The organism is Ruegeria sp. AG7, assembly GCF_056541545.1.
This window is the reverse complement of sequence record NZ_JBQFYP010000003.1, coordinates 114,110-171,397: the sequence shown is the minus strand read 5'-3', so window position 1 is coordinate 171,397 and position 57,288 is coordinate 114,110. Positions and strand designations below refer to the sequence as shown.

Annotated in this window: 52 protein-coding genes and 3 tRNA genes (2 of these 55 only partly in view); 29 read left to right on the top strand and 26 right to left on the bottom strand. The window is 57.4% G+C overall.

The genetic code is table 11. From position 1 onward, the window contains the following. Positions 1-830, top strand: the 3' portion of a protein-coding gene (locus ACR0BF_RS05695) for an MFS transporter (RefSeq protein ID WP_480624456.1). Its footprint begins 352 nt before the window's first position; 830 of the gene's 1,182 nt are visible here — the last part of the coding sequence; its start codon lies beyond the left edge, outside the window; the stop codon is at positions 828-830. Between the two features lie 26 nt (positions 831-856). Here the strand turns inward: ACR0BF_RS05695 and ACR0BF_RS05690 are convergent, their stop codons facing one another. After that, positions 857-1,336, bottom strand: coding sequence for a hypothetical protein (locus ACR0BF_RS05690; RefSeq protein ID WP_480473064.1), 480 nt, complete (start codon positions 1,334-1,336; stop codon positions 857-859). 96 nt (positions 1,337-1,432) lie between these two features. Here ACR0BF_RS05690 and trkA point away from each other — a divergent pair, with 96 nt between their 5' ends. From trkA to ACR0BF_RS05665, 5 genes are all read left to right on the top strand, one after another. After that, entirely contained in the window at positions 1,433-2,809 is a 1,377-nt protein-coding gene (gene trkA / locus ACR0BF_RS05685; RefSeq protein ID WP_480517233.1) for a Trk system potassium transporter TrkA, read from the top strand. After that, complete coding sequence (locus ACR0BF_RS05680) at positions 2,809-4,347, top strand: TrkH family potassium uptake protein (RefSeq protein WP_480473060.1); 1,539 nt, start codon at positions 2,809-2,811, stop codon at positions 4,345-4,347. Before trkA ends, ACR0BF_RS05680 begins: the two co-directional genes overlap by 1 nt. 132 nt (positions 4,348-4,479) lie before the next feature. Continuing rightward, on the top strand, positions 4,480-4,719 hold the full coding sequence (gene hfq / locus ACR0BF_RS05675; RefSeq protein WP_005982826.1) for an RNA chaperone Hfq: 240 nt from the start codon (positions 4,480-4,482) through the stop codon (positions 4,717-4,719). Then, positions 4,719-5,990, top strand: a complete 1,272-nt coding sequence (hflX, locus tag ACR0BF_RS05670; protein ID WP_480473058.1) for a GTPase HflX — start codon at positions 4,719-4,721, stop codon at positions 5,988-5,990. The genes hfq and hflX overlap by 1 nt, the downstream gene beginning before the upstream one ends. Positions 5,991-6,010: 20 nt before the next feature. After that, positions 6,011-6,319 carry a putative quinol monooxygenase gene (locus tag ACR0BF_RS05665; RefSeq protein ID WP_480603463.1) on the top strand — a complete coding sequence of 103 codons (309 nt, stop codon included), beginning with the start codon at positions 6,011-6,013 and terminating at the stop codon, positions 6,317-6,319. A 1-nt stretch (position 6,320) separates the two neighbouring features. Here ACR0BF_RS05665 and ACR0BF_RS05660 read toward each other — a convergent pair whose 3' ends face one another. From ACR0BF_RS05660 to hemB, 4 genes are all read right to left on the bottom strand, one after another. Beyond that, on the bottom strand, positions 6,321-6,716 hold the full coding sequence (locus ACR0BF_RS05660; RefSeq protein ID WP_480553673.1) for a nuclear transport factor 2 family protein: 396 nt from the start codon (positions 6,714-6,716) through the stop codon (positions 6,321-6,323). 107 nt (positions 6,717-6,823) lie between these two features. Continuing rightward, a complete protein-coding gene (locus ACR0BF_RS05655) occupies positions 6,824-9,286 on the bottom strand; it encodes a penicillin acylase family protein (RefSeq protein ID WP_480624455.1) in 2,463 nt (820 codons plus the stop codon). 165 nt (positions 9,287-9,451) lie between these two features. Further along, positions 9,452-10,024: a lipid-binding SYLF domain-containing protein gene (locus ACR0BF_RS05650; protein WP_480473050.1), complete on the bottom strand. Its 573-nt coding sequence runs from the start codon at positions 10,022-10,024 to the stop codon at positions 9,452-9,454. A gap of 143 nt (positions 10,025-10,167) precedes the next feature. Continuing rightward, entirely contained in the window at positions 10,168-11,166 is a 999-nt protein-coding gene (gene hemB, locus ACR0BF_RS05645) for a porphobilinogen synthase (RefSeq protein WP_480553669.1), read from the bottom strand. Positions 11,167-11,285: 119 nt separating this feature from the next. On the opposite strand from hemB, the gene ACR0BF_RS05640 reads away from it, so the two are divergent. After that, the gene (locus ACR0BF_RS05640) at positions 11,286-11,810 is read left to right on the top strand and encodes a component of SufBCD complex (RefSeq protein ID WP_480486469.1); all 525 of its coding nucleotides are present in this window, start codon (positions 11,286-11,288) and stop codon (positions 11,808-11,810) included. Positions 11,811-11,831: 21 nt separating this feature from the next. Then, entirely contained in the window at positions 11,832-15,290 is a 3,459-nt protein-coding gene (gene mfd / locus ACR0BF_RS05635) for a transcription-repair coupling factor (protein ID WP_480624454.1), read from the top strand. Between the two features lie 145 nt (positions 15,291-15,435). Here mfd and ACR0BF_RS05630 read toward each other — a convergent pair whose 3' ends face one another. The 4 genes from ACR0BF_RS05630 to ACR0BF_RS05615 all read right to left on the bottom strand — a co-directional run bounded on the left by ACR0BF_RS05630 (position 15,436) and on the right by ACR0BF_RS05615 (position 20,611). Beyond that, on the bottom strand, positions 15,436-17,094 hold the full coding sequence (locus tag ACR0BF_RS05630) for a hypothetical protein (protein WP_480603472.1): 1,659 nt from the start codon (positions 17,092-17,094) through the stop codon (positions 15,436-15,438). Between the two features lie 58 nt (positions 17,095-17,152). Continuing rightward, positions 17,153-18,361 (bottom strand): multidrug effflux MFS transporter, encoded by a 1,209-nt coding sequence (locus ACR0BF_RS05625; protein WP_480517219.1) that lies wholly within the window; start codon positions 18,359-18,361, stop codon positions 17,153-17,155. Positions 18,362-18,437: 76 nt separating this feature from the next. Continuing rightward, on the bottom strand, positions 18,438-19,097 hold the full coding sequence (locus ACR0BF_RS05620) for a DsbA family oxidoreductase (protein WP_480624453.1): 660 nt from the start codon (positions 19,095-19,097) through the stop codon (positions 18,438-18,440). After that, positions 19,094-20,611: a class I adenylate-forming enzyme family protein gene (locus ACR0BF_RS05615; RefSeq protein ID WP_480603869.1), complete on the bottom strand. Its 1,518-nt coding sequence runs from the start codon at positions 20,609-20,611 to the stop codon at positions 19,094-19,096. Before ACR0BF_RS05615 ends, ACR0BF_RS05620 begins: the two co-directional genes overlap by 4 nt. Positions 20,612-20,676: 65 nt before the next feature. On the opposite strand from ACR0BF_RS05615, the gene ACR0BF_RS05610 reads away from it, so the two are divergent. Next, entirely contained in the window at positions 20,677-21,300 is a 624-nt protein-coding gene (locus ACR0BF_RS05610; RefSeq protein ID WP_209503779.1) for a helix-turn-helix domain-containing protein, read from the top strand. On the opposite strand, the gene ACR0BF_RS05605 is transcribed toward ACR0BF_RS05610, so the two are convergent. Both ACR0BF_RS05605 and ACR0BF_RS05600 read right to left on the bottom strand, forming a co-directional pair. Further along, the gene (locus tag ACR0BF_RS05605) at positions 21,289-21,528 is read right to left on the bottom strand and encodes a hypothetical protein (RefSeq protein WP_480473034.1); all 240 of its coding nucleotides are present in this window, start codon (positions 21,526-21,528) and stop codon (positions 21,289-21,291) included. The genes ACR0BF_RS05610 and ACR0BF_RS05605 overlap by 12 nt on opposite strands. 554 nt (positions 21,529-22,082) lie before the next feature. After that, positions 22,083-23,900: an extracellular solute-binding protein gene (locus ACR0BF_RS05600; RefSeq protein ID WP_480624452.1), complete on the bottom strand. Its 1,818-nt coding sequence runs from the start codon at positions 23,898-23,900 to the stop codon at positions 22,083-22,085. Between ACR0BF_RS05600 and ACR0BF_RS05595 the strand changes: the two genes are divergently transcribed. The 3 genes from ACR0BF_RS05595 (at position 23,839) to ACR0BF_RS05585 (ending at position 26,065) form a co-directional block, all read left to right on the top strand. Further along, a complete protein-coding gene (locus ACR0BF_RS05595) occupies positions 23,839-24,063 on the top strand; it encodes a hypothetical protein (protein WP_480493162.1) in 225 nt (74 codons plus the stop codon). The two genes, ACR0BF_RS05600 and ACR0BF_RS05595, sit on opposite strands and share 62 nt — an antisense overlap. 138 nt (positions 24,064-24,201) lie before the next feature. Beyond that, on the top strand, positions 24,202-24,975 hold the full coding sequence (locus ACR0BF_RS05590) for a 3-hydroxybutyrate dehydrogenase (protein WP_480473030.1): 774 nt from the start codon (positions 24,202-24,204) through the stop codon (positions 24,973-24,975). A 64-nt stretch (positions 24,976-25,039) separates the two neighbouring features. Beyond that, the gene (locus ACR0BF_RS05585) at positions 25,040-26,065 is read left to right on the top strand and encodes a patatin-like phospholipase family protein (protein WP_480621860.1); all 1,026 of its coding nucleotides are present in this window, start codon (positions 25,040-25,042) and stop codon (positions 26,063-26,065) included. Here ACR0BF_RS05585 and ACR0BF_RS05580 read toward each other — a convergent pair whose 3' ends face one another. From ACR0BF_RS05580 to ACR0BF_RS05570, 3 genes are all read right to left on the bottom strand, one after another. Continuing rightward, positions 26,066-26,746, bottom strand: a complete 681-nt coding sequence (locus tag ACR0BF_RS05580; protein WP_480553649.1) for a DUF502 domain-containing protein — start codon at positions 26,744-26,746, stop codon at positions 26,066-26,068. 65 nt (positions 26,747-26,811) lie between these two features. Next, positions 26,812-27,723, bottom strand: a complete 912-nt coding sequence (locus tag ACR0BF_RS05575) for a pseudouridine-5'-phosphate glycosidase (protein WP_480624451.1) — start codon at positions 27,721-27,723, stop codon at positions 26,812-26,814. Then, positions 27,720-28,613, bottom strand: coding sequence for a PfkB family carbohydrate kinase (locus ACR0BF_RS05570; RefSeq protein ID WP_480624450.1), 894 nt, complete (start codon positions 28,611-28,613; stop codon positions 27,720-27,722). The genes ACR0BF_RS05575 and ACR0BF_RS05570 overlap by 4 nt, the downstream gene beginning before the upstream one ends. 170 nt (positions 28,614-28,783) lie before the next feature. Here ACR0BF_RS05570 and ACR0BF_RS05565 point away from each other — a divergent pair, with 170 nt between their 5' ends. After that, the gene (locus ACR0BF_RS05565) at positions 28,784-29,926 is read left to right on the top strand and encodes a HupE/UreJ family protein (RefSeq protein ID WP_480624449.1); all 1,143 of its coding nucleotides are present in this window, start codon (positions 28,784-28,786) and stop codon (positions 29,924-29,926) included. Here the strand turns inward: ACR0BF_RS05565 and ACR0BF_RS05560 are convergent. Continuing rightward, entirely contained in the window at positions 29,923-30,543 is a 621-nt protein-coding gene (locus ACR0BF_RS05560) for a thiamine phosphate synthase (RefSeq protein ID WP_480624448.1), read from the bottom strand. The two genes, ACR0BF_RS05565 and ACR0BF_RS05560, sit on opposite strands and share 4 nt — an antisense overlap. A 154-nt stretch (positions 30,544-30,697) precedes the next feature. Here ACR0BF_RS05560 and ACR0BF_RS05555 point away from each other — a divergent pair, with 154 nt between their 5' ends. The 4 genes from ACR0BF_RS05555 to yghX all read left to right on the top strand — a co-directional run bounded on the left by ACR0BF_RS05555 (position 30,698) and on the right by yghX (position 35,080). Then, a complete protein-coding gene (locus ACR0BF_RS05555) occupies positions 30,698-31,441 on the top strand; it encodes an RNA methyltransferase (protein ID WP_480473016.1) in 744 nt (247 codons plus the stop codon). Positions 31,442-31,500: 59 nt separating this feature from the next. Next, positions 31,501-32,646 (top strand): heme A synthase, encoded by a 1,146-nt coding sequence (gene ctaA, locus ACR0BF_RS05550; RefSeq protein WP_480624447.1) that lies wholly within the window; start codon positions 31,501-31,503, stop codon positions 32,644-32,646. Positions 32,647-32,650: 4 nt separating this feature from the next. After that, complete coding sequence (locus tag ACR0BF_RS05545; protein WP_480624446.1) at positions 32,651-34,120, top strand: carboxypeptidase M32; 1,470 nt, start codon at positions 32,651-32,653, stop codon at positions 34,118-34,120. A gap of 63 nt (positions 34,121-34,183) precedes the next feature. Beyond that, positions 34,184-35,080: a YghX family hydrolase gene (gene yghX, locus ACR0BF_RS05540; protein ID WP_480624445.1), complete on the top strand. Its 897-nt coding sequence runs from the start codon at positions 34,184-34,186 to the stop codon at positions 35,078-35,080. Between the two features lie 42 nt (positions 35,081-35,122). Here the strand turns inward: yghX and gyrA are convergent, their stop codons facing one another. Next, positions 35,123-37,843 (bottom strand): DNA gyrase subunit A, encoded by a 2,721-nt coding sequence (gene gyrA / locus ACR0BF_RS05535; protein WP_480624444.1) that lies wholly within the window; start codon positions 37,841-37,843, stop codon positions 35,123-35,125. 192 nt (positions 37,844-38,035) lie between these two features. Here gyrA and ACR0BF_RS05530 point away from each other — a divergent pair, with 192 nt between their 5' ends. Then, positions 38,036-38,305: an usg protein gene (locus ACR0BF_RS05530; protein WP_480473006.1), complete on the top strand. Its 270-nt coding sequence runs from the start codon at positions 38,036-38,038 to the stop codon at positions 38,303-38,305. 111 nt (positions 38,306-38,416) lie between these two features. Here the strand turns inward: ACR0BF_RS05530 and ACR0BF_RS05525 are convergent, their stop codons facing one another. Then, on the bottom strand, positions 38,417-39,370 hold the full coding sequence (locus tag ACR0BF_RS05525) for a radical SAM protein (RefSeq protein ID WP_480624443.1): 954 nt from the start codon (positions 39,368-39,370) through the stop codon (positions 38,417-38,419). A 163-nt stretch (positions 39,371-39,533) separates the two neighbouring features. Between ACR0BF_RS05525 and zwf the strand changes: the two genes are divergently transcribed. The 4 genes from zwf (at position 39,534) to ACR0BF_RS05505 (ending at position 45,076) form a co-directional block, all read left to right on the top strand. After that, on the top strand, positions 39,534-40,988 hold the full coding sequence (gene zwf, locus ACR0BF_RS05520) for a glucose-6-phosphate dehydrogenase (protein ID WP_480517189.1): 1,455 nt from the start codon (positions 39,534-39,536) through the stop codon (positions 40,986-40,988). After that, positions 40,985-41,656 (top strand): 6-phosphogluconolactonase, encoded by a 672-nt coding sequence (gene pgl / locus ACR0BF_RS05515; RefSeq protein ID WP_480553639.1) that lies wholly within the window; start codon positions 40,985-40,987, stop codon positions 41,654-41,656. The genes zwf and pgl overlap by 4 nt, the downstream gene beginning before the upstream one ends. Before the next feature lie 4 nt (positions 41,657-41,660). Then, entirely contained in the window at positions 41,661-43,271 is a 1,611-nt protein-coding gene (gene pgi / locus ACR0BF_RS05510; protein ID WP_480624442.1) for a glucose-6-phosphate isomerase, read from the top strand. Positions 43,272-43,456: 185 nt separating this feature from the next. Further along, on the top strand, positions 43,457-45,076 hold the full coding sequence (locus ACR0BF_RS05505) for a long-chain-fatty-acid--CoA ligase (RefSeq protein ID WP_480624441.1): 1,620 nt from the start codon (positions 43,457-43,459) through the stop codon (positions 45,074-45,076). A 22-nt stretch (positions 45,077-45,098) separates the two neighbouring features. Here ACR0BF_RS05505 and ACR0BF_RS05500 read toward each other — a convergent pair. Continuing rightward, positions 45,099-45,173 (bottom strand) — tRNA-Asn (locus tag ACR0BF_RS05500). A gap of 287 nt (positions 45,174-45,460) precedes the next feature. Here ACR0BF_RS05500 and ACR0BF_RS05495 point away from each other — a divergent pair. Beyond that, positions 45,461-46,108, top strand: a complete 648-nt coding sequence (locus ACR0BF_RS05495; protein WP_480624440.1) for a hypothetical protein — start codon at positions 45,461-45,463, stop codon at positions 46,106-46,108. Between the two features lie 195 nt (positions 46,109-46,303). Here ACR0BF_RS05495 and ACR0BF_RS05490 read toward each other — a convergent pair. Beyond that, positions 46,304-46,378: transfer RNA gene (locus ACR0BF_RS05490), tRNA-Asn, on the bottom strand. A 75-nt stretch (positions 46,379-46,453) separates the two neighbouring features. Next, positions 46,454-47,368: an MBL fold metallo-hydrolase gene (locus ACR0BF_RS05485; RefSeq protein ID WP_480624439.1), complete on the bottom strand. Its 915-nt coding sequence runs from the start codon at positions 47,366-47,368 to the stop codon at positions 46,454-46,456. A gap of 44 nt (positions 47,369-47,412) precedes the next feature. On the opposite strand from ACR0BF_RS05485, the gene ACR0BF_RS05480 reads away from it, so the two are divergent. Continuing rightward, positions 47,413-48,732, top strand: coding sequence for an ATP-binding protein (locus ACR0BF_RS05480; RefSeq protein ID WP_480603506.1), 1,320 nt, complete (start codon positions 47,413-47,415; stop codon positions 48,730-48,732). A 261-nt stretch (positions 48,733-48,993) separates the two neighbouring features. Here the strand turns inward: ACR0BF_RS05480 and ACR0BF_RS05475 are convergent. Continuing rightward, positions 48,994-49,070, bottom strand: a tRNA-Ile gene (locus ACR0BF_RS05475). 107 nt (positions 49,071-49,177) lie between these two features. On the opposite strand from ACR0BF_RS05475, the gene purM reads away from it, so the two are divergent. From purM to rnd, 3 genes are all read left to right on the top strand, one after another. Next, complete coding sequence (purM, locus tag ACR0BF_RS05470; RefSeq protein ID WP_480624438.1) at positions 49,178-50,224, top strand: phosphoribosylformylglycinamidine cyclo-ligase; 1,047 nt, start codon at positions 49,178-49,180, stop codon at positions 50,222-50,224. Then, entirely contained in the window at positions 50,221-50,817 is a 597-nt protein-coding gene (gene purN, locus ACR0BF_RS05465; protein ID WP_480553627.1) for a phosphoribosylglycinamide formyltransferase, read from the top strand. The genes purM and purN overlap by 4 nt, the downstream gene beginning before the upstream one ends. Before the next feature lie 114 nt (positions 50,818-50,931). After that, positions 50,932-52,089: a ribonuclease D gene (rnd, locus tag ACR0BF_RS05460; protein WP_480624437.1), complete on the top strand. Its 1,158-nt coding sequence runs from the start codon at positions 50,932-50,934 to the stop codon at positions 52,087-52,089. Positions 52,090-52,095: 6 nt separating this feature from the next. Here the strand turns inward: rnd and ACR0BF_RS05455 are convergent, their stop codons facing one another. After that, positions 52,096-52,626 (bottom strand): hypothetical protein, encoded by a 531-nt coding sequence (locus ACR0BF_RS05455; RefSeq protein WP_480517175.1) that lies wholly within the window; start codon positions 52,624-52,626, stop codon positions 52,096-52,098. A gap of 138 nt (positions 52,627-52,764) precedes the next feature. On the opposite strand from ACR0BF_RS05455, the gene ACR0BF_RS05450 reads away from it, so the two are divergent. After that, complete coding sequence (locus ACR0BF_RS05450) at positions 52,765-53,175, top strand: SufE family protein (protein WP_480624436.1); 411 nt, start codon at positions 52,765-52,767, stop codon at positions 53,173-53,175. Between the two features lie 2 nt (positions 53,176-53,177). Here the strand turns inward: ACR0BF_RS05450 and ACR0BF_RS05445 are convergent, their stop codons facing one another. From ACR0BF_RS05445 to ACR0BF_RS05435, 3 genes are all read right to left on the bottom strand, one after another. Beyond that, positions 53,178-53,837: a DUF1638 domain-containing protein gene (locus ACR0BF_RS05445; protein ID WP_480624435.1), complete on the bottom strand. Its 660-nt coding sequence runs from the start codon at positions 53,835-53,837 to the stop codon at positions 53,178-53,180. A 77-nt stretch (positions 53,838-53,914) separates the two neighbouring features. Next, positions 53,915-54,952, bottom strand: a complete 1,038-nt coding sequence (locus ACR0BF_RS05440) for a Hint domain-containing protein (RefSeq protein ID WP_480624434.1) — start codon at positions 54,950-54,952, stop codon at positions 53,915-53,917. 146 nt (positions 54,953-55,098) lie between these two features. After that, entirely contained in the window at positions 55,099-55,797 is a 699-nt protein-coding gene (locus tag ACR0BF_RS05435; protein ID WP_209503809.1) for a corrinoid protein, read from the bottom strand. Positions 55,798-56,067: 270 nt separating this feature from the next. Here ACR0BF_RS05435 and ACR0BF_RS05430 point away from each other — a divergent pair, with 270 nt between their 5' ends. After that, on the top strand, positions 56,068-57,135 hold the full coding sequence (locus ACR0BF_RS05430) for a PA0069 family radical SAM protein (RefSeq protein ID WP_480553619.1): 1,068 nt from the start codon (positions 56,068-56,070) through the stop codon (positions 57,133-57,135). A gap of 93 nt (positions 57,136-57,228) precedes the next feature. Here ACR0BF_RS05430 and gltA read toward each other — a convergent pair whose 3' ends face one another. Then, positions 57,229-57,288, bottom strand: partial view of a citrate synthase gene (gene gltA / locus ACR0BF_RS05425; protein WP_480472976.1) — the final stretch only. 1,236 nt of this gene lie beyond the right edge of the window; 60 of the gene's 1,296 nt are visible here — the last part of the coding sequence; its start codon lies off the right edge, out of view — the gene reads right to left on this strand; the stop codon is at positions 57,229-57,231.

Here is a 57,288-nt window from a genome sequence, read left to right as displayed (position 1 = left end):
CGCCGACTCTGATTGCGCAAATCACGATTGGAAAATGGCGCAACGCGGCGATGGTTTTGTGGAGCAGTTTCTTTGGTGTCGCCTTTGCTCTGAACGCTTGGCTTGGGCTTCCATTGATCGCTCAGGTCGGGCTGCCGGTTTTTTTTGCTACCCATGGCGTTCTGATGTTTCTGATCGCCATCCTGATCGTATCTTTCCGTCCCAACAGTGCATCGGCTTTGGTGAACAATCCTTTTTGGAGCGTTCGAACACTGATTGACATACACGTACAGACCTATCGCTCTGCATTTGTGTCGGCTCCGGCGCTCGGATGGTTCTTTTACACGCTGACCTTTGTCTCGCTGCTGGCCATTCTTCCGGGAAGATTGCCGGAAGATGTCAGTGCGATGATCGCAGGTTTGATGCCGTTGGCCGGGATCGTGATTTCCTGGCTTACCGTCCCAGTGTTGCTGAACGTTTGTTCTGGCGTATTCGTTGTTACCCTTGGTTTCGGGCTGTCTATCCTGACGATAGGCGCCCTGTGTCTTGGTGCCCCGTTGCCCGTTGTCTGCGTTGCGCTTTTTGCGGTGCTGGGGCTTGTTCAGGGCGGCAGCTTTGCAGCGGTACCGCAGTTGAACTCGACACCCGAAAACCAGGCGCTTAGCTATGGTGCGATGGCGCAGATGGGGAATGCGGGTAACCTTTTGGGCACACCTGTTTTGCTTGCAATTCTGTGGCGGACCAGTGAAGCAGGCATGTTGATTGCCGTGGTCGGGTTCTATGCTGTTGCCATGGCGCTGCATCTGTGGCTAGCCGCGCGGCGCAAACGCGCTTCGACCGAGCTGGATTGATCAAACATGCGGAACAGTGGTTTTTCTTATCCGGATTGCCCCGGTGTGATGATCTGAAACGACCCGTCATCGAATTTCACAAAGCATGAGGCACTGTTGAGGGGCGGCAATGTCGTTGTTCGCGCCAGTGGCACCCGTGATTTCACGTTTTGCTTGCAGGGCGGTAAGCTGACCGGACGAAATCCCTTCTCGGCCATGCATTGCGCCTCGACCGTGTTTCGCAGTCCCTGGTTGACATCGACGGTATAAACCCTGCCGGGTTGCCACCAGCCTGGGGATTGATAGCAACGACCCATGCCATCACAATACGTACGCCCAGGCCAATAAGTCGGCGGGCTTTGACGGATCTGATTGGCAACCGGCACCTCTTTTACCGCCCTAAGCTGGCACTGGGTGGTCTCTTTTTGCAGACGTGACACGGTTTCACCCTCACGATAGTAAAGCGAGAGTGGCCCACACGAGGACAGCACCATCAGGGGCACGAGCATAGGAAACAGCGTTTTCATATGCTTATCTTGCCGCAGCTGATCAGCGATGACAATTCAATTGACCGCTTTGGGGGCATCTGTCATTCAATCCTTTCAGGCAGAAGGGCCAGAAACATGAAGGTCATTATTTGCGGCGCGGGTCAGGTCGGCTGGCAGATTGCGCGGCACCTTTCGGGCGAATTGAACGATGTCACCGTTGTCGACAACAATCCCGATCTGGTACGGCGGGCGACCGAAACACTGGATGTGCAGGGGATCGCCGGGTTTGCAAGTTACCCCGATGTGCTTGAAAGGGCAGGCGCGCGCGATGCGGACATGATCATCGCTGCGACCCATTCGGACGAGGTGAACATGGTCACCTGCCAGATGGCGCATTCGGTCTTTTCGATTCAGCGCAAGATCGCGCGACTGCGGTCGAAATCCTATCTTGAAGCGATCCACTCGGACCTTTACCGGCGCGATCATCTGCCGATTGATGTGGTGATCAGCCCCGAACGCGAAGTGGCCGCAGCCGCGATGCGCCGCCTGTCGGCCCCGTCCGCCTTTGACACCGAGGTTTTCATGGACGGCAAGGCGCAGCTTTTGGGAATTCGCGTGGATGAGGACTGCCCGATCGTGAACACACCCTTGCGGCAACTGACCGATTTGTTCTCGACGCTCAGTTCGATCGTAGTGGGGGTGCGTCGCGATGGAACGCTGTTTGCACCAGAATCCGAGGATCAGCTGTTTGTCGGCGACGAATGCTACGTCTTTACCAATGTAAAAGACGTGGATCGCACCATGGAGGTGTTTGGCAAGACCCAAAAGCGTCAGGATCGCGTGGTGATCGTGGGCGGCGGCAATGTCGGGCTTGAAGTGGCGCGAACTCTGGAAGAACAAAAAAGCCGCGTGCGCGCCAAAATCGTCGAGCGGGATCGCCGGTGCGCCGAGATCGCCGCCGAGGCGCTGGAACGAACGATTGTGCTGCACGGTGATGGTCTTGATGCCAGTTTGTTGAGCGAGGCCGGTATCGACAGGGCGGATGCAATGCTGGCGGTTACGGATGATGACCGCACGAACATGCTGGCCGCTGTGCGGGCCAAGGCCGAGGGTTGCACGTTGGCGATTGCTTTGATCAATGATCCCAGCATGGTGGCGTTGATGGGACCTTTGGGGATCGACGCGTATATCAATCCGCGGGCAACCACCGTCAGTTCTATCCTGCGCCACATCCGTCATGGCCGGGTGCGACAGGTCTACTCGATCGGAGATGCTGAGGCCGAAGTGATCGAGGCCGAGGTTCTGTCAACCTCTCCCATGGCGGGGCAAAAGCTGCGCGATATCGATTTTCCCGAGGGCGTACTGGTTGGGGCCGTGCGCAAAGGGGATGAGGTGATGCGACCGACGGGTAGCCTCAGGATCGATGAAAAGGATGTCGTCGCGATTTTTGCCATGGCCAAGGACGTGCCTGAGGTCGAACGCCTGATGCAGGTTTCAATCGATTTCTTCTGATGGCGCATGCGGGGATACAACAGATTGGGCTATTGCGGCGGTTGCCGCTGTTTCTTCTGATCTGGGCTATTGCGTCACTGGCAATGTGGGTTCCGGCAGTTTACGCGCTGGCGCTGGATGATCACGACACATCCCGATCGTTTCTGTATTCCGGTATCATAGGGTTGTTTCTGGTCGCCAGTATCGCATTGGCCTCGTCCAATCGCGTGCCACGGCGTGGGACTTTGGGACAATTGGCGGTGATGCTCGCATGTTTCACCATTCTTCCCGTCTTTCTTGCAATTCCATTTCACGACGCGCTGGGAACGACCACATTCCTGAACGCTTACTTTGACATGGTTAGTGCCCTTACGACCACAGGGGCGGATCTGTTTCCGGATCCAGACCGCCTGACGGCCCCGCTGCACCTGTGGCGTGCCTTGGTTGGATGGATGGGCGGTTTGCTGATGTGGATTGCCGCCGCGGCAATCCTTGCGCCTTTGTCGCTAGGTGGGTTCGAGGTCACGGCACGCGGTCAGCCGGGTCGCCCGGTATCGGGTGTTGCGCAAAGCGAACGCGTTGATCCACGTGGCCGGCTGCTCCGTGTGGCAAAGGGACTGACCCCGGTCTATGCCGGGCTGACGGCAGTGATCTGGATCCTTCTTCTGATCGCTGGCGAAAATGGTCTGACGGCCGTTTGCCACGCAATGTCGGTCATGGCGACGTCGGGAATTTCTCCGGTGGGTGGTATGGAAGGCGCGCAAGCGGGATTCACGGGCGAGGCGATCCTGTTTCTGTTCCTGTTCTTCGCCCTTTCGCGCCTGACATTTTCGACCGACACGGCAACATCCGGTTATTCCCGCCTGGATACGGACCCGGAGTTTCGCATTGGCCTGATGATTGTGCTGGCCGTTGCTGCGTTACTGTTCTTTCGCGTTATTGCAGGCGTTACGGAAATCGGCGGGCAAATCGAACCTTTGCAGGTATTGCAGGTCATCTGGGGTATGCTGTTCACTGTTCTGGCCTTTCTGACAACCGCCGGGTTTGAAAGCGCAAACTGGGATGATGCGCAGCAATTGTCTGGTCTGGGAACGCCCGGATTGTTGCTGATGGGGCTGGCGCTGATCGGTGGCGGGGTCGCCACTACGGCTGGCGGTGTCAAACTGCTGCGGGTTTTTGCCCTGTACCTGAATGGTGCGCGCGAGATCGACAGGTTGATCTATCCCTCGTCAGTCAGCGGGGTTGGAGGCGGTAACCGACGCATTCAAAGGGACGGCGCGTTTATCGCCTGGATCTTTCTAATGCTCTTTGCGCTGACATTGGCAGTGTTCAACCTTTTGCTGGCCGCTATGGGGGCCGGGTTCGAACAGGCCATGGTGCTCAGCGTCGCAACGCTCAGCACGACGGGCCCGCTGATTGAGCTGGCCACTGATGTTCCGATCCGGTTGATAGACCTGTCCGCAGGGGCCAAGCTGACGCTGTGCGCGGCGATGGTCATTGGCCGGCTCGAGACACTTGCGATCATCGCCCTGATCACTCCTTCGCTGTGGCGGGATTGAAGCGGTTGGGTCCGGCCGTTTTTTCTGCTTAATTTTTCGTCTGGAATATCTTTACGCGGCGCTCCATACTGAACCGGAGGGAGCGTGTTGGTCCGCAACGCGTGGCAAGAACAATGGCGAGATTATATAAATATGGCTTCGGACAGACAGAATCTTCAGGATGCCTTCCTGAACAATGTACGGAAAGCTAAGGTTCCGGTTACAATTTTCCTGATCAATGGCGTGAAATTGCAGGGTGTGATCACCTGGTTCGACAATTTCTGTGTATTGTTGCGCCGCGACGGACAGTCGCAGCTGGTGTACAAGCACGCGATATCAACCATCATGCCATCACAGCCGATCAACCTGTATGAGGGCGAAGACGCCTCTTGATGGAACATGACCGGACGCGCACCCGGGCCTGGGTGCTGCATCCCGAAATCAAATCAGATGAACAGCGCCGCGTTCCCGAACCGGCGCTGGCCGAGGCGGTTGCGCTGGCCGCCGCTTTGCCCGATCTGGACGTGATCGGGTCTGAAATCGTTCGCCTGCAACGCGCCCAGCCCGGCTATTTGTTTGGCAGTGGCAAGATCGAGGAACTGGGCGAGCGGCTTCGTGAAAACGAGGTTGAACTGGTTCTGATCGATGGGCCGGTGACCCCGGTTCAGCAGCGCAATCTGGAAAAGGCATGGAAGGTCAAGATCCTCGACCGGACCGGGCTGATCCTTGAGATTTTCAGTGACCGTGCGCGTACCCGCGAAGGGGTGTTGCAGGTGGAAATGGCTGCGCTCAGCTATCAGCGGACGCGTCTGGTGCGGGCTTGGACCCACCTTGAACGTCAGCGTGGCGGCTTGGGATTTGTCGGCGGACCTGGCGAGACCCAGATCGAAGCCGACCGTCGCGCCATTGACGAACAACTTGTGCGTCTGCGTCGCCAGTTGCAGAAAGTAGTCAAGACCCGCACGTTGCACCGTGCTGCGCGGGCCAAGGTGCCATATCCGATCGTTGCATTGGTTGGATATACCAATGCCGGGAAATCTACTCTGTTCAATCGGCTGACCGGGGCCGAAGTGTTGGCCAAGGACATGCTGTTTGCCACGCTGGATCCAACTATGCGCCGCGTGCAACTGCCCGATGGCCCGGAAGTGATCCTGTCGGATACGGTGGGTTTTATCTCGAACCTGCCGACCGAGCTTGTGGCGTCTTTTCGGGCCACGCTTGAAGAAGTATTGGGCGCTGATCTGATTGTTCACGTGCGTGATATCAGCCATGAGGAAACCGAAGCGCAGGCGCAGGATGTCGAAGCAATCCTGACCTCGCTTGGTGTCGACGAAGAACGCCCCCGGCTTGAGGTTTGGAACAAGACTGACTTACTGAGCGCCGAAGAAAAAGACGCTGCATTGGCAAGGGCGGATCGCGATCCGGCCATATTTGCCATCTCGGCAGTTACCGGCGAAGGCGTGACCCCTTTGCTTTCCGAGATTGCAGCAATCCTGCAAGGGGCCCGGCACGAGGATGTTCTGAACCTGAGCTTCGCTGAAGGTAACAAGCGGGCGTGGTTGTTCCGGCAGGATGTTGTACAATCCGAAGAGCAGACCGAAAAAGGGTTCCGTATTACTGTCCTTTGGACGGATAAACAGGCTGCTCAATTCGAAACACTATAGAAACGGCGAAGTGGCGGAACTTGTCTGACACATTGGATCAAAGAGTATTTCTGACCGGATTTATTGATGTCCCAGCGGATCGCCTTGAAGATGTGCGCGCCGCTCTGTCCACGCATATCGCCCTCACAAAGGCGGAAGAGGGTTGCCTGTCGTTCGATGTTGTCGAGGATCAGATCACACCCGGACGGTTCACTGTATCAGAGGTTTTTGTGAATCAGCGGGCATTTGATGCGCATCAGCAGCGGACGAAGGCATCCGAGTGGTTTCTGATTACACAGGGAATACCGCGGAGTTATGCGATTGAAACCGCGGGTAAAAAGACGACCTAAGTCATGTGCCGTAAAGTTGCCGCTGTATATCATCGGTGTCGAACCAGCCGACTGACGATTGTACAAGATGGTCAGGTGCAAGTTCCCATTCATCCCATCCGCGCGCGATAACATAGTTGCCGGTCTGGGCATGATGCCCTTCACGTGTCCAGACAAACAGGGCGTGAGAGCCAGCCCATCGCATCATGTCGCACCGCACTTCCAGGTCCGGAAAATCGGCATAGACCTCTCGGGCCATTTCGGCAATCGCGGCACGCCCTTCGACAGGCTCACCCCGGTTGGTTGTTATCCGACCGTCCTGCGTGAAAAAACTGGCAACGGCATCGGCGTCACCTGAACTCCAGGCGATCGCGTAATCTCGGGCAAGGTTGTTCAGAGTATCCCGAATGCTGGCCATAGTTTCCCCCTGGTCCGAAACAGTTCGCCCGGTGATGGTAGGCGAAACTGCCGCGTGGCGTCCACGGTCCGGACAAAAAGGGGCGGGGACTCGCCGAAACCCCGTGCTTAGCGTGGGATCAGTTTGGTCACTCCGACAGCAGCGGCGCGGGCAAGGTCAAGGTCCAGCGACATGGGAATATATTCGCCACGCCGCCACAGCTGCGCCTGATCGTCGTAATAACGCGACAGGAAATGGCCCGATTGGCCGGTAGCCGTGATAAAGACCGAGCTGTTGGGATCGGCAAAGTCATACACACCGCGATACCCGGCTCCGTGCACGTTCTGAAACGGGTCGAGCCCTTCGCCCGAGGTGCGCCCGCGCAGCAAGGTGTTGTCGCCGCCACTGGTCGATTGGCGAATGTTCACAAAATACCGAAGTATTGGCACGTTTCCTAAAACGGGGTGATCGTGGGTTGCCTGATGCGCATCACCCCAGCGTAGGGATTCAAGTGTGCTACCATAGCGTTCGGTGATCCAGATCAGCGCATCATCCAATGCAAGTCGAGCCATTTCGGTACAGGTTTCAATCGGCGCGCTTTGTCGTACATCGCACCAGACACCGGCGCCATCAATGTCACGATAGACCCGCTCGATGAACAAAGGCTCGACATGTTTGAATTCGCTGGCCAGCGGCCCCAGCTCGTCCGAGATCAGGCGGAGCTGAAGGGCCCGCACCCAGGCTGCGTAGATCAGCGGTTCGGGCAGATGCTCGTTCATCTCGCCATTCCAGTCCGCCAGCAGCGACAGCGCAATCTGGCGCTGGCGCTCGGGCGTCCCTTCGGGGGCCGAGGCACCGGTATACCAAAGGTCAGCACCGATCAGTGGCAGTAGAGAGCGCGCGGTGAAACTGACGGTGTCCAGTTGCGCTTCGATGAAACTGTCGCGGGTATGCACCTCACGCGATTGCATCAGGCGTTCCCAGCGATGCACGCGCTGAGTGTCTCCCCATTCGTAGGACACATGATCCGGGAACGGGCGGTTGATGATCTTGTTATTCGTGTTGCCTAGAACGCCGCCAGCAGGGGCCACAAATTCCGGGTTGTTGGTGTAGGGTAGGCGACCTTGCCAGCGGTTTGCTTCGATCCAGCCGGGTGTCGGAATGCGTCCGCGGCTCTGGTTTTGCAGATCACGCCGGGGCATGGCGCCAATCAGTTTCATCCCTATCGTCGTTTTGTCGACCAGTGACAGATTCTGCGAGGGCGCAATGAATTGCCGCGCCACGGTTATGGCGTCCTGCACGTTGTCCGCATTCATCAGGGCCATGGACGCCGTCATCGAAGTGTCTTGCGGGCTGAGCGCAGTCCAGGACAAAGACGCAACATGGCCTGGCGGTGTGATAGTTTCCAGCTTGTAATCCGTACCGGGCAAAACCGGCCCGTTTTCAGTCCAGCGCAACGTCAGTGTAACCGGAGCTTCCCCTTTGATTTCAATTATCGAAGGACGGGTCTTGAATTCCTGATAACCGTCCGGGGTCAGGTATTCTTCGGGGTTGTCCGGGTTCAGCTGCTCAATGTGAATGTCCTGATCGTCAAGATAAGATGACGTCACCCCCCAACCCAACCGGTCACTACGGCCGGTCATGATTGCGGGAATACCAGGGATCGAGGCCCCAATGACGCTTCCCTTTGCCAGACCAAGATGTGCCAGATACCACACACCGGGGGCTGTGAAGCCCAGATGTGGGTCGTTGGCCAGCAACGTCCCACCGCTTGCCGAGCGCGAAGGCGCAGCAGTCCACGCGTTTGATGCGCCCGCCAACCCGCGTTTGGGAAGGGGGGACAGTGGCGTTTCAGGAAAACTCGTACCAGCGGCATAGCGTGGAAGGTTGGGAAACAGCGAAGCATATTCAGGCAGCGCGGCAATGCCGGGGCCGGGAACATCGGGCAGAATATCTGCCAGTCTGTCCGGATTGCTCAGCATCAAAGACGTCCGCGCCCGCAAAACCTCGTCGGTCAGGTGACCGGACAATTGCAGCGCCATGAGCTTGATCACGGCAATACTGTCGCCCGGTTGCCAGGGCGAGACGGGGGCATTGAACAGGAACATCTCTGGCGCGCCACGCCCCAATGCCTCGTCGTTGATCTCGGCTAGGCGTGCGTTGACCCCGGCAGCATAAGCACGAAGGGCAGCCTTGGTATAATCGTCCTGTACCTCGACCGAGCGATGGGCAAGGCCGTACAGATCCAGCCGGCGCAACAGCTTGTCAACGCGCAGGGTGCGCGGGCCAAAGATCTCGGACAAGCGGCCCTGCGCGGTGCGGCGCATGACTGTCATCTGCCACAACCGATCCTGCGCGTGGGCATATCCAAGACCGAAAAACACATCCGGGTCATTTTGGGCCAGAATGTGCGGCACATTGGCGGTGTCGCGCACGATCTCAACCGGAGCGGTCAACCCGTTGACTTCAAGCGTCTGGTCATAATCCGGAAGGGATTGACTGGCCAGAAAATAGACGAGGCCCATTGCGGCGAGGATCAGCATGATCAGACCCGACACGATGCGCACCAGCCAGCGGAAAACAAGACCCATTACTGCCCCAAATTCTAGTACATGAAGGTTGCGCGGAGATTAGTGGATGGCGGGTCCAACCGAAAGAGGAACGCGGCGAGAACCTGCGCGGAAAGGATGAAAACAAACACCCCACCGCAGCGTTCCGCTGTGATGGGGTTTGTCAGAAGAAGTGGGAAGCCCGAATTATGGGATAATTCGGGTATATTTCGTGCCTTCCACGGTCGCACCGATCTGAAGCCCAGCCTGTCCGAAGATGGCAGCCAGAACGGGCGATCGCAATGTCGTTGTGTCTGTCGACACGGAATCGCCCTGATCGCTGACCACATAGCCAATATCTGCTCCGGCTGTCCAACCACTGGAACGACGGAAATCGTTCAGGGCGTCTTCGGTCATGAAAAACAGGACATGCGCATATTGCTGCGCGCCGATCTGTAGCCCGGCCGTGCCCTTGACCGCCGAGTAGAAGTCAACTGTTGCACCGCTGATGCGCAGCGCGCCGCGGCCGTAACCGCCACCGAACACGAAACCGGCTTCGGTAATCAGCGGCATGACCAGCATGCCGTTGGCCTTGTTCGCAATTTCAACCGTGTTGGGATAGCGGCTGTACATCTCGGTCAGCGTGGCGTCGACACGGGCATCGATTGTTGCTGCGTTGGAATTGCCGACGCCGTTGCCACAGGCGGCGGTCAAGCTCAGACCTGCCATGCCCAAGGCAAAGCCGCGACGATTCAGTCGGGGGGAATTGGAACTGCTCATGGTTTTTTATCTCTGTAACTGTGCCTGAAATGCCGGGTGATCCCGGTCTTGGCGGCAAGGATACGCCGATCAGGGCGATGTGTCACGGGAAAGCTGCCCGATCGGGAAATCTTATCGGCGAAATATCGCGAAACTTGCGGGCTTTATCCCTGCAGGATGCGCGCAACCTGAGGAGAGAAATAGGTCAGAATTCCATCGCATCCGGCGCGTTTGAAGGCCAGAAGGCTTTCCAGCATCACCTTCTCGCCATCGATCCAGCCGTTCTGGGCTGCGGCCTGAACCATCGCGTATTCGCCCGATACCTGATAGGCATATGTCGGCGCACCGAAACTGTCTTTCACGCGGCGGCAGATATCCAGATAAGGCATGCCCGGCTTGATCATCACCATATCGGCGCCTTCAGTCAGATCGCGTTCGATCAGGCGCAGGGCCTCGTCCGAGTTCGCGGGGTCCATCTGGTAGGTCTTTTTGTCGCCCGTCAGGGCCCCCGATGCACCGACTGCGTCGCGGAAGGGTCCGTAGAACGCACTGGCATATTTGGCGGCATAGCTGAGGATCATCACGTTGTGATGGCCCGCCCGTTCCAGCGCGCGACGCATTTCCCCGATCCGGCCGTCCATCATGTCCGACGGGCCGATGATATCCGCACCGGCGTCTGCCTGTGCCAGTGTCATCTTTACCAGCGCCTCGACGGTCTGGTCGTTCACGATTTCTCCATCAACGACATATCCGTCGTGGCCGTTGATGTTATACGGGTCAAGCGCCACATCCGTCATTACGGCGACGTCTGGGGCCGCCGCCTTGATTGCCCGGATGGCCCGGTTTGACAGGTTGTCGGGGTTCCATGCCTCGGCGCAGTCTTCGGTTTTCAGCGCTGGGTCGGTGTAGGGAAAGATGCAAATTGCAGGAATCCCAAGGGCCTGGGCCTCGACCGCCGCTTTGGCAATCAGGTCAACCGATCTGCGAACCACACCAGGCATCGAGGGCACGGGCTCTTCAATACCTTCGCCATCGCGCACGAAAACCGGCCAGATCAGGTCATCCGTTGTCAGAGTGTTCTCACGCACCAGCGCACGAATTGCCTGTGATTGACGGGCTCGGCGAAAGCGGGTCATGGGAAATGGGGCAATGGTCGGTTTCATGGCGCGTTCTCCTTGAACATTCGTGCATTGGGTGGCATGAATTCACAAAGGTCTCAAGGGTATCAATGGACGTGCGCCTAGATGGAACCCCCCTGAGTAGTGCGAATAAAGGGTTGGGTTTGGACTGGTACTCTTCGATCTTTGAACTCATCGACATGCGCAGCTTTTCGAATCTGTGGTTCTGGATCGTACTGGCGGTACTCTGGTCGTCTGCCAGCCACTGGGTGATGGGCATCCCATATGATCTGGTTGTTCGTGCCCGCCGGATCGGAGGTCAGGTCGAAACCGATCTGCTCGACATCGTTCGCATCCATACAAATCGGATTCTGCTGATCGTCGACATGTCTGGCACCATCCTTTTGGCGTTTGGGTGTTTTCTGTTCACCGGGATGGCCACGCTTGGGTTTTATTATGATGTCGAGTTCGCGCAGGCCCTGTTTTTGCTTTTGTTCCCAATGACCTTGGTGCTTTTAGTGAATATCGTGCATGCAAGGCGTCTCCGGCGGCAGGAATTGACACTCGAAACTGTCTCGAAAACGATTTCCCGCTGCCGTCTGTATACCCAGATCATCGGCATGATCTCGATACTGGTCACTTCGTTCTGGGGCATGTATCAGAACCTTTCGATTGGCGTTCTGGGATAGAAGATTCTGAAAGGCGAGGCGATGAAGGCTCCGAACCACGTGACAGTTGGCGGCGCCCCCGAAGGGTTTGACGCGCAGCTGGTGCTGAACGAGATCGCCCGCAGCAGGGGGCCGGTGGCCCATGTCGCACGCGATGACAAGCGGATGGAAGCGATGCGCGCTGCACTGGCGTTCTTTGCGCCTCAGATGCCTGTCTTTGTGTTTCCGGGTTGGGATTGCCTACCTTATGACCGGGTCTCGCCTAATGCGGATATCTCGGCGGCGCGCGTCGCTACTCTGGCGGCGCTGGTCCACCAGATGCCCCAACAGTATGTATTACTGACCACGCTGAACGCCGCGACCCAACGCGTCCCGGCACGGGAGGTTTTGCGAGAGGCGGCGTTTACTGCCCGAGTTGGCCATCGCATAGATGAAACCGCTCTGCGAAACTTTCTGGTGCGTATGGGGTTCACACAAAGTCCAACGGTGATGGAACCCGGCGATTACGCCATCCGTGGCGGCATCATCGACATCTTCCCTCCGGGAGAGGCGGGCCCGGTTCGGCTGGACCTGTTCGGTGACGTCCTGGACGGCGCGCGCCGCTTTGATCCGGCGTCCCAGCGAACAACCGAAAAGCTGGACATCGTTGAACTTGCACCGGTGTCCGAAGTCATCCTGGACGAGGCCGCCATAACTCGGTTCCGTCAGAACTATCGCATCGAGTTTGGTGCCGCCGGTACGGATGACCCTTTGTATGAGGCCGTAAGCGCAGGCCGCAAACATCAGGGGATCGAACACTGGCTGCCGTTCTTCCACGAAAAACTGGAGACACTGTTCGACTACTTGCCGGATGCGGTGATCACTGTCGATGATCAGGTGACGCCCGCGCGTCTGGCGCGTTGGGATACGATTGCCGATCAGTACGAGACCCGACGACTGGCGCTGGAAAACCGATCTCGCATGGACACGGTCTATAAACCCACACCTCCGGGGTTGTTGTATCTTGACGATACCGCCTGGGAGGCGGCTGTCGCGGATCGTCGGGTTTTGCAGTTCAGCCCGCTGCCGCAAGCCTCTGGCCCCGGTGTCATCGACGCGGGTGGGCGCATCGGGCGCAACTTTGCGCCGGAACGCCAGCAGGAAAGCATCAGCCTGTTCGGTGCTTTGGCCAGTCACATCACTGCAAAGCTCGACAAAGGACCGGTGCTGATCGCCTCATATTCCGATGGCGCGCGGGAACGCCTGACCGGCCTGATCGAAGACGAAGGGCTGGCCGAGGCGATACATGTGGCCAACGGCACCCGCATTGGAAAACGCGGCTTGCACCTTGCCGTCTGGGCGTTGGAGCACGGGTTCGAAACTCCTGATCTAACGGTGATCGCTGAACAGGATGTGCTGGGCGACCGGCTGATCCGTCAGCCCAAAAAGCGCCGCAAGGCCGAAAACTTTCTGACCGAAACCCAGTCGCTCAGCCCCGGTGATCTGGTTGTTCACGTGGATCACGGTATAGGTCGTTACATGGGAATGGAGGTCGTCACCGCAGCCGGTGCCGCCCATGAATGCCTGTTGCTGGAATATGCCGAGCAGGCAAAGCTGTACCTGCCGGTCGAAAACATAGAATTGCTGTCGAAATACGGCCATGACGAAGGTCTGCTGGACCGTTTGGGTGGCGGTGCATGGCAGGCAAAGAAGGCCAAGCTGAAAGAGCGCATCCGCGAGATGGCGGATAAGCTGATCCGCATCGCAGCTGAACGTGCATTACGCAAAGCCCCGGTCATGGATCCACCGCCCCACGCGTGGGAGGAATTCAGCGCGCGATTCCCATATCAGGAAACCGAAGACCAGTTGCGGGCGATCTCGGATGTGATGGAGGACATCCATTCCGGCGCGCCGATGGATCGTCTGATCTGCGGTGATGTCGGATTTGGAAAGACCGAGGTTGCCATGCGCGCCGCATTTGTCGCCGCCATGTCGGGCGTTCAGGTTGCGGTTGTAGCGCCCACGACCCTGCTGTCCCGCCAGCATGCCGCGAGTTTCAGGGAGCGCTTTCGGGGGTTCCCGCTGGAGGTCCGGCAATTGTCGCGCTTTGTTTCGTCGAAAGAAGCCCAGAAAACCCGTGACGGGCTGGCCCGCGGGACAGTGGACATCGTGATCGGAACGCACGCTCTTTTGGCCAAGAACATACGGTTCAACAATCTGGGGCTTTTGATCATCGACGAGGAACAGCATTTTGGCGTGGGACATAAGGAACGGCTGAAACAGCTGCGCTCAGACATTCACGTGCTAACCCTGACCGCGACACCGATCCCGCGAACGCTGCAACTGTCATTGACCGGCGTGCGCGATCTGTCGATCATCGGCACACCTCCAATCGACCGACTGGCAATCCGCACCTATGTCAGCGAGTTCGATGCCGTTACAATCCGAGAAGCGCTGCTGCGTGAACACTATCGTGGGGGGCAGACTTTCTATGTTGTACCGCGCATCTCGGACCTGCCTGAGATCGAAGAATTTCTGAAAGATCAACTGCCTGAGCTCACTTACGTGGTTGCCCATGGCCAGATGGCAGCGGGTGAGCTCGATGATCGGATGAACGCGTTTTATGACGGGAAATTCGACGTGCTGCTGGCCACAACCATTGTCGAAAGCGGGCTGGACATCCCGACCGCAAACACGATGGTCGTGCACCGTGCGGACATGTTTGGCCTTGCCCAGCTCTATCAGATCCGGGGTCGCGTTGGGCGCTCGAAAACCCGTGCCTATGCTTACCTGACCACCAAACCGCGCCAGAAACTGACCGCTGCCGCCGAAAAACGCCTGCGTGTTCTGGGCTCGCTGGACACGTTGGGGGCCGGGTTCACTCTGGCCTCGCAGGATCTTGACATTCGTGGTGCGGGCAACCTGTTGGGTGAAGAACAATCCGGCCAGATGCGCGATGTGGGCTATGAGCTTTACCAATCCATGCTGGAAGAGGCGATTGCCAAGATCAAAGCCGGCGAGATGGAGGGGTTGTCGGATGCGGACGATCAATGGGCTCCGCAGATCAATCTGGGTGTGCCGGTTCTGATCCCCGAGAACTATGTGCCAGATCTGGATGTGCGCTTGGGGCTCTATCGCCGCCTGTCGTCTCTGTCGACAAAGGTCGAACTGGAGGGCTTTGCTGCAGAATTGATCGACCGTTTTGGCAAATTGCCGAAAGAGGTGAATACCTTGATGCTGGTTGTGCGGATCAAGGCCATGTGTAAACGCGCCGGGATCGCAAAGCTCGACGGTGGGCCGAAAGGTGCGACCATCCAGTTCCACAATGACAAATTCGCCTCGCCGCAGGGACTGGTTGAGTTCATTCAAAATCAACGTGGTATGGCCAAGGTCAAAGACAACAAGATCGTCGTGCGCCGGGACTGGAAAAAAGACAGTGACAAGATCAAAGGGGCTTTTGCAATTGCCCGGGATCTCGCTGAAAAAGTGGTCGCGGCGCAAAAAAAGGTCAAAGCAGGTTGAGATGTGAGAGGGGGCTCTGCCCCCGCTGCGCGTTCCGCGCATTTCCCCCGGGATATTTATGGCCAGATGAAGAAGCGGATCCCTGCTTCATCTGGCTAAAAATATCCCCGCCGGAGGCATCGTGCGTCAGCACGATCAGGACACTTTAGCTACGCATTGCCGCCTGCGCGCAGAAGCAGGACGCAGCCACCATGCGGTCGGCACGGGCCAGCGCCAGGTCAAGCCGTTGTTTGATTTGCAGGACTTCAACCTGTTCGCTGCGTGCCTTGAGGCAATCGTAAAGGCCCTTCAAACTCCAGACGTTGTCAGGATGTATCGAGGCGCGACTTAGCGTGCCGCCCAAGCCCAGATCTTCACGATAGGCGTCTTCAGCTTCGGCCAGCCGTCCTTGTTCGTAAAGAAGCGCCCCAAGCGCGTGGCGGGTGGGCTGCATCCATCCCCAGGGTTCGTCATAGGGCAAGGTATCGTCCAGCTCGACCGAGCGGCGCAGATGGGCAAACGCGATTTCAAAGTTGCCCTTGCGGTACTCGATCTCACCGCGCAGCATTTCCCGCGCAATTTCCAGCAGGTCAATCACACGGTTGTTGTGCAGCCTACGTGTTTCCGGAACGCATTCTTTGGCGGCAAGAAACAGATTTTCTTCGGCCTCGGCATTGGCGATATCACCGGTTGCTGCATGAGCGATGGCGCGCGCGTAGTGTGTCGTGGCCGTCAGGGTGCGGAACAGGTCTGGGTCTGAGGGCAGTTCCAGTGCCTTAGCCTCGTCCCAGCGGCCAAACCGGATCAGGATGTGAGGGCCCATGGACATGTAGCTTTCGAAGTAATCGGCCATCGGGGGGCTTTCGATGCGCAGCAATTCTTCGGGTGTTGTATCCCACAATCCCTGATTGGCACGTAGGGCCGGTTCCATCTGTCCAAGAAAAAGCGCACCGTAGATGGCAAAGTGATAATTGTGCTGGCGATAGCCTGTGTAAATGTTGAACGCGCCTTCGCGTTCGTAATATTTCAGGTCGGCTTCCGAGGCTTTTTCGTTCCAGTGCACAACGTTGTGGTAATGTCCGCAGAGCACATCGATATGTGTCGGCATATGTACCAAGTGGCCTGCATCTGGAACCAATGTGCGAAGGACATCCCCTGCTTTCAGGGCTTTTTCTGGTGTTGGAGACATCTCCATCAGATGAACATAGAGGTGCAGCAGGCCCGGGTGTGACATCGCAGCCGGATCGTTCGCCATGGCCCATTCAAGCGCATCTTGCGCTTCCTTCGTTGCCGCGCCCTGGGCGGGTTGGCCCGTTTTCAGATCCCACATCTTCCATGGCGTCAGGTTCAGCAGCGCTTCGACATAGATGGTACGCAAGTCGAGGTGGTCCGGGTGCGCCGCAAATGCCGCGCGCATCGCTTCGGCAAAACCGTGGTCCCATTGGTGCATGTCCTGAACCGGATCACGTTGCGGGTAACGCGCAAGCAGGGCCTGAATCAGGGCCTGTTCGACGGCAGTGCACCCTGCGAGCAGACCAAGGGCTTTTTGCATCGCTTCGTAAGCCTGTGCCAGCGCTTCTTCCTGACCCTTCTCATCCAGCAGGTCCCACGGGAGGTTGTAATTGGGACCGGCTGCATAGGCGACACCCCAATGGGCCATTGCGCAATTCGGATCATGCTCGGCCGCGCGTTGAAAACAGGCTACCGCCTCTTCGTGATTGTAGCCGTATGTCCAGTTCAGCCCGCGGTCGAACCACAGCTGAGCTTCGGGGCTGGAAGTGGAAACCGGGCAGGAATAGCTGCCCAGATCGTAGTAATCGTTCATCACAGTTCCTCCCCCTAAGTTCGGGGTAGGATAGCGTGTTTCACCCGAGATTCACAGGTCAGGCTGGCAGCCGTTCTTCGATGCGACCCATGTGGATCATCAGGCCAAACGACAGCACGCACATACTCAGAATGCCAATTGTCAACGGCGCGATGGATCCGTTGAACAGAAGCCCGATCGGCGCGGCGATTGCTGCAGCCATTACTGTTGAGATCGACCCGACAACTGAAGCGGCCATGCCTGCGATGTGGCCCATGGGCTCCATGGCAATGGCATTCAGATTGCCGATGGTTACACCAGCCATGAAAAAGACCATCGTCTGCCAGAAGACAAACAGGGCAAATGACATATCGGGCGAAAGGTTCGCCATGTTCAGGATGATGACGACAGACGTGATGGCTATCTGCGCGCCGAAGGCGAATGTGACCATCCGGCGCATCCCGACGCGCACCACCAAAGCTGCGTTCAAAAGGCTGGCCGAACCTGACATCAGGGCGACAAATCCGAACCAGAAGGGAAAGCTGTCGGCCCGATCATGGATCACATCATAGACCGGTTGCACCATAGTCAGCATGGTGAACAAGGTCCCCATGCACAAGGTCTGCACGAAGATAGACAAGCGCACGGTGGGATGGGCAAACATTTCGTTCACGGCCGCAATCATCAGGGGCAGGCGAAAGGGGCGGCGGTTCTCGACGGCCAGGGACTCGGGCAGTCGTGTACTCACCCAAAAAAGGACGACCAGCGCGAACAGGATAAAGGACATGAATATCCCGCGCCAGCCGAAGAGGGCGATAACACCAGCGCCCAGCATCGGGGCCGCTGCTGGTACCAAAGTGAAGATCATCATAGCGATTGAGATGATGCGCGCCATTTCCCGGCCTGAATACAGGTCACGGATGATGGCCATTGCCACCACACGTGGTCCGGCAGCGCCCAGCCCCTGTACAACGCGCGCAATCAGCACCAGTTCCAGCGAAGAACTGGCCCAGGCAACAGCCGAAGCCGCAATGTACAATAGCGCGCCGCAAAAGATCACCGGCTTGCGTCCCAGCGCATCCGATAGCGGGCCGGTAAAGAATGTACCGATACCCATTCCCAGAACGAAGGACGTCAGAATCAGTTGGGCGCGATTGACATCATCGGGGCTGAGCTGCGCGCCGATTTCGGGCAGGGCAGGCAGCATTGAATCGATCGAAAACGCGATAGTGGCGAACATCATTGCGATCAGCGCAATGAATTCCGCCTTCGACATGCGGTTGGCCATGAAGCACTCCTAACCTGTTCGCGCTATCATGGTGAGTCAGGTTAGGCCAGACTGGAAATTCGCACAGACCTCTGTGCTATTCTGCGGAGGAAGCCTCAAGTTGAGACATGATTTCGGCGATCACTTTCTCCCACATTTCAGGTGGTTGAGCACCCGGAACGGCATGTTGATTGGCAACAATATAGGTCGGGACCGAACTGACGCCCATTTCGCGAGAATGAGTATCACGGTTGCGAATATCCTCGCGGTCGGCGTCGGATTTCAACAGCTTCATGACCACCGCAGCGTCCATTCCGGCACTGTCTGCGATGTCGGACAGGACTTCGGGGTCGCCGATGTCTCGGGCCTGAACAAAATAGGCATCGAACAGCGCATCCACAACGGCATTCTGTTTGCCTTCGATCCCCGCCCAATGGATCAGGCGATGTGCATCCAGTGTATTAGGTGTGTGTTTCATGCCTTCAAAGTCAATCTTGAGACCGGCGCTTTCAGCATGTTCAACCACCGGCGCATAAGCACGCAAGGCACCATCTTTGCCGCCAAATTTACGCTCCAGATACTCGCGCCGGTCCATTCCATTTTCCGGCATATCAGGGTTCAGCTGAAAGGGGTGCCATTCGATGACAAAAGGGTGGTCCGGCACATTGGCCAGTGCTTTGTCGAGATGCGTTTTACCGATATAGCACCACGGACAGATCGGATCGGACAGGATGTCGAGCTTGACGGTCTGGGTCATGTGGCTGGTGCCTCGAAATAGGCCGGCAACGCCCGGCGCAGGAGTTTGCCATTGCCGCCGGTTGGTAGCGCAGACAGGTGGATGAAGGCGCGTGGTTGTTTATAACGTGCCAGGTTTGCCTCGACATAGGCGCGCAAGGCCGCATCGTCCAGCTTTTCCGGGCCGGTATAGAAGGCTGCTATCACAAATGTGTCCGGTTTGACCTCGACCGTAGCTGCACCGACCTGCGTGATACCGGGAAAACGGGACAGGGCGGCTTCGACCTCGACCGGGGACACGCGGTAGCCACCGGCATTCATCATGTCGTCGTCCCTGCCCAGATAACTGACCTGGCCGTCCACTGCCATTGCCCCCTGATCTCCGGTCAGGAACCATTCGCCCTGCATCCGGGATTCAACTTCATCGGGTGCGTTGAGGTAGGTCAGCATCAATCCGGGATCAGACCGATGAATGGCGATGGTACCTTCTTGCCCCTGCGGCACCGGGCCGTCCGGGCCCAGAATGGCCACGCGACGACCCGGTTGCGGGTGCCCCAATGCGTCGCCGCGCGCGGGGTGGGCCGGGCTTGAGGATATGAAAGTCGAGCATTCGGACATGCCGTAGGCTTCGAACAGTTCCGTACCGGTGGCGCTTAGCCATTTCTCGTGCAGAGCGCGCGAAAGCTTTTCCCCAGCGCATAAACCGTGGCGCAGGTCAGGTAAGTTGATTTGCTCATACTCTTGCACCAATTTGCGAAAGACCCCTGGTGCCGCCGCAAAGATGGTTGCACGATGCTGGTGGAGCAGAGCAGGCAGGGCGGTGATGTCCGTGCCCGGTTCCGGGATCAAGGCGGTTGCGCCGATGGTCCACGGGTCCATCAGTCCGGTGCCAAGTGTATAGGTCCAGTTGAACGCTCCGGCGTGACACAACCGATCGGACGCGCGCAGACCATACCAGCCATCGACCATCATCTGCCGCGCCCAGATTGCCCGATGCGCGTGGGCCACGGCACGCGGACTGCCCGACGTTCCCGAGGTGTAGACGACATATGCCATACGCTCGGGGTCGCCCAGTTCAAAGCTGGCAGGGGGCAAATGGTGCATAGCCTTCAGTTCATCCAACTCGATCTGTCTGGGATGAGGCGCGCATGAGACAGCGGGATCACGAAGAACCGCGGCTGGGGACAGATCGTCGATCATTCTGGCGGTTTCGGGTTCCGTCAGTTGCGACGATGTGGGCACCGGAATGATACCCACTGAAATCGCCCCCAGATAGGCAATCGGGAAATCCACCGTATTGCCGAGCCGCATCAGAACGATTTCGCCGGGTGTCAGACCTGCTTGCAGCAATCCTGCGCCAGTGCCCAGTACGGCGGATTGCAGGTCGCGATAGGTCCAGTCCAGCGCGCCGTGGGGCATTAATACCGACAAAGCCACTTTATCAGGGACCTGATCCGCGCGGCCAAGGACGTGCGCCGCCAGATTGAAGGGTGCAGGGCAGGGCGCGGGCGCCCCCTGATCGAAGACAGAAAACATGGCCATTGGCTAACGCGGTGTCTGGCGCGTTGCAAGCGCGGCTGGCCAAGCCTATAGAGAATGGCATGAGCACCCAAGATCCCAAATCCCTGATCCGAATTGCCCGCGATTCCGGCGATCACACCGAAGTTGAACCGCTGGACCTTGGCGCGCGCGTGCGCGAATTGCGAAAAGCGCGGAAATGGACGCTGGAGCAGGCCGCCAGTCAGGCCGGTTTGGCCCGTTCGACCCTCAGCAAGATTGAGAACGGGCAGATGTCACCTACCTATGACGCGCTCAAAAAGCTTGCGGTTGGGTTGGAAATCTCGGTTCCTCAGCTTTTCACACCGCCACAGCGGGATCAGGTCATCGGACGGATGGCGATTACCCGGATGGGCGAAGGGGCGGCTCACGCGACAACGACCTACGAGCATGAGTTGCTGGCCGAAACCCTGACCAAGAAGCACATGCTGCCCTACCGCGCGCGGGTTCGGGCGCGGTCCATGGATGAATTCGACGGCTGGGTGCGCCACGATGGCGAAGAGTTCATGTATGTTCTGACCGGTGTTGTCCGGCTCTATACCGAGTTTTATGAGCCGGTCGAAATGCGCAGGGGTGACAGCGCCTATTACGATGGCAGCATGGGCCATAACGTAATCTCCGTCAGTGACGAAGACGCGACAATCCTTTGGGTCACATCACTTGCTTAGCGACGCGCGGCAGAATTCTCTGTTCAGACCTTCGGTGAACAGGAAGTCTTCGACCTCTTCATGAGCTTCGTTCATGGTTAACTGGTGACGCTCGGCCAGATAGGCTTCGAACCCTTTACGATCTTGTGATACGCGCATCATGTCCTGGTCACGCAAATTCGGAAAACGCCGCTTTGCACGTGCGTAGGCCGCATTCCAGTCTTGTGTCAAATCCGTCCAGTTCATCATGTATGAGCTTTCCTTATGTAGCGATTAGGACTGCTCTCCCCCTCCTTAGGGTACGTAATGGGTGCCGTAAGGGAAGACATGACAAAATGTCGCAGCATGTCACTGCATTCCTTTTACAAGATTGTGCCTCTGCAATAGCTGCCGCAACAGGGCGGCGGGCTTGAAATTATTCAAAGTACTTGCGGATCAGGAGACCTGTTTGTTGCGGCACCGGAAAATCCCGGCGAGCAGATTGTAAAGGCGATCTCGATCTTTGGGCTACGTCTAAATATTTCGATTCAATGTAGCTTTTAGTGTTGGCCAAAGCAGGCCGAAGGCCCGTCTCATGGGATCATCCGGCGTCCGATATGGCCTGCATGTGGTGCTGCGATTTGTCGTCGCCAAACGTATACCTGAATGTGATGGCAATGTGCTGATTTCCGCCGACAGGCGTGGTTTTCATGGGCCAATCGGGCAGGAAGAGCAAAGGAATCGTGTATTTCAAGGCGTCCGCCAACACACCGCGGTGAACAGCCGGTGTTGTACAAAACCCGGCTGCCCTGATGTTCATGTGACTACCGGGCGTCGTACCACCACACTTCCGGCATGTATTGCGGTCCATCGCCATAGATTGGCACAGTGTCGGGGAACCTGAGCTCGCGTATGTGGGCAATCCGCCCGACATCAAAACTCCAGATCGGGATGACATAGCGACCGGCCGTCAGAACCCGGTCAAGCGCGCGGGTTGCCGCGGTGAAATCTTCACGTGTTTCCGAGGCAAGCATGGCGTCAATCATCGCATCAACAGCGGGCGAGGCCACGCCCATCAGGTTGCGTGTGCCGGGTGTGTCCGCGTTCTCGCTTCCCCAATACAAACGCTGTTCATTGCCGGGAGACAGTGAAAGAGCACGCCGGAAAGGCGTAACATCAAAATCCAGTTCCCCAGTGCGCCCGACATACTGCGCGTTGTCGACCTGTTCCGTCGTAACCTGAATGCCAAGCCGTTCCAGAGCGCGGGAATAAATCTCGACCACCGACGCCATCTCGCTGTCACCCTGCTGCAGCAAGACCGTCATTTTGAACGGGTCACCATTCGTGTTGCGCAAGACTCCGTCCTGAACGGTCCAACCCGCTTCGGTCAACAGTTTGGTGGCTTTGCGAATATTTGCGCGGTTGCGGGCTGAACCGTCGCCCTTCGGCAGTTCATACCCTTCCAGCGTGCCGGGGATCAGATCCGAGGCAAAGGGTTCCAGCAGGGCTTTTACCTGCCCTTGGGCCGGTCCGGGCTGCATGGCCAGGTCCGAGCCTGAAAAGTAGGACGTGATCCTTGGCTGCGCCCCACCAGTGATCGTGTCGTTGATGAACTCGAAGTTGAAGGCCAGCGTCATGGCCTCGCGAACGCGCCAGTCGTCGAACGGGGCTTTGCGGGTATTCATCACGAACCCGGTCATGCCTGACGGTTTGCCATGCGGGATCTCGGTCTTGATGACATCGCCGCGCTGAACGGCGGGGAAGCTGTATTGCGTGTCCCATTTGTCGCCGTTGAACTCACGCACCGCTGATAGCTCACCGGCTTTGAAGGCCTCGAACAGGACGCTGCCGTCGCCGTAGAACTCGATCCGCATTTCATCCAGATTCATGGTGCCGCGACGGAACGGGATATCCTGCCCCCAATACTCAGGGTTGCGACGAAGGTTCACATAGCGCCCCGCCTCGTAGCTTTCGATCACATAGGGGCCGGTTCCGATTGGGACATCGTGCAAGGCGGCGTCGGCAAATTTCTTGTCCTTCCACTGCGCCTTTTGGAGGACCGGACGCATCCCTGCGAGCAGGGCAAGTTCGCGATCCGGCACGTTGAAAGTAATCCGAACCGAACGCGGGCCGGTCTGTTCGATCCTGTCGATTTTGTCCCAAAAACCGCGATAGCGCAGATGCCCCTGAGTGCCGAGCGTCTCGTATGACCAGATCACGTCGTCAATCGTGACCGGGCTGCCGTCGGAAAACCGGGCCTCTTCCCGCAGGGTAAATTCAACCCATGACCGGTCGGGAGCCGTCTCAACTGATTCGGCTAACAGCCCGTAAAGTGTGAAAGGTTCGTCCCAGGATCGCCCCATCAGGCTTTCATGGGTCCAAAATGGCAATTGCCAGGGCGAGGTGCCTTTTTGCAAAAACGGGTTCAGGCTGTTATAGCCGCCAGTATTTCCGAAAACGACTTTGCCGCCTTTGGGCGCATCGGGGTTGGCATAGGGTAGGGACACAAAATCCGGTGGTAGGGCCGGGTCTCCATACATAGCTATGCCATGAGACGATTCTGCATGGGCGGACGAGATCATGAAAATGCTGGCGATTCCCGCCGCAAGTGGTCGAAACGGTCGGAGAAAATCCGGGCTCATTTTGGAAACAATCCTGCTCTGGCCTTATTTTGTTGGGATTCACCGTAGTGATGATTTTTCATATTATCAAACTTTTAGCTTGGACGAAGGCGTGGAATTGCTTATAAAGGATGCACTGCTCGATAGGTTTCTTGCCTGTATGAAACCTGCCTCAATAACTTAACGCCCGCTTCGTGCGGGCGTTTTTTTTTGGCTGCTTGAGAAGTGTCAGGCTGGGATTTCAGACCAGTGTGTTTCCCCGTTTTCTTTGCAGGTGCAGCATGGCATTGTGCACCAAATCATCGCATCAGGGAGAACGGTCATGAGCCTTTCCGGCAAAACAGCAATCATCACTGGGTCTAATTCTGGCATCGGTCTGGGGGTCGCGCGCGAGCTGGCGAAGGCTGGAGCAGATGTCGTCCTTAATTCCTTTACGGACCGTGACGAAGATCACGCGTTGGCTGCTGAGATTGCCAAAGAGACCGGAACCAACGCGCGTTACATCAAGGCGGACATGTCAAGAGGCGATGAGTGCCGCGCGCTGATTGAGCAGGCCGGATCTTGCGACATACTTGTGAACAACGCGGGCATTCAGTTTGTGTCCCCGATCGATCAGTTCCCGGTGGATAAATGGGATGCGATTATTGCGATCAACATGAACTCGGCCTTTCACACGACCGCGGCCGCACTGCCGATAATGCGCAAAGCGGGATGGGGTCGTATCGTGAATATCGCCTCGGCGCATGGTTTGACGGCGTCGCCGTTCAAGGCAGCCTATGTTGCCGCCAAGCACGGGGTGGTGGGGATGACCAAGACCGTTGCCTTGGAAACGGCGCAAGAACCGATCACCTGCAACGCCATTTGCCCGGGCTATGTGCTGACGCCTCTGGTCGAGGCCCAGATCCCGAACACGATGAAAGAATACAATATGAGCCGCGAGGAGGTCGTGAAAAACGTGCTTCTTGAACGGCAACCTTCCAAGGAATTCGCCACCGTTGAGCAATTGGGTGGGACAACCATTTTCCTGTGTTCGGACGCGGCGGCGCAGATCACGGGAACCACGATTTCTGTCGATGGCGGCTGGACCGCCTTGTGATTGGCCTTGGGGGCGCTGCCCCCAAACCCCCGGAGTATTTCTGAAAAGATGAAGGGTGAGGGCGGTGATACGGATCAATCTGGCTTTGCAGGGCGGCGGTGCGCATGGGGCATTCACCTGGGGTGTGCTTGACCGGCTGCTGGATGAGGAAGACATCGAGGTTGCTGCGATCACCGGAACATCCGCCGGTGCGTTGAACGGTGCGGCGTTCAAATCGGGGATGGTTCATTCAGGACGTGAGGGTGCGCGCGCGCAACTGGATGGGCTTTGGAGGCGTATGGGCGCGATTGGTGACATGCGTATCGCCAATTGGTTTCGCGGGTTGGAACCGGCCGCAATCGCGCAGGCGATGGAATATTCGGTGCCGTTTTCCTTCGGTGATGCCTGGTCGCGGATGGTGTCGCCTTATGCTTATGGTCCATTCTACAGCAATCCGCTGGAGCCGGTGGTGGACAGGTTCAATTTTGCGGAAGTTTGCGCCGATGCGGGACCCCGCCTGTTTGTGTGCGCCACCTGCGTGAGAAGCGGCAAGATCCGCGTGTTTACCGGCGAGGAGGTCTCGACAGATGCCATTTTGGCTTCGGCCTGCCTGCCGACCCTGTTCAAGGCTGTCGAGATATTTGATCCAAAGACAGACCGGATCGAGGCCTATTGGGATGGCGGTTATACTGGTAATCCGGCGCTCTATCCGCTGTTCAACAATGATCTGCCGGATGATGTGGTGATCGTGAATATCAACCCGTTGGAGCGCGACGCGGTGCCGGTCACACCGCAGCAGATCCAGAACCGGATAAACGAGATCAGCTTCAATTCATCCCTGTTTCGCGAATTGCGGGCAATCAGCTTTGTTCAACGGCTTCTGAAAGAGGGCAAGCTGAAGGCCGGGGACATGAGCCGCGTTCTGGTGCATATGATTGCCGATAACGAGTTGATGAGCAGCCTGTCTGTTGCCACTAAAACCGTGCCCAACCCGGTTATTTTGCACAAGCTGAAACAGGCGGGGCGGGTAGCGGCGGATCGTTTTCTGGCCAAGCATAAGAGTGATCTGGGTCAGACCAGTACTGTCGATCTGCCAGCTATGTTCGGTTAATCACTCGGGCGGTTGCGTGGGGTCTTTTTCGTTGGGATAAACGAGCCCGGCCGAAATCACCAGTTTCGCGGCATCCTCTATTGTCATGTCCAGCATAATTACGTCTTCCATCGGGAAAAACAGCAAAAAGCCCGAGGTCGGGTTGGGTGTAGTCGGGACAAAAACGCTGAGCAGCTCTCCTCCAGTTTCCGCGCGTTTGCTGATTTCGCCTTTGGCGGTTGTCGAGACGAATCCAATGGCCCAGATCCCGCGGCGGGGATACTGGATCAGGCATGCCTTCTCAAAAGAGCGTTCGGTTTGGGCAAATACGGTTTCCGAGATCTGTTTGATCCCGGAATAGATCGAGCGGACGACCGGCATCCGATCTACCACGCTTTCAGCGAACAGGATCAGGGACCGGCCCAGAATTCCTTTTGCGATCCACCCTACGATAACGGTAAAGATCAGGAAGATCACGACGCCCACGCCGCGCAGGTTGATACCGACGTAACGTTCCGGTTGGAATTGATGAGGAACCAGTGGCAGGACCGCACTGTCGATCCAACCGACTACCGACCAGATCAGCCAGACCGTCAGCCAGACCGGCGCAATGACAACCAGCCCCGTCAGGAACGACGCGCGCAGCCGTGCCAGCATGCCGGGGCGGCGATGAAGCGGTTCTTCGTCGAACGGTGTATTCATCTTGGATCCGAGTGGTTATCGGGATTTAGGTAGTCAATCGGTAGCCTTGGCACAATAGGCTTGCGTTATCCCTGTTCTACCAGTGCCCGTGCAATCGCCGCCGCGAGGCGCGCATTGTTACGCACAAGGGCAATGTTGGCAGTCAGCGAACGGCCTTCGGTCTTTTCAAAGATACGTTGCAGCAGATAGGGCGTCACATCTTTTCCGGTAATCCGATGCGCATCAGCATCAGCCTGTGCCTCGGCGATGATGGGGGCCAGTATTTCGGCAGGGATCTGATCCGCGATCGGGATCGGGTTGGCCACCAGCTGCCCGCCAGGCAGGCCCAATGCGCGACGGGTTGCATGGGCCTTGGCGATAGCTTCTGGAGCGTCCATGCGCAGGGGGGCAGCATAGGGTGACTTTGCAGACCAGAAGGCAGGAAACGCATCCTGACCATGGGCGATGACTGGAACCCCCAGCGTTTCCAGAACCTCAAGGGTTTTGGCCAGATCAAGGATAGCCTTGGCTCCGGCTGCGACGACGGTGACCGGTGTATGGCCAAGTTCGTGCAGATCAGCCGAGATGTCGAACGTGGTTTCGGCGCCCTGATGCACGCCACCGATGCCGCCTGTAGCAAATACCTCGATCCCGGCGTAATGCGCGGCGATCATAGTGGCGGCGACGGTTGTGGCTCCGGTGCCGCCGGTCGAGATGCATGCCGCCATATCCGCGCGCGAGATTTTGGCAACGCCTTGCGTCTGACCCAGCCATTGCAACTGGTCCGGCTCGAGCCCCACATGCAATTTGCCTTCAATCACCGCCATGGTCGCCGGAACCGCCCCCGCATCGCGGATGTCCTGTTCGACCTGAGCCGCAACTTCGACGTTTTGCGGGTAGGGCATTCCGTGGGTGATGATGGTGCTTTCCAGCGCAACGATGGGATGGCCCGCGTCCTTGGCGGCGCGGACCTCGGCAGAATATTGGATGTCGATCACAGTGGGGTTTCTCCGGAAACGTAGGTTGCTGCGGCATGCAGAGCGCGGGTTAGAGCCTCGTCACTTGATGCGCCGCCGGATTCTGAGGCGATATGAGCCGCCATGAAGGTATCCCCGGCACCGGTCACACGGGTGACCAGAACGGAGGGGGGTGTTTGGGTTAGAATTTCGTCTGAACTACCGACCGTGGCCGAGCTGCCGCCATCGGTGACCAGCACGCGTAGCGCGCCACGATCCAGAAGGCCTTTTGCGGCAGATTCAGAATCGGTGAATTCGCGCTGGCACAATATTCCTGCCTCTTCGAGGTTCACATAAAGCGTGGCGCGGGCGTGTTTCAGGAAGGGCAATAGGCGCTCGGCCTTACCGGGCGAGGCCGGGGCAACACGCAGATCGGCACGGGCGAAAGCAGGGCTTTGGGCGATTTCTTCCAGCAGGTTCAGGGTCAGGTTGCCGTCAAGCGCAATAGGTCCCTCAAAGGGCATGTTTTCATGACCAAGCGGGCCGTGCATCAGCGGACGCAGGATCTTTGCGCCAGCGGCTTCCAGCGAATGCGCGTCGGCAATGGCCGCGATCAACCCGTTGGCACCTTCGACGGCCATATACCGGTCGGTTGGCAGGTCCTGCGAGCGATAGATGTGATCCGTGATCATGCCGAGGCGGGAGCAGGCATGAATCAGTTCGTCGCCCTCGGGGTCACGACCGATGGCCGTCAGCAGGGTGGGCGTCATACCAAAACGCACCAGCGTCATGGCTATGTTCATCGCAACACCACCCGGCAGGCGAGTAATCCGGCCGGGCACGTCCGAGCCATGCCGCATGGCACTGGCTGATCGTCCGATCACGTCCCACAGGACCGAGCCGATACACAGGATATTACTGTTCTGAGTCATAAAGGACGTCATGCCGCAGCGGTGATGCCCATGCAAGTCAGAACGTTACCGCAATCAGAGATTTACGATCCACAGGTCCGATATACCCTTTGGGCTTGCGATCTGCGGCCTTCGCGGGAACAATCGAAAGCAATGATTGGTGATTTGATTTTCCTGTTGGAGCTTTTCGTATGAATGGCCCTGCTTTCCGCGCCATCTTTCGAACCCTCAAAACCTGTGCCCTAAGTTTTTTTGTTCTTGCAACTTTATATCCCGGATCGGGCAGGGCGCAATCCGCCCCGCCGACCGTCGTTGATTTCTGGGTCAAGTCCGACACTCTGTTTCTCGAGTTGAAATGGAATGCCGAGGCTATGTTGACCGGGAACAATCCCGCGCAGCCCGCTGCGTTTTCTGACGATCCAAACTACAAATCCTTGCGGCGAATGGTTTCGTCTGAGCTGGAACCCCAGATCAGAGAGTTCGTTCATCTCTGGAAACAAAATCTTGTGGTAGAGGCACCAGAGCGATTGAGTTTGTCTTATGAAGGTGTGCGTATTCCTGTAGTGGGGGACACGGGAAAAGTACGCATCTCCAAGCTGTTGCTGACTGCACCTTTGCCCGATCAGGCGTCAAACCTGCGTCTGACCTGGCCGTCAGAAAGCGGACCAATCGTTCTGCGACAGCAAAATGTCGCGGCCCCATACACCGGATATTTGGCTGCCGGTGAAGCCAGCCCGCTGATCCCCTTGCAAGGCGGGGCGTCTCTGACAACGCAACAAACATTGCAGACATATTTCACAAAAGGGGTCGATCAGTTTCTCCGAAACCCAATTAAGCCATCCATTCTTGTTTTGGCGCTAGTGTTTCTGTCTTTGAAATTGCGCCCGGTGGTATCTCAACTGATGTTCCTGTCAGCGGGCGCCCTGATCGGGCTTGGGCTGGGATTGTATGGCGTATTGGATGCAGGAAAAGTGAGCGAGGCCCCTGTTCTGGTTGCTTCGACCATCGTTTTGGCGCTGTGGAACCTGGTTGCCCGGCGATTGCAGGTCTGGCGTTTGTTGGCGGTTCTCGCCATTGGCGGTTTTCAAGGTCTGGTAATTGCCTCGAACCTGATCGGGATCGGGGTGCCACCAGATCATTTGCCCCCGGCCATCCTGGGCTTTGGCGCCGGGAGTATTCTGCCGCTTGTTGTTGTGGCCCTTGCTGGGCTTGCTCTGTCGCTTTTGTTTTCTGGCGGCTCGCACCGAACCCGAGGCCGGATATCGGTTCTGGCCTCGATGCTGATTGCAGGTGCCGGTGTCTTTTGGATTGTCGAGCCTTGGGTGCTGGGTTAAAGCAACGCCGCCAGCAGCGTTTTCAGCGCCGCCAGCGGATCGTCACTGCCCCAGATCTCATCGCCAATGCCAAAGAAATCAGTGCAGGGGGCCAGGTCGCGGATCAGTTCGGGTGTCAGCCCACCTTCGGCCACAACCGGAACCTCAATCATCTCGGACCACCATTGGAACAGGTCCTTTTCGGCGCGGGTTCCGTCCCTCAGTTTGGCCGAGCCGACAGGACCGAAGGCCACATAATCCGCTCCGTTTTCGCCAGCAGTCATACCATCATGGCTCGACGCGCCGCAAAAGCTTCCGACGATTGCATCAGCGCCCAGTTCCTTGCGCGCGGTGCGGACCGAGCGTGCAGCATCATCCAAATGCACCCCGTCCAGCCCCAGACGCTGCGCCAGCAATACATGGTTCGAGATCACGATGGCCACGTCTCGCGCGTGGGCGACTTCGCGGCAAGCGTCGGCCGCGCGAGCGATGGTATCTTCGTCACTTCCGGCCAACGCGAGGCGGACACAGGCAATCTCGACCCCGTCCAGCACAGTCGCCAGCTTGTTCGTGAACGTGCTCAACTCGATAGTCGGAGGCGTGATCAGGTAAATCTGCGGCTGCTCGGGGGTGTCCATGGGCGCGTCCTTCGGCTTTCAGTCTTTGGCGCGGTTTAGCGGATTGCGGCTGGGAAGCAAACTTTTATGGTCAAGAGCCTGCAAATAACGCCCTTGCGCCTTGCCCTGCAAGAGCCTGCCAATTACAGCAGGCCAAGTTTTCTTAAGGTGAGCCATGCCCAGCGACAAACCCCAGCCTTCCTTCGTTCTTGTGCGCCCGCAGATGGGTGAAAACATCGGCGCTGCTGCGCGGGCGATGTGGAACTTTGGGCTGGACCGGATGCGTATTGTAGCCCCCCGTGACGGCTGGCCGAACCCCAAAGCGGTGGCAATGTCCAGCGGTGCAGGGCGCTTGCTGGATGAGGCGCAGTTGTTTGATGATCTGGCCGGATCGCTGGCCGACAGCACGTTTGTCTTCGCCACAACAGCTCGTCAGCGGGGCTTGACCAAACCTGTCTACAGCCCCGAACACGCAATGAGGATTGCCGCCGAAAAGATCGCTGCGGGCGAGAAGGTTACAGTTCTGTTCGGCCCTGAACGCGCGGGGCTAGAGAATGAAGACATCGCCAAGGCCAACGCGATCATCTCGGTGCCGGTGAACCCGGAATATGCCTCGCTGAACCTTGGTCAATGCGTATTGCTGACCGCCTATGAGTGGATGCGCCAGACCGGGGATGTAGTGCATGAGTCGACCGACCTGGGCAAAGGCGACTGGGCCACGGGGATCGAAGTCGAAAAACTTGTCGAGCACTACGAGGACAGGCTGGAGGAGGCGGGGTTCTTCTACCCTCCCGAAAAGGCCGAAGGGATGAAGGTTAACCTGCGCAACCTGTGGTCGCGGATGCGGATGACACGGGCCGATGTGCAGATGTTGCACGGGATCATGCGGCAGATGGTCCGCTGGAAGGATAAAGGCTGAGGCTGGACCTATCTTCACCCAAGCCCTAGCTTGTGGCGAAATCAGGACATGAGGACAGCATGAGCGGTAAGCGCAGCATCTTCGAAGAGGTCACGGGCACCGAAAAACAACAGGCGGTTCAACCCGGTATGATCGACCGGGGGCGCGGCGGCGCGCGCAACGCGATCCGCATCTGGCTGATGATCCTGTTTGCTCTGGTCGTTGTGATGATCGCGGTTGGCGGCCTGACGCGCCTGACCGACAGCGGCCTCTCGATCACCGAATGGCGCCCGATCACCGGAGCTTTGCCGCCGATGACCGAGGCGGACTGGCAGGCAGAGTTCGACAAGTACAAGCAGATTGACCAATGGCGCATCCAGAACCAGTGGATGGAGTTGGGTGACTTCAGATCCATCTATTGGTGGGAATGGGGCCATCGTCAGTTGGGTCGCATGATCGGTCTGGTCTGGGCCGTTGGATTTCTAATCTTCCTAACAGCCCGCAAGATCCCGACAGGGTGGACCGGAAAGCTGATCGTTCCGGGTCTTCTTGGCGGTCTGCAGGGCGCTGTTGGTTGGTGGATGGTGGCTTCGGGCGTCACCCAGGGTGAAGGCATGACAGCCGTCGCGAGTTACCGTCTGGCAACACACTTGGGGCTGGCCTTTGTGATCCTGGGATTTCTGGCCTGGTACATCTTTGAACTTGGCCGGGAAGAGCGTGACCTGATGCAGGCGCGCCGGGCCAAAGAGGTCAGGCTGTTTTCCTTGTCTACAGGGCTGATGCATTTCGCCTTTTTACAAATACTCATTGGCGCGCTTGTCGCCGGGATCGACGCCGGGCGGTCTTACACCGACTGGCCGCTGATAGGGGGGCACGTGCTGCCCCCAGATGCGACTATGTTGGAACCGATGTGGCGAAATTTCTTTGAAAGCCCCGGTCTGGTACAGTTCATCCACCGGTGTGCGGGGTATCTGCTGTTCATCTTTGCCGTCGTCGTCTGGCGGCGTGGCGGCAGCAGCGCGCATCCACAGACGCGTTTTGCCTTCAACGCTGCTTTCGCCGCGCTTTCGTTACAGGTCGTCGTCGGCATCGTGACCGTGGTTTATGGCGCGCCATGGCAGATCGCTATCTTCCACCAGTTTATGGCCGTCATCGTTTGGACGCTGATCCTGCGCGCGCGGTTCCTCACGGCTTATCCAATCGCAACATCTGTGCGCGGAGTTTAAAACTATGACCGCTTTCAATGAACTGATGACCTTTCAGCGGGCAACTTCGGCTTTGGGCCAGATCGCCGGTCGGCTTGGCTGGGATCAGGAAACCGTCATGCCGCGCGGCGCAGCGCCTCAGCGCGCCGAAGAAATGGCAGCTATCGAATCTGTCCTGCACGCGCGCCGTTCCGATCCTCGTGTTGCCGAATGGCTGGATCAGGCCGCACCTCAGGATGAGGTCGGCAAGGCGCAGATGCGTGAAATCCGGCGCGCATATGATCGCGCGGTGAAGGTTCCTGCTGATCTGGCAACGGCGATTGCCCGTGTGACGTCCGCTGCACAGGGAAAGTGGGCGCAGGCGCGCGCAGACGAAGATGTCTCGGCCTTTCTTCCGGTTCTGGAAGAGGTAGTGTCGCTGAAACGACAGGAAGGCGAGGCGCTGGCGCAAGGGGGCGACGTATACGACGCCATGGTCGGAGATTACGAACCTTACACGACCAGCGCCCAGATCGCGGATATCTTCGACCAGATGCGCCCACGACTGGTAGCCCTGCGTGCCGCCGTGCTGGAGCGGCCCGAGCCCGCTGCCCTGAACCGCAGTTTTGATGAGCAGACCCAGATGCGTCTGACACAAAAATTGGCGGTCGCCTTTGGCTATGACCTGAACAATGGCCGCGTGGACAAGGCGGTTCACCCATTCAGTTCCGGCAGCGGTCTTGACGTCCGCATCACCACGCGAACCAGCGAAACAGACCCGTTCAACTGTTTCTATTCCACCATTCACGAGGTGGGCCACGCCGCCTATGAACAGGGGATCGACGAAAAATACCTCCTGACACCGCTCGGGTCTGGCGTGTCGATGGGCGTGCATGAAAGCCAAAGCCGGATCTACGAAAACCAGTTGGGTCGGTCGCGGGCCTTTACCGGATGGTTGTTCGAACAAATGAAAGAGGCGTTCGGCGATTTCGGCATTGCCGATCCGGACGCGTTTTATGCGACGGTCAACCGCGTCCATAACGGCTATATCCGCACCGAGGCGGATGAGGTCCAATACAATCTGCACATCATGCTGCGGTTTGATCTGGAACGCGCGCTGATGGCCGGAGACTTGCAGGTCGGCGATCTGGAGGCCGCCTGGAATGATCGGTTCAAGGCAGATTTCGGTTATGCGGTCGACAAGCCCTCGAACGGTTGTTTGCAGGATGTGCACTGGTCGGTTGGGCTGTTCGGTTACTTCCCGACCTACTCGCTGGGCAATGTCTATGCTGGGTGCCTCTATCAGGCCTTGCTCGGTTCAGAGCCCGATCTTGATGCGCAACTGGCCCGCGGCTGCACGTCCGGCGCGACCGGCTGGTTGCGTGAGCATGTGCAGCAGCATGGCGGCCTTTATGCACCGCGCGAGGTTATTGCCCGTGCAAGCGGCATCGAACCCGGACCGGACCCATTGCTAAGCTATCTCGAGGCCAAGTTCGGCGCGCTCTACGATTTGTGAGTTTCCGAATTGCGGCTCAGGCGTTAGAATCGGTGCACCGATACCATCGCCTGGGAGGCAACGATGACCGGAAACGCCCGCAAGAAAGCCAGTGATTTTGATCCGCGTATCCTCGAAATTTTCGACGGATATGTGCACGGCACGATGTCCAAGCGTGAGTTCATCTCAAAAGCCGGTAAATACACGGCAGCCGGAATGACAGGCGCAATGATTCTGGACCAGTTGCAACCTAATTACGCCTGGGCTCAACAGGTGGCCCCGGACGATCCAGCGATCCAAACCATGGTGGTCGCATATGACAGCCCGGACGGGCACAGCGAAACCAGCGGCCTGATGGCGATGCCGGCAAATGCCGAAGGTACACTGCCTGCGGTACTGGTCGTGCACGAGAACCGGGGTCTAAACCCTTATATCGAGGACGTTGTGCGCCGCGCGGCCAAGGCCGGTTTCCTGGCTTTTGGACCTGATGGGTTGTCCCCCCTTGGCGGCTATCCCGGTACTGATGAAGAAGGGCGCGAGATGCAGCGCTCGATGGACCGGGAAAAACTGATGGCGGATTTTTTCGCGGCTTTTGAGTTTTTACGTGATCACGAACTTTCGACAGGCAAGGTTGGCGCTGTCGGATTCTGCTATGGCGGAGGTGTTTGCAACGCGTTGGCCGTGGCCTATCCGGACCTTGCGGCCTCGGTGCCATTCTACGGTCGGCAACCACCAGCCGAAGATGTTCCGTCCATCGAAGCACCTCTTATGATTCACTATGCCGGTCTGGACGAGCGTATCAACGCTGGATGGCCTGCATATTCAGAGGCGTTGAAAGCCAATCAAAAGAAATTCAGCGTGCACTTCTATCCGGACGTCAATCACGGTTTTCACAACGATACGACGCCCAGGTATGACGAAGCCGCGGCAAATCTGGCATGGAGCCGGACCATCGCTTTTTTCAATGCCTACCTGACATGAAGTGAACTCCGGGAACCGTCGAACCGGTGCCCGGGGTTACTGTCATTCTTCCTCGTCGCCCTGATCGGCGATCCACGCGACGCTGACGACTTCTTCGCCCTTGCCGGTATTGAACACTTTCACGCCACCTGCGGAACGTGAGCGGAAAGAGATGCCATCGACCGGCACCCGGATAGATTGGCCTTTCGATGTGGCCAGCATGATCTGATCGTCGATCTCGACCGGGAAGGATGCAACCAAATCCCCACCGCGCATCGCCTTGTCCATCGCGGCTACGCCCATGCCGCCACGTCCGCGCACGGGGTAGTCGTGGCTTGAACTCAACTTGCCAGCACCACCGGCGGTGATGGTCAGGATCAGGTTTTCAGCCGCCGACATCTCGGCATATTTTTCTTGGCTAAAATCGCTGCTTGCTGCGGCTTCCTCGTCGTCACCAGCGTCTTCTTCGGTAAGCCCTGCAACTGCACGCCGCATCTTGAGATAGGCCACACGATCTTCGGGGGTCGCCTCGAAATGACGGATCACGGACATCGATACGACACGGTCACCGTTGGTCAGCCTAATCCCCCGGACACCTGTGGATTCGCGTGAGTTAAAGACTCGCACGTCGGTGGTCCGGAAGCGGATCGCGCGGCCGGAATTGGTGACCAGCATCACGTCTTCGTCTTCCGAACAGATGCGTGCATTCACCAGTTCGACGCCGTCGGGCAGCTTCATCGCAATCTTGCCGTTGCGCCGGACATTGGTGAAGTCTGACAAGCGGTTACGACGCACGTCACCTGCGCTGGTGGCAAAGACGATCTGGAGGTTTTCCCATTCCTCGTCCGGTACATCCACGGGCATGATTGCGGCGATGGAAACACCGGTTGGGATCGGAAGGATGTTGACGATGGCCTTACCTTTGCCGGTGCGCCCGGATTGGGGCAAGCGCCAGGTCTTGAGCTTGTAGACCATCCCATCTGTTGTGAAGAACAGCAGTTGTGTATGGGTGTTTGCAACGAAGAGGTTGGTAACAACATCCTCTTCCTTGGTCTGCATCCCCGAAAGGCCCTTGCCACCGCGTTTCTGGGCGCGGAAATCTGCCAGCGGCGTACGTTTGATATAGCCGCCCGAAGTGATGGTCACGACCATGTCTTCGCGCTCGATCAGGTCTTCGTCTTCCATGTCGCCCGACCAGTCGACGATCTCAGTGCGGCGGTCGACCGCGAACTGTTCACGCACGCTGCGCAGCTCATCAGCGATGATGCTCATGATCCGTTCGCGTGAGGACAGAATATCAAGGTATTCCTTGATCTTGGCTGCCAGTTCTTCCAGTTCGTCCGTGACTTCTTTGACGCCCAATTGGGTCAGGCGCTGCAAGCGCAACTCCAGAATGGCACGGGCCTGAACCTCGGTCAGATTATAGGTGCCATCGTCATTCATCTTGGACAGAGGATCATCGATCAGGCGCAAATAGCCTTCGATGTCGGAGGCAGGCCAGCGGCGGGTCATCAGTTTTTCGCGGGCCTCGGCGGCGTCCGCAGACGACCGGATCGTTGCGACCACTTCATCGACGTTGGACACCGCCACAGCCAGACCACACAGGATGTGGCTGCGTTCGCGCGCCTTGCGCAGGTCGTAGGCGGTGCGGCGGGCAACGACATCTTCACGGAAGTCGATGAACGAGGTCAGGAACCGGCGCAGGGTCAACTGCTCGGGGCGGCCACCATTCAGCGCCAGCATATTGCAGCCAAAGGAGGTCTGCATCGGCGAAAAGCGATAGAGCTGGTTCAGCACCACCTCGGGCGTCGCGTCACGTTTGAGCTCGACCACAACGCGCACACCGTTGCGGTCGGATTCGTCTTGTACATGGGCCACGCCTTCGATCCGCTTCTCGCGAACTGCCTCGGCGATCTTTTCAATCATCGCGGCCTTGTTCACCTGATAGGGAATCTCGTCGACAACGATGGCATAGCGGTCCTTGCGGATTTCTTCTACTCGGGTCTTGGCGCGGATGATGACGCTGCCACGGCCCTCCAGATAGGCCTTGCGCGCACCGGAACGCCCCAGCATCAGGCCACCGGTCGGAAAGTCGGGACCGGGGATGTATTCGATCAGCTGTTCTGATGTAAGGTCGGGATCGTCGATCAGCGCCAGAGTCGCATCGACCACTTCACCAAGGTTGTGCGGCGGAATGTTCGTCGCCATCCCCACGGCGATACCACCGGCGCCATTGACCAGCATGTTCGGGAAACGGGCCGGCAGAACCGTCGGTTCCCGGTCCTTGCCGTCATAGTTGTCCTGAAAATCAACCGTTTCTTTTTCGATATCAGCCAACAGGGAAGCGGCGGGCTTGTCCATCCGCACTTCGGTGTAGCGCATAGCCGCCGGGTTATCGCCGTCCATCGAGCCAAAGTTGCCCTGACCGTCCAGCAGCGGCAGCGACATCGAGAAATCCTGCGCCATCCGCACCAGTGCGTCATAGATCGCGCTGTCACCATGCGGGTGGTACTTACCCATCACGTCGCCCACCGGACGGGCCGATTTGCGGTACGACTTGTCGTGCGTGTTCCCCGTTTCGTGCATCGCATACAGAATGCGGCGGTGCACCGGTTTCAGCCCGTCGCGCAAATCAGGGATCGCGCGGCTAACGATGACCGACATGGCATAGTCCAGATAGGATGTGCGCATTTCGGATTCGATGGAAACCGTCGGGCCGTCGTAGACTGGGCGCTCGGGCGGGGTTTCATCCATGTTTTCAGGAATTTCTGGCGTATCGCTCACGTAAACTGCCCGTGTCTTGTTCTGGGTCTATATCTTGTGGGTATATCTTATCAGACCCGGCACATAAGGTGCAAGCAAGCAGCGCCTTTACAGGGAATTTCCGCGGTAATACTCAAGTAACATATTGTTATATAAGTATTAGAAGTTTTTCGTGGTATCTTGAATGGACCTTGTATCAAGCAGGAGGTCTGCATGAACCCAAGCGAAACCGAAATGATGCTCAAGGGGTACGGGCTGACAACGGCTGAGTTTTTCTATCATATGCCCGACTATATCCACGTCTTGAACACGTTCATCTGGCAGGATTACGACCTTGCGCCGGATCATCCGAAACTGTTCAAATTCATCGACTTCTGGCAGCGCGAAATCGAAGGCCCGCTGCATTCGGTCAAATTCACCCATCGCAAAATGATCGCACCGGGTGAGTGGCGCAATATGGTGGGCGAATTTCGTGTGAACTGAGCGAAGGGCAAGTACAAGTTCCGTTGGTGCATGCTCTTCAATCATTGAAGCGAAATGGTCGGCGCGTGTCTGATTATGCGTCCAAAGCGAAATCAGGAATTCCTGAATCGTTCAGCCAGAGCAACTGGCACCGCCCAGCACGCAGAATTTGGCACAATGGGGGTGGTTCAGGTGAACGTCAGCCTCGGATTCGGCCAGAGAATGCCCCATCTCGAACCCCGACTCATAGGGCAGCAGGGTGCAGGCCAACACGGCAGGCCGGTCAGCGCCTTTCCGTTTCACCACCATGCGGGCGCTGGCGCACATCAATGCATCGGGTGACTTGTTCAGTATTCCCCAGCAAGCCGTTGTAATCTCGGGAACTTCGACAGTTTCGTCCATTTCCGGGAACAGGACGGTCCGAGCCGGGTTATGCGGGTCAATGTCAAAGCCGTGCTCTGTAAAGAATGCGGCATAACCCGCGCGACTTTCCGTGTCAGACTCATCCCAAACGGTGCGCCCGGCAACAGCCATGTTAAAGCCGTGATCACGCAGCCACTTCATACCCGTCAGGGTTTTTTCAAAGCTCCCCTTGCCGCGTTCAAGGTCGTGCAGTTCTGCGCGGTAATGATCGACGGAAACACGCAGGGTCAGCTTGTCATTGAAAGTCTTTTGCAATGCCAGTAGCCCGTCGCGCACCTTGCGACGCATCATCGGGGCCATCGCGTTGGTCAGGATCAGAACTTCGTATCCACGCTCCACCGCGGCGCGGGTCATATCGATCATCTCGGGGTTCATAAAGGGCTCGCCGCCCGTAAAACCGATTTCACGCACAGGCCAATTGCGGGCTTCGATCTGATCCAGGTAGTCACGAACCTCGTCTGCAGTGATATAAACCAGTGCGTCATTGGTCGGGCTGCTGGCGATATAGCAGCTTACGCATTCAATATTGCACAGCGTGCCGGTGTTGAACCACAGGGTCTGAGGGTTGGTCAGGGAAACCTTTGCGCGGGTCTGGCCATCGGCCGTTACCTGTTTACGCTGAAACTTGCCGATATTGGCAAGCTGAGGGGCGTTGTCTTTCATTCCCGCATCCGGTTCGTTGAAGTCATCAAACTGATCTAGCCCTTTGTCGCGGATTTGGTAAGTCTGGTGCAGGGGTTCTGACAGAGTTTTGATCAACAAGATTTATTGAGCTTTGGTTGCGCTAACATTGGACATGCCGGAAGGGTCAGGGTAAGGACAACTCATGGTTTCACGTGTCATCCCTGTTGATCCATTTGATCTGATCATTTTCGGCGGCACCGGTGATCTGGCGCAGCGTAAGATCCTGCCTGCGCTTTTCCGTCGGTATTGTGCGGGTCAGTGGCACGAGGATGCCCGGATTATCGCAGCGGCGCGCGCCGGTCATTCGGCGGACGCCTTTCGTAAGATGGTTGCTGAGTCGCTGCAACGGCACGCTTCGGAACGCGCCCGGGATTCGCAAGCCCTGACCCGGTTCCTGCAACGGGTCGACTATGTATCGCTGGATGCCTTGACGTCGGAAGGTTGGGATGTACTGGGCGAAAAGCTCTCGCCGGACCGGGTTCGCGCTTTCTATTTCTCAGTCGGTCCCAGCCTGTTCGGGCCATTGGCCGAGCGGGTTAGGGCGTATGATCTGGTGACAGAAGAAACCCGCATCGTGGTCGAAAAGCCGTTTGGACATGATTTGGCAAGCGCGCGGGACTTGAATGCCACGCTGGCCGCGCATTTTAATGAAAATCAGATCTACCGGATCGACCATTATCTAGGCAAAGAAACCGTCCAGAATCTGATGGCGGTCCGCTTTGGCAATATGCTGTTCGAACCGCTGTGGAACAGCCAGTATGTCGACCATATCCAGATAACGGTTGCGGAAACTGTCGGTATCGCGGGGCGCGAAGATTATTATGAGCGCGCGGGTGCGATGCGGGATATGGTGCAGAACCACCTGATGCAGCTGCTCTGCCTGATTGCGATGGAACCTCCGGCCAAGTTCGATCCTGACGCAGTTCGGGATGAAAAGCTCAAGGTGATCCGGGCGCTTAATCCTGTTGAACCGCATCACATCGTGCGGGGGCAGTTTGCGGCCGGATCGGACGGGCCGGGATACCGGGACTGCGTTGGCAACCTGCGATCAACCACCGAAAGCTATGTGGCGTTAAAGGCCCATATCAGCAATTGGCGTTGGGCAGGTACACCGTTCTACCTGCGCACCGGCAAGCGTCTGGTGGCGCGCTCGTCGGTGATCAACGTGATGTTCAAGGACGCGCCGCATTCGATTTTCGGGGAAGAAGCGGGGCGTCACGCCAACACGTTGTCGATCCGGTTGCAGCCGAATGAAGGGATCACGCTGAAGGTGACGATCAAGGAACCGGGGCAGGGCGGGATGCGTCTGATCGATGTTCCCTTGGACATGAGCTTTGCCGAAGCCCTCGGCCCCGAAAATCAGGACCCGCCAGATGCGTATGAACGACTGGTGATGGACGTGATCCGTGGAAACCAGACCCTGTTCATGCGCGGGGATGAGGTTGAGGCCGCCTGGGCCTGGACCGATCCGATCATCGCTGGATGGTTGGCGCGCGGGGACGTGCCGAAGCCTTATGACAGCGGCAGCACGGGGCCGGGCGACGCTGAACTGCTAATGAAACGTGATGGACGCCACTGGCAAGGGATAAAGCCATGAAAATTCAGGAATATGCTGATCGCGAAATGCTTGCCATCGACGTGGCCAACGTGTTGGCGGGCGATCTTGAGGCCGCATTGCTGCACCATGATACCGTTGCAATGGCCGTCCCCGGGGGAACAACTCCGGGCCCGGTATTTGACAGCCTGTGTGCCGCCGATCTTGAGTGGGATCGTGTGCGTGTGTTGCCAACGGATGAACGCTGTGTGCCAGCGAATCATGACCGCTCTAACGAGCGTTTGATCCGCGAAAGGTTGCTGACCAGCAGGGCCTCTGTGGCGCAATATATTCCGCTTTATGTCCCTGGTGCAGAACCTGAAGCAGCGTTGCCTGAAATCGAGTCGCTGATTGCGCCGGTATTGCCATTGTCGGTGCTGGTACTGGGAATGGGCGAAGACATGCACACGGCCTCTCTTTTTCCGGGGATGGAAGGGCTGGAGGAAGCTTTGCGCAGTGATGCACCTACGTTGATCGTTGCCCGGACCGAAGTGCAGCCAGAGGCACGAATTTCCCTGACCGCTCCGGTCCTGGACGGGGCGCTGTCGAAACATCTGATCATCTATGGTCAGGCAAAGCGCACCGTTCTTGAAAAAGCTATGTCGCTACCGCCGGAAGAGGCACCGATCGCCGCAGTTCTTGGTGGCATGACCGTACACTGGGCGGAGTAAGGCAATGCATCTGGATGCTTTGAAAACACTGGCTCTGTCGAAAAGTGACCGTCGTATCCTTGACCTGTTTGCGGCAGATGCAAACCGGGCTGGAGCTTTTTCAACCTCATCTGGGGATATGGTCTTCGACTATTCAAAAACACAGATCGATGATGCGGTGCGATCCGCGCTCATTCAATTGTGTGCAGAGGCTGATCTGGCGTCTCGGCGTGATGCGATGTTTGCGGGCGAGAAGATCAACGAGACCGAAGGGCGCGCGGTGTTGCACACGGCCCTGCGCAACCTTGATGGCGGGCCGGTTGAGGTGGACGGTCAGGACGTTATGCCCGAGGTTCTGGACACGCTGCATCGGATGCGCGTGTTCGCTGAAGAGGTGCGTGGCGGCGCCATCGCTGGGGCGGGGGGCAACTTTACCGATGTGGTCAATATCGGCATCGGCGGGTCAGACCTTGGCCCGGTCATGGCCACGTTGGCGCTGGCACCTTATCACGATGGGCCGCGGGTGCATTACGTCTCGAACGTCGATGGGGCGCATATCGCGGACACGTTGCGGCAGCTCGACCCGACGCGCACGCTGGTCATTGTCGCCTCAAAAACCTTTACCACAATCGAAACGATGACCAATGCACGCACCGCCCGTGCGTGGATGTCCGAAGGCGGGGGCGATCCGACGCGTCAGTTTGCCGCCGTTTCCAGCGCTTTGGACAAGACGCAGGCCTTCGGTATTCCCGAGGCGCATGTTTTTGGTTTCGCTGATTGGGTCGGTGGGCGTTATTCGGTTTGGGGGCCGGTCGGCTTGCCGGTCATGATTTCGGTTGGTTCAAAAGCTTTTGACGCGTTTTTGCGTGGCGGGCAGGCGATGGATCTGCACTTCCGCTCGGCTGACTGGGATGAAAACATGCCCGTGATGCTGGCATTGGTTGGCATCTGGCATCGACAGGTTCTGGGATATACCAGCCGTGCGGTGCTGCCTTATGACCAGCGGTTGTTGCGTCTGCCCGCTTATTTCCAGCAGTTGGAGATGGAATCGAATGGCAAATCCGTGGCGATGGACGGGTCGTCCTTAACCATGCCTTCAGGACCTGTCGTCTGGGGTGAGCCGGGCACCAATGGACAACACGCGTTTTACCAGCTGATCCATCAGGGCACGGATGTCATTCCCTGCGAATTCATGGTTGCGACCGAGGGGCACGAACCCGAACTGACCCATCACCACCGTCTGCTTTTGGCCAATTGTCTGGCCCAGTCCGAGGCCCTGATGCGTGGCCGTTCGTTCGAAGAAGCGCGACAACGCATGGCGCAGCAGGGGTATCTGGGTGATGAACTGGACCGGCAGGCCCGGCACCGGGTCTTCCCCGGTAATCGTCCTTCGACAACGTTGATTTACCCCAAACTCACACCGTTTGTGTTGGGTCAGATTATTGCGCTTTACGAACACCGGGTGTTTGTCGAAGGCGTGTTGCTGGGCATCAACTCTTTCGACCAATGGGGGGTTGAGCTGGGCAAGGAACTGGCCAATTCGCTCGGCCCCATTGTGGACGGTGAAGAAAGCGCCGAGGGCAAGGATGGGTCGACCGCGGCCTTGGTCGCCTACGCACTGAAACACCGGGATTAGGCGGCGGGAATGTAGTCCGCTATCGGTGTGGGTTGCATTCTCTTATTGTCAGACAATTAAATGATTGGCAGGGTTCCGTCTTAGGAAACGGCTGGACTGACGTGACAGGGAACACCTCTGCCTGTCAGTGCCAGACGGAACAGGCCGGGGCCAGGCAAGGTCCCGCCCATGACGGGAGGATGTCCATGCTGGGACAGATGATGACGCAGCCTTTGCTGATTTCGTCGTTGATTGATCACGCGCAGCGCTACCACGGCCAGACCGAGATCATCTCGGTCGAAACGGATGGAACAGTGACCGAAACCAACTGGTCCGAGATAGCCGTGAACGCCCGGCGTTTGGCGTCGGCCCTGACGCGGCTGGGTCTGGAGCCGCAGGACAGGGTCGCGACGCTGGCCTGGAACAATCGTCGCCATCTGGAGATCTATTATGCCACCTCGGGTGCGGGATATGTCTGTCACACGGTCAATCCGAGGCTTTTTCCTGAACAACTGACTTATATCATCAACCATGCTCAGGATCGGGTGTTGTTCTTTGATGCAACCTTCGTCCCGCTGGTTGCCGCCTTGCACGGTGCGCTGAGGGATGTTCGCCATTTTGTTCTGATGGGCCCCCGCAATGATGACGCCGCCGCACAGATACCCGACGTGAAATTCTATGATGAGCTGATCGAAACCGGTGACGCGGCCTTTGATTGGCCTGAACTGGATGAAAATACCGCCTCGGGGCTCTGTTACACGTCGGGCACAACTGGCCATCCCAAGGGGGTTCTTTATTCCCACAGATCGACGGTCCTGCACAGTTTCGCGTCGAATACGCGCGACGTGATCGGCTTTTCGGCGATGGATGTCGTGATGCCCGTCGTTCCTATGTTCCACGTTAATGCATGGGGGTCGCCTTATGCCTGTGCTATGTCAGGATCGCGTCTGGTTTTGCCCGGCCCGGATCTGCATGGCGAGGCGCTGGTCAATCTGATCGACACCTTTGGCGTGACGCTGGCCATGGGGGTGCCAACCATCTGGCAGGGACTGTTGGCACATGCCGCCAAATGCGGGACGAGCTTGAAAAGCCTCGAACGGACCGTGATCGGAGGAGCTGCTTGCCCGCCCTCGATGATGGAAACCTTCCGGAATAAATATGGCGTCGATACGGTCCATGCGTGGGGCATGAGCGAGATGAGCCCGCTTGGTACGGCCAACTGCCCATTGGCCAAACATCTGGTGCTGCCGCTTGAAGAACAACACCTTATCCGTCTGAGTCAGGGCCGGCCTCCTTTCGGGGTTGAACTGAAAATTGTGGATGACGACGGAAAAGATCTGCCACATGACGGTGAAACGCAGGGCGATCTGATGGTGCGGGGGCATTGGGTGCTGGACAGCTATTTCCTGATGCAGGATCAGGATCTGTTGCAAGACGGTTGGTTCGCCACAGGCGATGTCGCAACGCTGGACGCCGATGGATACATGACCATTCGTGACCGATCCAAGGACATCATCAAGTCCGGAGGGGAGTGGATCAGCTCGGTCGAACTTGAAAACATCGCTGTTGCGCACCCGAAACTGGCAACCGCAGCCGTAGTCGGTGTTCCGCACCCGAAATGGGACGAACGGCCGTTGCTTGTCGCTGTAAGGGCCGAGGGTGAGAATCCAAGCGAAGGGGAGCTTCTGGACTTCTTCGAAGGGAAAATCGCCAAATGGCAGATTCCGGACAAAGTCGTCTTTGTTGACGCGCTGCCGCTGAACGCAACCGGAAAGGTGTTGAAACGCAACCTGCGTGCGGATTTCAAGGATGCCCTTTGGGGGTGAGACGCGATCTGGCGGGGTGAATTGGCTCCGGCGGTAGGGATCGAACCTACGACCAATTGATTAACAGTCAACTGCTCTACCGCTGAGCTACGCCGGAACGGTCCGCGCCGTATAGCAACCGGAGTATCTGGCGTCCAGAGGGAGAGCAGCATTCTTGAGGAAAATCTTCCCAGCCCGAAATCTGAGCGTCAAGCTGTTCCTTGGGTCATTGCTGTTTGCTTGATGCTTGTACGGTAAGCTGTCAATCCCGGCTCAACTGTAACTTATATGTCGGGGTGCCGTTGTGGAGGAATCTTTGCCTGGGGAATCAAGTCGTCGCTATTGATTTCGCTGTCATGTGATGAGAATTCTGTAGGGGTAGATTGTGCCGGTTCAGAAACCACGGTGAACTGCAACGTCAAGCATCAAAAGCGAAAAGACCCGGAGATCAAATTGAATACGGCAAGCCTTGAAAGACCTGTTTTAACCATGCCGGAAAATGCGCAGCGTGTCCTGCGAAAGCACTATGATGCGGCCTCTGTAATTCTGGAATATGGCTCGGGCGGTTCGACTGTGGTCGCTGGGGAGATGGAAGCAAAAACTGTTTTCAGTGTCGAAAGTGATCGAGGCTGGGCTCGCATGATGCGGCGTTGGTTTCGTGAGAATCCTCCTAGTAGAGGGACTGAGGTCAATATTTCATGGGTCGATGTCGGTGAAACCAAGAAGTGGGGTTTTTCGGTAAATCAGGACAAATCGGCGCGCTATCCCAGATATCCGCTGTCAATCTGGCAGAGCAACGGATTTAAGCACCCGGATGTGGTTCTTGTTGACGGTCGGTTTCGCGTGGGTTGTGCTTTGGCGACGGCCTTCAATATTACCCGACCAGTGACCTTGTTGATCGACGACTACGGTGATCGCCCACGGTTACAAGCGGCGGAAGAGTTTCTGCCTAAGCCTGAGCTTGTTGGTCGAATGGCGATATTCGAGGTAGAGCCAATGCAGATTCCCGTCGATCGCTTGATTCGTGTCATTCGATTGTTAACGCTCCCTTAGGGACGTGTTAAATTCGGTTTGTTCCTTAAAGGGTCCGAGAAGCAAGCGCCGAACCAGCTTAACGCTTGGTTGAGATGTGCATGAAACTGGAATTGAACCTTAGCCATGTGAGTGATTGGCACGTTATTTCCAGCAAACCGGAAAATTCAAGATCGCGATCTGGGAAAAGCCAAATATCTGGTTTTCAGATATGTTTGGCTCCGGCGGTAGGGATCGAACCTACGACCAATTGATTAACAGTCAACTGCTCTACCGCTGAGCTACGCCGGAACTGAGGGGCGTATAGCAATCCGGATTCCCGGCGTCCAGAGGTTAAGCACGCGAACTTAAATTTTTTTTACGGCGTCAAGGATCTCTGCGAAAAATTGCGGTGGCAGATAGTTCGCCGTGTGGTGACACCTGTTTTTTACCAGTAAGATCAACGAGGTGGGCAAAAACGTTCCGCTCCGCGGCTGGCAGCAGGGTTGCGGGTGTGTCGGTGTAGATACGCTTGGCCAATTGCCGCGCCGTTCCGTCTGCATCCTCCAAGGCAGTCAGAATCTGAGCTTCGCGGTTTTGCCTGTGTCGGATCAGCCAGTCCAATCGCGCGGCAGGGTCTGAAATTGGCGCACCGTGGCCCGCGTGAAAAACCGACCAGTCGCGCGCGCGCAGGCGGTGGCAGGCTGTCATGAAATCAGTCAGGTCTCCATCCGGTGGCGACACCAGCGAACTGGCCCATCCCATCACATGGTCGGCGGTGAAACAGGTATCCTGCCATGCCAGGGCAATGTGGTTTCCCAGATGCCCCGGAGTGTGAATAACCTCAAGCTGCCAGTCATCGCCCAAGATGACCTCACCATCCGCAACCTCGACATCCGGGCGAAACGCGGTGTCGATGCCTTCGCCACCTCCAGCCAACCCACGTGCTGCAAGGGTCGTCATAACTGCGCTGCGACCGGCTTCGGGGCCGCCAAACGCGTAGATCGCAGCCCCCGTTCGGGCGGCTAGGGGTGCCGCCAAGGGTGAGTGATCCAGATGGGCGTGCGTGACGACTATGTGGCTGATTCTCTGACCAGGTTGCAGTTCATTCAGGATCGCGTTCAAATGCTCTTCGCTTGCGGGGCCGGGATCAATGACAGCAATGTCGCGATCGCCTAGCAGATAGGTGTTGGTGCCGCGATAGGTCATCGGTGACGGGTTGGGGGCCAGAATGCGTCGCAGACCCGGTTGCAATTCTGTCGCAACACCAGCGGGTGGATTGAATTCGTCAGGTGCCTGCATTCTGTGCTCTTTCTCTTGTCCGGGCAGCCCGCTAGGTTTAGCGCATGTCGACGCACTGGCTCAAACCTTATATGCCACGCAGCCTGTATGCCCGGGCAGCGCTGATTCTGGTTCTTCCTGTGATCGCGTTGCTGCTGGTTGTAGGAGTTTCCTTTCTTCAAAAGCATCTGGAAGATGTCACTGACCAGATGACGCGCGCAGCCTCAAGGGAAGTGATGCTGATCACCACCATGATGGACGGGGCCGAGACGCAGCACCTGGCATTGGCCGAAGTGCGCCCGGATCTTCTGGCGCTGGAAATGCAGGCCCGATTTCTGCCTCCCAACGAAACTCCCAAAACTGACCGTCCACGGTGGTACGACTTCATAGCACCTCAGGTCGAGGCAGAACTTCGTGCAAGGCTGCCGGAGCTGAGTGCTGTTGCGTTGCCAAGCAGCCGAGAGGCGCGTTTGTATCTGGATACGCATCTGGGGGTGCTGGAACTGACCTTCGACCGGCGCAGATTGTCGCCAGCGGCGCCGCATCAGTTGATCGTGACGATGCTGTTTTTCGCGATCATCATGACCTCGATTTCATTTCTGTACATGCGAAACCAGTTGCGCCCCATCACACGGCTGGCCGATGCGGCGCAGGCGTTTGGACGAGGGCGGAGCGTACCGTACTCCCCGGGCGGTGCCATCGAGGTACGCGCGGCGGGGAATGCGTTTCTGGATATGCGATCACGGATCGAACGTCAGATCGAACAACGGACGCTGATGTTGTCCGGCGTCAGCCATGATCTGCGCACACCTCTGACCCGCCTGAAGCTTGGACTGGCCATGCTGCCCGAGGACGAGGCACGACCTTTGTTACAGGACGTGGCGGAAATGCAGTCCTTGGTTGATGCATTCCTCGAATTCTCGCGCGGGGCGTCCGAAGGATCGCCTGAGGAAATCAATCCGGCTGAGTTTGTTCGACAGATTGTAGATGACGCGACACGAGCCGGGCATCCGGCCGAACTGGTCGCTGTCGAGGGGCAGGGAACGGCAATGCTGCGCCCAATGGCCGTTCGGCGGGCCGTCGAAAACCTGATCGGAAATGCCGTGCGCTACGGCAGCCGGGCTGAGGTCAGCCTGTCGCTGAATTCCAAGTCGCTGCGCATCCGTGTCGAAGATGATGGCCCCGGAATTCCCGCAGAGCAGCGCACAGAGGCCGTCAAACCCTTTACGCGGCTCGACCCTGCGCGCAACCAGAATCAAGGCAGTGGCGTGGGTTTGGGTTTGGCAATCGTGGCGGATGTTGCACGGGCCCATGGTGGCACCCTGAGACTGGCCAAAAGTGAACGCTTGGGCGGTTTGTGCGCGGATATCATTATTGGCCGGTAAACTGACACCTCTACCGGTTCAAACTCGCGCCAATATGACAATTTGTGCGTCTGGATTCCCGCGACAAGATTTTGGAGCATTTCAGCAAGACCTGTCACCCAAGGACGCTTTGATCGAAACTGGAAATCTGCGAACTGGACCAATGCCTTTAAATTCGAACCGCTTTGGACAGGTTGCACGGGACAGGATGAATGCTTGTTGTCAAAAACGCAAACAAAACCAGTGAGATGTGCGGGGTGTTCAAGGCTAGTGGCGGTGATTTGGTAGGCCCGGAGGGACTCGAACCCCCAACCAAAGCGTTATGAGCGCTCTGCTCTAACCAATTGAGCTACAGGCCCGCCTAGGCGCATTGCGTATCACGGTGAACAGCCGCGTCAAGCCTGACCGTTGCAACAAACGCCACAATCGAATAACCCGCCCGCAAAGCATTCAAAAGGAACTGGCCATGACAGCGGGCAAGAACGGAATCACCTATGCCGATGCAGGCGTGGATATTGACGCGGGCAATGCTCTGGTTGACCGGATCAAACCCGCAGCAAAGCGAACCAACCGCCCCGGCGTGATGAGCGGTCTGGGCGGTTTCGGCGCACTGTTCGACCTGAAAGCTGCCGGGTACCAGGATCCCATTCTGGTTGGTGCCACGGATGGGGTTGGTACAAAACTGCGAATTGCGATCGACACCGGCGTCGTGGACGGGGTTGGCATCGATCTGGTGGCCATGTGTGTCAATGACCTGATCTGTCAGGGGGCCGAGCCCTTGTTCTTTCTCGACTATTTCGCGACAGGCAAGTTGGACACAGACACGGCCGCGCGGATCATTGAAGGAATTGCCGAAGGGTGTGCGCAATCCGGCTGTGCTCTGATTGGTGGCGAAACTGCCGAGATGCCCGGCATGTACCCTGATGGCGATTTCGATCTGGCCGGGTTCTCGGTCGGGGCAATGGAACGCGGCGCTGACCTGCCTTCTGGGGTCCAGGCGGGGGATGTGCTGCTTGGTCTGGCGTCGAACGGAGTGCATTCCAACGGGTATTCACTGGTACGTAAACTCGTCGAACTGTCTGGTCTGGGCTGGGATGCACGGTGCCCTTTTGGTGAAGGTTCATTGGGCGAGGTGCTGCTTACGCCGACGCGCCTTTATGTCAAACCGGCCCTGTCCGCGATCCGCGAAGGTGGCGTTCACGCGCTGGCCCATATCACCGGTGGCGGTCTGACCGAGAACCTGCCGCGCGTATTGCCGGATGGGTTGGGGGCACAGATTGATCTGGGCAGCTGGCAATTGCCGTCTGTTTTCAGCTGGATGGCGCAGACTGGTGGTATCGCGGAAGCTGAGATGCTCAAGACCTTCAACTGTGGCATCGGTCTGATCATGGTTTGCGACCCGGATAAGGCCGATCAGCTTTCGACCTTGCTAGCCGAGGCTGGCGAGACGGTGGCGCAAATTGGTACTGTCACCGAAACGCCCGGAGTTGCTTATTCGGGCAAACTGCTGTGAGCCACAAGCGCGTCGCGATCCTGATTTCGGGCGGCGGGTCCAACATGGTGTCGCTTGTCGACAGCATGACCGGTGATCATCCGGCGCGTCCCTGTTTAGTCCTGTCCAACGATGCGCAGGCAGGCGGGCTGAAAAAAGCTGCGGACCGTGGCATTCCGACCGCAGTGGTCGATCACCGGCCATTCAAGGGCAATCGCACAGCCTTTGAGGCTGAGTTGCTGAAGCCCTTGGAAGACGCGCGGCCGGATATTGTCTGCCTGGCCGGGTTCATGCGGGTCCTGACCGCGGATTTCGTAACCCGCTTTCAGGGGCGAATGTTAAACATCCACCCTTCATTGCTGCCCAAATACAAGGGGTTACACACCCACGCCCGCGCAATTGAAACGGGCGATACGGAACATGGCTGCTCGGTCCATGAGGTGACAGCGGCGCTGGACGATGGCCCGATTCTGGGTCAGGCGCGTGTGGGTATCGAACCAGCGGATACCCCGGAAACTCTGGCTTCAAAAGTTCTGATCCGGGAACATGAACTTTATCCAGCGGTGCTGCGCCGCTTTGCCGAAGGCAACAGGTCACCCGTTCTCATGCCGTGAGGTTCCGAGGGTGATTTACACTCGCCTGAAAATCGTCCTATGGTCGTCGGTATCGCTTGGGGGCGAGGGAATTTACGGGCACTCACAAGAGCAAGAGCAAAACTAGTACGGCGCATGAAAACTCTGACGACGACGCAAGAACTGGCCGATTTCTGCAAGGCGGCCGCAAGCTATCCATATATCACAGTCGATACCGAGTTTCTGCGCGAGCGGACCTATTATTCGAAACTGTGCCTCGTGCAACTGGCGCTTCCCTCTGATGATGAAGACAGCGCGGTTCTGGTTGATCCGCTGGTTGATGGCCTGTCTCTCGAACCGCTGTATGAGCTTTTCCGAAACGAGAACGTGGTCAAGGTGTTCCACGCCGCGCGTCAGGATCTTGAGATATTCTGGGTCGAGGCCGGTGTGTTCCCCAACCCGTTGTTTGACACACAGGTCGCCGCGATGGTCTGCGGGTTTGGTGAGCAGGTCGGCTATGAGACGCTGGTGCGGAAGATCTGCAAACAGGGCGTCGACAAGACTTCGCGGTTCACCGATTGGTCCCGCCGCCCTTTGACAGAGGCGCAGAAAACATATGCACTGGCGGATGTGACGCATCTTCGCAGGATCTACGAATATCTTTCTGCGGAACTCAAGAAGACGATGCGCAACCACTGGGTGGCTGAAGAGCTGCGTACGCTGACGCAGCCTGCCACGTATGACATTCGTCCCGAAGAGGCCTGGAAGCGGGTCAAGACGCGAACGAATTCGGCCAAGTTCCTGGCTGTTGTACGCGAGCTGGCGCAGTTCCGCGAAAGGTATGCGCAGGAACATAACGTGCCGCGCAACCGGGTGTTCAAGGATGATGCTTTGATCGAACTGGCGTCGACCAAGCCCAAGACAGTCGCCGATCTCGGTGGATCACGCCTTTTGCTGCGCGAGGCGCGCAAAGGCCCGATTGCTGAAGGTATTCTTGCCGCGGTGACGAAGGGCACAAATTGTCCGCAGGAAAATCTGCCGAAGATCGACAATTCCCGGGATAACCTGAAGGTCAACCCGGCTTTGGCCGACTTGCTTCGGGTTCTGCTGAAATCCAAAACTGAAAGCTCAGGCGTTGCGGCCAAGCTGATCGCAACAAGTTCCGAATTGGACCAGATTGCCGCTGGCGAACGAGAACTGCCCGCGATGTCGGGATGGCGTTACGAGGTCTTTGGGGAAGACGCACTAAAGCTGTGCGAGGGGAAAATCGCGCTGGCGGCCAAAGGGCAGGCGGTCAAGGTCGTCTCGCTTTAGCGGCGATTACCGCCGCCGCGATTCCAAAGTATTCTGTTGCCCGACAACACGGATCAGACGAATGCCTTCAAGATCCTGGGTCGAGACATTAATGGCATCCGACACCATTCTTGTTCGTTCAGATCCTTGCGGGGTCTCTGTGCTGGGGTAATTCACGCGGAATACAAACTCCAGAATTCCCTTTTCTTTGTTTTCTTCTGAATTAACCGAAACCAAGCGTGCGTTATAGGCACCCTGCCGAAGCGCGGTGCCAGAGGAATAGATGATCGCGCCCGACGGAATTGGCTCGATCCGCAGCTCATCGATTTTGGCGATTGGAATGCTGGTATCTTCGGCGTCTGGGCGCGAAAACAGGCCTCTTCCCTCTCTTGTCTTGGGAACCAAAGCATCGGCGGCATTTGGGTCCGACGGCGTTTCAGACTTCACAGACCGGCTGGAGCCAAACCAGTTTGACGGATTCACCCGCGAGTCGCGCCAGCTGCCGCAGGCAGTCAGGGTCAGCATGGCGATGATAAGAACGGACAGAGACTTTTGCATGGACCCACTGCTTTTCACACGAATTCAGACAATGGGTTAGCGTAATTTCTTCGCGTTGAAAAGCCACAGCTGGGGCTGGACAGCAGGTGGTCGTCGGCATAGGTCACATTGTGATTTCAACGAAAGGATCACTGCGCCATGGCCACGCCTGCCTTTGAAGACATTGTCGAGGATTTCGAGTTTCTCGAAGACTGGGAAGACCGGTATCGCCATGTCATCGAACAGGGCAAGGCGATGGAGCCTTTGGATGACGCGTTGAAAGTTCCGGCGAAAAAGGTTCACGGCTGTGCCAGTCAGGTCTGGCTGCATCCGATGATCGAAGCAGGTGTGTTCAAATTTGATGGCGACAGTGATGCGCTGATCGTTCGCGGGCTGATCGCCGTGCTTCGGTCCCTATACAACGGACTGCCGGTGACCGAGGTGCCGCAGGTCGATGCGGCGGCAGAACTGGCCCGACTGGGCTTGAACGATCATCTGTCAGCGCAGCGGTCCAATGGATTGCGGGCCATGATCGAACGCATCCGCCAGGTCGCGCAGGAAAACGCCTGAGGTCACTCGGGGCGGTTTGCCCAGTCTGACAAAGTGGTTTCCAGATCGCCGTAGCCGGTGAAACGACGTTCGAACGCCAATCCCATGCGGTCCGCGCATTTCCGTGCGCGTTCGGTCAGTTTCGGATCATCGATCTGGGCCTGATAAATCAGTTTGGTGTAATTGCCGAAATACATGTCCCGCAGTTCCGGGTGGCGATCCAGGCCCAGTGGTTTCCAGACAAATGCGTCGAACTGGCGGGCCAGAAAGTCAGTCAGGTAGAAGGCAGTTGTTTCGTCCTCGCCGCGTTCTTGAAAGGCCTGATTGCCTTCGAAGAACGAATAGCAATGAGGGCCTTTTACCATCTCGACGCCCAGTTTTACGCAGGCGGATTGCAGCAGACCTCCGGTTCCGCAATCGGCGTAAACCACATAGATTTTTTCGAACCTGTCGCGGTGTTTGGCCACGGTGTCTTCAACTGCCTGCGTGATCCGTTCCGGATGAACATGCAGGATTGCAGGCAGGCAGGTCAGAGCCATGTGATCCCAGCCGTTGCGCGTTTTGATATCCAAAATTTCGCGCGCAAGTGCCCCGCAGGCGATCAGCAGGATGCCTGCGTTTTCCACGCCGTCATAGCCTTTGGTTGTCAGGCTTGCATCATCCGGTAGCGTATCGCTTGGCATAGGTCGGCTTCCTTATGGGCTCATGGCACAAGAGAATGAAAACAGCTTGCAGGCAAGCCTTCTTCCGACATCTCGTGTCAGGCTGCCGACGTTCGTGTTTCGAATGCCGATAACAGAGGCCGCGCGGGCGGGCCGTAGGCGGCGATCCCTTGCTTCGATAGCTCGGGAAACAAGGATAGGATCTCCTGTCGGGCCGACCGATCAAGTGCGTTCCAGCTTTGGGCGCCGGGATGAAAGCTCTCGCTCAGGCAGCCTTCCGACCAGAGCAACTCATGCTGATCAAACAGCAGATGAATATAGGTTACGACCCCGCCGGGTTTGAGGATGATGTCATGTCCATTGACTAAGTGTTTGGCGGGGGCCAGCGCTTCGGAATAGCCGGTATGCAGTTCCAAGCGCCAGTTCCGGAGCAGCATCCTGTGTTGCTGCGACACCAGAAGGTCGCGTGCGTTTCCAAATGCGCCTGCCTTGAACAGAACCGGCGCGAACATGCCTGCGGCCTGAACCCGCCGTTGCCCGGCCCAACGCACCGTTTGAAACCCGTGGTCAAGGGTTTCAACCCGGTCGCCGGGACGCAGCGTTTCTACCGGGCGTTCTCCCTTCCATGTTCTGATCAACGTTCCGGGCGTAAAGCACGGGACCAGATCCCAGTCCTCGCGGCTTGACACCAGTCCCGAATACCGATTACCGGCAAGACTGTTGAAGGTGATCGAGTGTATAGGCCCCGCTTCCAGAGCGGCCTGATCTGCGTTGTCCGAGAACTCTGGCACCAGATATGTGTTGCCATCCACATCCTGCGCGACAACGGCAGTAATGTTTGCACTTGTGCCGTCGAAATAAGTGACAGTGGCGTGGTAAACTGATGTGCCATCAAAGGTTTGCGGCGCGCCGCCGTCGATCGAAAACCGATCATTGGCAGACATGTTGTTCATGTCATAGGCAGAGCCGGGGTTTCCTACGGCGCTCCATGTCACGCTGTTGTGCGATAATGGCGCGTCCGTGTGACCGAAGGTTTGCCCAACTAGCGCGGAGGCGTTTTCAGCGACGTAATTGCCCTCAACACGATCGATATCGGCGAGTTTGCCCAACGAAATGGCTGTGAATGACTGCGGCACGGAACCCCCGAAACTTGGACGTTTCGGTTTTTAACCGCACTTTCGTTTACAATCGGATAATCAAGACGCCTAAGGATGGAGGCGGTGCAACAAAACGAAAAAGACCGCCCAAAATGGACGGTCTTTCAAGAAAAACCTGAGTGGTCTTAACCAGCCAGTTGGTTGTGTTTGCGGCCCACGAAATCCTTGGCGGTTTCTACTGCAACAGCAGCGTCACGGCAGTAGGCGTCTGCACCGATGGCTTTGCCGAACTCTTCATTCAGCGGCGCGCCACCGACCAGAACAATGTAGTCATCGCGCACGCCCTGTTCGACCAGTGTGTCGATAACGACTTTCATGTAGGGCATCGTGGTTGTCAGCAGGGCGGACATGCCCAGAATGTCGGGCTGTTCCGTTTCCAGTGCTTCCAGATAATTCTCGACCGGGTTGTTGATTCCCAGATCGACAACTTCGAAGCCTGCGCCTTCCATCATCATCGACACAAGGTTCTTGCCGATATCGTGGATGTCGCCCTTCACGGTGCCGATAACCATTTTGCCAACACGCGGAGCACCGGTTTCAGCCAGCAGCGGCTTGAGGATCGACATGCCGCCTTTCATCGCGTTGGCCGCCAGCAGAACCTCAGGTACAAACAGAATGCCGTCGCGGAAGTCATGGCCCACAATGGTCATGCCGCCAACCAGAGCTTTGGTCAGGATGTCATACGGCGTCCATCCGCGTTCCAGCAGGATATTGGTGCCTTCTTCGATCTCTTCTTTCAATCCGTCATAGAGATCGTCGAACATCTGATCGACCAGCTCGTCATCATTCAGTTCGGACAGGACGATATCTTCTTCGTCGGACATGGGGTATTCCCTGTGCTGGGCGGGCCATCGGCCCGTGGTGGCATTTTTTCCGTTTTGGCCAAAACGTCGCATTCTGACTGTGACGATTGCGACGTTGGTCGTTTCGGGACCGACCTATATGCCAAAAATGGCACCGGCTCGATTGAAAAGTCTGCAATATTATCCTGTTTATTTTTCATCTGTGCGTTCCTGTTTCTTCGAAGGGTTGGCTTGCACAGGTTTTGTTTCACGCTTATCGTACGGCAAGAACAAATAGGGAACAAATATATCGTGAGCATCGGGTATGTCGTCAAGGCAAGGGGGGTGGCGTCCAATACTGCTGGGCGGTTTGAACGGTTTGCAACGCAGGCTGTTGATGACGGGTGGGACATCAATGAAGACTTGCCGCCCCTGCGAACCGAGACGCGGGATGAGGTGGCGCGCAGTGCAATCACCTATAACCGTTCACCCGATTTGCCTTTTGACCGTTCGATCAATCCGTATCGGGGGTGCGAGCATGGCTGTGTCTATTGTTTTGCCAGACCCAGCCACGCCTTTCTGGGCTTGTCCGCAGGATTGGATTTCGAAACTCGCCTTGTTGCGCGTCCCAACATGAGCATTGTTCTGCGCAAGGAACTGTCGGCAAAGTCCTACAAGGTCGCCACGATCGCAATCGGGACAAACACTGACCCATACCAGCCCATTGAAAAAAACAGACTGATTACAAGGTCTTGCCTTGAGGTCTTGCAAGAGTTCAACCACCCGGTCGCAATCGTGACCAAAGGAACATTGATCGAGCGTGATCTGGATATTTTGGCTGACATGGCCAGCCGGGGATTGGTGCGGGTCGGTATTTCGCTTACCACGCTGGATGCGGGTCTGTCCCGGCGGATGGAGCCCCGCGCACCGTCTCCGGCCCGTCGGTTGCAGACGATCAGAGCGTTGACCGATGCGGGCGTTTCGGTTCGCGTAATGACCTCGCCTATTGTGCCTGGGCTGACAGATCATGAGTTGGAGAGCCTGTTGGGCGCCGGAAAAGAGGCGGGCGCAGATGCGGCAAGCTGGATCATGTTGCGATTGCCCCGCGAAGTCTCGCAGCTTTGGCAGGACTGGCTGGCAGAGCACGAACCCGCCCGTGCAGAAAAGGTCATGTCCAAGCTGCGTGAAATGCATGGCGGACGAAATTATGACCCGCGCTGGGGGTACAGGATGCGGGGTGAGGGGGAATATGCCGAACTCATCGCCCTGAGATTCGCTAAAACCTGCAAAAGACAAGGGCTTTCGATCAAATCCGCTCCGTTACGTTGCGACCGGTTTGCAGTTCCGCCGCAACCTGGGGATCAAATGAGCTTGTTCTGAAGCCAAATACCCAACCGTCCGCTGCTTCAGTATCGAAAGCAAAAGACCCCGGTTTAACCGGGGCCTTCTGGATTTATTGCGTGCTTTGATGGATCAGCGGTTTTCGATGTCCACGTAATCGCGCAGCGTCTCACCCAGGTACAACTGACGCGG

Excerpts from the sequence above, each read along its gene's own strand:
- ACR0BF_RS05690 (WP_480473064.1), bottom strand. The coding sequence starts at position 1,336 with ATGAAAACGCTGTTTCCTATGCTCGTGCCCCTGATGGTGCTGTCCTCG.
- trkA (WP_480517233.1), top strand. The coding sequence starts at position 1,433 with ATGAAGGTCATTATTTGCGGCGCGGGTCAGGTCGGCTGGCAGATTGCG.
- ACR0BF_RS05680 (WP_480473060.1), top strand. The coding sequence starts at position 2,809 with ATGGCGCATGCGGGGATACAACAGATTGGGCTATTGCGGCGGTTGCCG.
- hfq (WP_005982826.1), top strand. The coding sequence starts at position 4,480 with ATGGCTTCGGACAGACAGAATCTTCAGGATGCCTTCCTGAACAATGTA.
- hflX (WP_480473058.1), top strand. The coding sequence starts at position 4,719 with ATGGAACATGACCGGACGCGCACCCGGGCCTGGGTGCTGCATCCCGAA.
- ACR0BF_RS05660 (WP_480553673.1), bottom strand. The coding sequence starts at position 6,716 with ATGGCCAGCATTCGGGATACTCTGAACAACCTTGCCCGAGATTACGCG.
- ACR0BF_RS05655 (WP_480624455.1), bottom strand. The coding sequence starts at position 9,286 with ATGGGTCTTGTTTTCCGCTGGCTGGTGCGCATCGTGTCGGGTCTGATC.
- ACR0BF_RS05650 (WP_480473050.1), bottom strand. The coding sequence starts at position 10,024 with ATGAGCAGTTCCAATTCCCCCCGACTGAATCGTCGCGGCTTTGCCTTG.
- hemB (WP_480553669.1), bottom strand. The coding sequence starts at position 11,166 with ATGAAACCGACCATTGCCCCATTTCCCATGACCCGCTTTCGCCGAGCC.
- mfd (WP_480624454.1), top strand. The coding sequence starts at position 11,832 with ATGAAGGCTCCGAACCACGTGACAGTTGGCGGCGCCCCCGAAGGGTTT.
- ACR0BF_RS05630 (WP_480603472.1), bottom strand. The coding sequence starts at position 17,094 with ATGAACGATTACTACGATCTGGGCAGCTATTCCTGCCCGGTTTCCACT.
- ACR0BF_RS05625 (WP_480517219.1), bottom strand. The coding sequence starts at position 18,361 with ATGGCCAACCGCATGTCGAAGGCGGAATTCATTGCGCTGATCGCAATG.
- ACR0BF_RS05620 (WP_480624453.1), bottom strand. The coding sequence starts at position 19,097 with ATGACCCAGACCGTCAAGCTCGACATCCTGTCCGATCCGATCTGTCCG.
- ACR0BF_RS05615 (WP_480603869.1), bottom strand. The coding sequence starts at position 20,611 with ATGTTTTCTGTCTTCGATCAGGGGGCGCCCGCGCCCTGCCCTGCACCC.
- ACR0BF_RS05610 (WP_209503779.1), top strand. The coding sequence starts at position 20,677 with ATGAGCACCCAAGATCCCAAATCCCTGATCCGAATTGCCCGCGATTCC.
- ACR0BF_RS05605 (WP_480473034.1), bottom strand. The coding sequence starts at position 21,528 with ATGATGAACTGGACGGATTTGACACAAGACTGGAATGCGGCCTACGCA.
- ACR0BF_RS05595 (WP_480493162.1), top strand. The coding sequence starts at position 23,839 with ATGAAAATGCTGGCGATTCCCGCCGCAAGTGGTCGAAACGGTCGGAGA.
- ACR0BF_RS05600 (WP_480624452.1), bottom strand. The coding sequence starts at position 23,900 with ATGAGCCCGGATTTTCTCCGACCGTTTCGACCACTTGCGGCGGGAATC.
- ACR0BF_RS05590 (WP_480473030.1), top strand. The coding sequence starts at position 24,202 with ATGAGCCTTTCCGGCAAAACAGCAATCATCACTGGGTCTAATTCTGGC.
- ACR0BF_RS05580 (WP_480553649.1), bottom strand. The coding sequence starts at position 26,746 with ATGAATACACCGTTCGACGAAGAACCGCTTCATCGCCGCCCCGGCATG.
- ACR0BF_RS05570 (WP_480624450.1), bottom strand. The coding sequence starts at position 28,613 with ATGACTCAGAACAGTAATATCCTGTGTATCGGCTCGGTCCTGTGGGAC.
- ACR0BF_RS05565 (WP_480624449.1), top strand. The coding sequence starts at position 28,784 with ATGAATGGCCCTGCTTTCCGCGCCATCTTTCGAACCCTCAAAACCTGT.
- ACR0BF_RS05560 (WP_480624448.1), bottom strand. The coding sequence starts at position 30,543 with ATGGACACCCCCGAGCAGCCGCAGATTTACCTGATCACGCCTCCGACT.
- ACR0BF_RS05555 (WP_480473016.1), top strand. The coding sequence starts at position 30,698 with ATGCCCAGCGACAAACCCCAGCCTTCCTTCGTTCTTGTGCGCCCGCAG.
- ctaA (WP_480624447.1), top strand. The coding sequence starts at position 31,501 with ATGAGCGGTAAGCGCAGCATCTTCGAAGAGGTCACGGGCACCGAAAAA.
- ACR0BF_RS05545 (WP_480624446.1), top strand. The coding sequence starts at position 32,651 with ATGACCGCTTTCAATGAACTGATGACCTTTCAGCGGGCAACTTCGGCT.
- yghX (WP_480624445.1), top strand. The coding sequence starts at position 34,184 with ATGACCGGAAACGCCCGCAAGAAAGCCAGTGATTTTGATCCGCGTATC.
- ACR0BF_RS05530 (WP_480473006.1), top strand. The coding sequence starts at position 38,036 with ATGAACCCAAGCGAAACCGAAATGATGCTCAAGGGGTACGGGCTGACA.
- ACR0BF_RS05525 (WP_480624443.1), bottom strand. The coding sequence starts at position 39,370 with ATGAAAGACAACGCCCCTCAGCTTGCCAATATCGGCAAGTTTCAGCGT.
- zwf (WP_480517189.1), top strand. The coding sequence starts at position 39,534 with ATGGTTTCACGTGTCATCCCTGTTGATCCATTTGATCTGATCATTTTC.
- pgl (WP_480553639.1), top strand. The coding sequence starts at position 40,985 with ATGAAAATTCAGGAATATGCTGATCGCGAAATGCTTGCCATCGACGTG.
- pgi (WP_480624442.1), top strand. The coding sequence starts at position 41,661 with ATGCATCTGGATGCTTTGAAAACACTGGCTCTGTCGAAAAGTGACCGT.
- ACR0BF_RS05505 (WP_480624441.1), top strand. The coding sequence starts at position 43,457 with ATGCTGGGACAGATGATGACGCAGCCTTTGCTGATTTCGTCGTTGATT.
- ACR0BF_RS05485 (WP_480624439.1), bottom strand. The coding sequence starts at position 47,368 with ATGCAGGCACCTGACGAATTCAATCCACCCGCTGGTGTTGCGACAGAA.
- ACR0BF_RS05480 (WP_480603506.1), top strand. The coding sequence starts at position 47,413 with ATGTCGACGCACTGGCTCAAACCTTATATGCCACGCAGCCTGTATGCC.
- purM (WP_480624438.1), top strand. The coding sequence starts at position 49,178 with ATGACAGCGGGCAAGAACGGAATCACCTATGCCGATGCAGGCGTGGAT.
- rnd (WP_480624437.1), top strand. The coding sequence starts at position 50,932 with ATGAAAACTCTGACGACGACGCAAGAACTGGCCGATTTCTGCAAGGCG.
- ACR0BF_RS05455 (WP_480517175.1), bottom strand. The coding sequence starts at position 52,626 with ATGCAAAAGTCTCTGTCCGTTCTTATCATCGCCATGCTGACCCTGACT.
- ACR0BF_RS05450 (WP_480624436.1), top strand. The coding sequence starts at position 52,765 with ATGGCCACGCCTGCCTTTGAAGACATTGTCGAGGATTTCGAGTTTCTC.
- ACR0BF_RS05445 (WP_480624435.1), bottom strand. The coding sequence starts at position 53,837 with ATGCCAAGCGATACGCTACCGGATGATGCAAGCCTGACAACCAAAGGC.
- ACR0BF_RS05435 (WP_209503809.1), bottom strand. The coding sequence starts at position 55,797 with ATGTCCGACGAAGAAGATATCGTCCTGTCCGAACTGAATGATGACGAG.